Below are 54502 nucleotides of genomic sequence, written 5' to 3'. Positions count from 1 at the left end.
GGGAGCGGGCTTGCTCGCGAAAGCGTCAGGTCAGTCAACATCTCTGTTGAATTTGAAGCCGCATTCGCGAGCAAGCCCGCTCCCACACTGGACCGAGTTGCCCTTCAAATAACAAGAATTCCGGGAGCCCGCCATGTCGGTCGATCCGCAACAATTGCTGCGCGAGCTGTTTGCCACAGCCATCGACGCGGCGCATCCGCAACAAGTCCTCGAAGCCCATTTGCCTGCCGACCGCAGCGGTCGCGTGATTGTCATCGGTGCCGGCAAAGCTGCCGCCGCCATGGCTCAAGTGGTCGAGCGTTGCTGGCAGGGCGAAGTGTCCGGCCTGGTGGTGACCCGTTACGGTCACGGCGCACCTTGCGAAAAAATCGAAGTGGTCGAAGCCGCGCATCCGGTACCAGACGCTGCAGGTCTGGCCGTGGCCAAGCGTGTGCTGGAACTGGTCAGCGACCTGAGCGAGAACGACCGTGTGATCTTCCTGCTCTCCGGTGGTGGCTCTGCCTTGCTGGCACTGCCGGCCGAAGGCATCACCCTGGCCGACAAGCAGTCGATCAACAAAGCCCTGCTCAAGTCCGGCGCGACCATCGGCGAGATGAACTGCGTGCGCAAGCACCTCTCGGCGATCAAGGGTGGCCGCCTGGGCAAAGCCTGCTGGCCTGCCACGGTTTACACCTATGCGATTTCCGATGTACCGGGCGACCTCGCCACGGTCATCGCCTCCGGCCCCACCGTGGCCGATCCGAGTACCTCGGCCGAAGCCCTGGCGATCCTCAAACGCTACGCCATCGAGGTTCCGGCTTCGGTGCGCACCTGGCTGCAAAGCCCCGAGTCGGAAACCGTCAAACCCGGCGACCCGAACCTGGCGCGCAGTCATTTCCAGTTGATCGCCCGCCCGCAGCAATCCCTTGATGCGGCGGCGGTGAAATGCCGTCAGGCCGGGTTCAGTCCGCTGATCCTCGGCGACCTCGAAGGCGAATCCCGCGAGGTGGCGAAAGTCCACGCCGGCATCGCACGGCAGATCGTCCTGCATGGCCAGCCACTGGCAGGGCCCTGCGTGATTCTCTCTGGCGGTGAAACCACCGTCACCGTGCGCGGCAATGGCCGTGGCGGACGCAATGCCGAGTTCCTGCTAAGCCTGACCGACAGCCTCAAGGGCCTGCCCGGCGTCTATGCGCTGGCCGGCGACACCGATGGCATCGACGGCTCCGAAGACAACGCCGGCGCGATCATGACCCCGGACAGCTACGCCCGTGCTGCCGCCCGGGGCCTGAGCGCCAGCGACGAGTTGGACAACAACAACGGTTACGGCTACTTCGAGGCGCTCGACGCCCTGATCGTCACCGAGCCGACCCGTACCAACGTCAACGACTTCCGCGCCATTCTGATCCTTGAGAGCACTAAACATGACGCCTGATAAAAAGGTCAAAATCCTCGCCACGCTCGGCCCGGCCACCGATGGCATCGACGCCATCCGTGAGCTGGTGCTGGCCGGGGTCAACATCTTCCGCCTGAACTTCAGCCATGGCGATCACGCCGACCACGCCCAGCGCTTCCAGTGGATTCGTGAAGTCGAGCGCCAGCTGAACTATCCATTGGGCATCCTGATGGACCTGCAAGGCCCGAAACTGCGGGTCGGCAAGTTCGCCGAAGGCAAGGTGCAACTGGTGCGCGGTCAGGCCTTGCGCCTGGACCTCGATGCCACGCCGGGCGATGAGCGCCGGGTCAACCTGCCCCATCCGGAAATCATCGCCGCGCTGGAACCCGGCATGGACCTGCTGCTGGACGACGGCAAGTTGCGTCTGCGGGTAGTGACCAAGTACGCCGACGCCATCGACACCACCGTGCTCAATGGCGGCGAACTGTCGGACCGCAAGGGCGTGAACGTGCCACAAGCGGTGCTCGACCTGAGCCCGCTGACCGCCAAGGATCGCCGCGACTTGACCTTCGGTCTGGAGTTGGGTGTGGATTGGGTGGCGCTGTCGTTCGTGCAACGTCCCGATGACATCCGCGAAGCCCGCACCCTGATCGGCGACAAGGCGTTCCTGATGGCCAAGATCGAGAAGCCCTCGGCCGTCGAACAACTGCGCGAGATTGCCGAATTGAGCGACGCGATCATGGTCGCCCGTGGTGACCTGGGCGTGGAGGTGCCGGCCGAAAGCGTGCCGCAGATCCAGAAGAACATCATCAGCACCTGCCGCCAGCTCGGCAAACCGGTGGTGGTGGCGACGCAGATGCTGGAGTCGATGCGCTTCTCACCGGCGCCAACTCGCGCCGAAGTCACCGATGTGGCCAACGCCGTGGCCGAAGGTGCAGACGCGGTAATGCTGTCGGCGGAAACCGCGTCCGGCGAATACCCGCTCGAAGCCGTGCAGATGATGAGCAAGATCATCCGCCAGGTGGAAAACGGTCCGGACTATCAGACTCAACTCGACGTCAGCCGACCGAAGGCCGAGGCGACTGTTTCCGACGCGATCAGCTGCGCCATTCGTCGCATCAGTAACGTGCTGCCGGTGGCGGTGCTGGTGAACTACAGCGAGTCTGGCGCGTCGAGCCTGCGCGCGGCGCGGGAGCGGCCGACGGTGCCGATCCTCAACCTGACGCCGAACCTGCAAACCGCCCGTCGCCTGAGCGTGGCGTGGGGTGTGCACTCGGTGGTCAATGACCGCCTGCGTCAGGTCGATGAAGTCTGCTCCACGGCACTGGAAATTGCCCAGGCCCAGGGTATGGCGCAGCGTGGCGACACACTGTTGATCACAGCAGGTGTGCCGTTTGGGCAGCCGGGGTCGACTAACTCTTTGCGCATTGAGACATTGATCTAGCGCTTGAACTGGCCTCTTCGCGAGCAAGCCCGCTCCCACAGTTGATCTGTGTGCACCACAGAATCAATGACTGAACAAAGATTCAATGTGGGAGCGGCGATGCGGCGACCCGACTTGCTCGCGAAGCAGGCGACACGATTCACCGGAAACACCACAGACTTCATCATGCCTGCCAACCATTTCAACACCCACTGCCCCGACTGGGCCGAAGCATTGCTCAACGGCTTCAGCCAGATCTTTCTCCAGCGCAATCCGCTGTGCGGCCTGCTGTGCGTCCTGGCCATTTTGTTCACGGCGCCCGCCTTGCTCGGCGGCGCCTTGCTCGGTGGTGTCGCCGGGCTGCTCACCGCGCAACGCCGCAACTATGCCAAGGCTGATCGTCAGGCCGGGTTGTTCAGCTACAACGGCGTCCTGCTCGGACTGTTACTGAGCCTGTATTTCCCCTGGTCGGCGATGATGCCGCCACTGATTCTGGCCGCCGGAGGCCTGAGCGCGATGATCACTCAGCAGTGGCTCAAGCGCGTCCGGTTCAGCCAATGCCTGCCGGCCTACACCGCGCCCTTCGTCGGGCTGGGCTGGTTGCTGCTGTGCGTCGCCACGCCCTCGACAGAGGCGCACTTGATCGAAGTCAGCACCCTGAACATGCTCACCGCCCCCCTCAAAGGCATTGGTCAGGTGATGTTCCTCGGCCATCCGCTGGCCGGTGCGATGATTGCCGCCGGTTTGCTGATCGCTGATCGCCGCGCATTTTGCTGGGCAATATTGGCCTCTGTCGCGGGCATGGGCTGGAGCCTGTTGCACCACGACTTCTATACCGCACTGCTCGGCCTCGGTGGCTATAACGCCGTGCTGGCCGCCCTCGCCTTCAGCTCGCAGCGTCGCCAACCGTGGTTGCCGCTGCTTGGCATCGGCCTGGCGCTGTTGCTGACGCCGGTGTTTGCCGCCATCGGCCTGCCCACGCTGACCGCGCCGTTCATTCTTGCCGGCTGGCTGATTCGCAGCGTTGTGCAAATGCTTGGCAAAGCCACGGTCGAAAGCGCGCCTTGCGCTCCCGGGGAGAATCAACCTAGGCTGCGCTGATTTTCAGCCAAGGCGATGTGCATGAACAGCAACGACACGTGGCGTAATCGCCTGTACGTGATTATTTTCCAGACCGACACCGTTGCCGGTCGACGCTTCGACTCCACCTTGCTGCTGATCATCCTCGCCAGCCTGGTGGTGGTGATCCTGGACAGCATCGATGACGTCCACCAGAACTACGCCAGCCTGCTGGCGTACATCGAGTGGGGCTTCACGATCATCTTCCTCGGCGAGTACATCCTGCGCCTGTACTGCTCGCCCAAACCGCTGCACTACGCGTTCAGTTTCTATGGGCTGGTGGACCTGCTGGCCATCGTGCCCGGCATCCTCGCGCTGTACTACAGCGATGCCCAGTACCTGCTGATCATCCGGGTGATCCGGATGCTGCGGATCTTCCGCGTGCTCAAGCTCGGCCCGTACCTCAAGCAAGCCCATTACCTGCTCGATGCCTTGCGCGGCAGCAAGCAGAAAATCCTCGTGTTCCTGCTCAGCGTCTGCACTCTGGTCATCGTGTTCGGCACCCTGATGTATGTGATCGAAGGCCCGCAACATGGCTTCACCAGCATTCCCAAGGGCATTTACTGGGCTATCGTGACCTTGACCACCGTCGGTTACGGCGACATCGTGCCCAAGACCGCACTGGGCCAGGTCATCTCGTCGATGGTGATGATCACCGGTTACTCGATCATCGCCGTGCCCACCGGGATCTTCACCGCCGAACTGGCCACGGCCATGCGTGGCGGCCAGCTGCATCGCGACTGCCCGGTGTGTGCCAAAGACAGCCATGAACCCGAGGCGTCGTTCTGCTCCCGTTGTGGCAACGCATTGTTCAAAAAACTGGAATAAGCAAAGAGCTTTTTAATCTTTAAAGGACTATACGAGCCCAGCTATAGTCGCTGGCAAATTGCCCCACTTTTAATAGAACAAGGAATGCGCAGTGAAAAAACTCTTTGGCGCCTCACTTCTCGCTGCTGGCTTGGCCCTGGGCAACATCGCCCAGGCTGCACCGACCCTGCTCAACGTTTCCTACGACGTGATGCGAGATTTCTACAAGGACTACAACACTGCGTTCCAGAAACACTGGCAAGCCGAGCACAACGAAAACATCATCCTGCAGATGTCCTTCGGCGGCTCCAGCAAACAGGCGCGCTCGGTCATCGACGGCCTGCCGGCTGACGTGATCACCATGAACATGGCCACCGACATCAACGCCCTGGCGGACAACGGCAAACTGGTCCCGGACAACTGGGTCACGCGCCTGCCGAACAACAGCGCGCCGTTCACTTCGGCCACCGTGTTCATCGTGCGCAAGGGCAACCCGAAAGCCCTGAAAGACTGGCCGGACCTGCTCAAGGACGGCGTTCAGGTCATCGTCCCGAACCCGAAAACCTCCGGTAACGGTCGCTACACCTACCTCTCGGCCTGGGGCTACGTGCTGAAAAACGGCGGCGACGAAAACAAGGCCAAAGACTTCGTCGGCAAACTGTTCAAGCAAGCGCCGGTACTCGACACCGGCGGCCGTGCCGCCACCACCACCTTCATGACCAACCAGATCGGCGACGTTCTGGTGACCTTCGAAAACGAAGCGGAAATGATCGCCCGCGAGTTCGGCCGTGATCAGTTCGAAGTCATCTACCCAAGCGTTTCCGCCGAAGCCGAGCCACCGGTGTCGGTGGTCGACAAGACCGTCGACAAGAAAGGCACCCGCGCAGCGGCCGAGGAATACCTGAAGTACCTGTGGTCACCGGAAGGCCAGGAGATTGCCGCGGCGAACTACCTGCGCCCGCGCGACCCGGCCGTGCTGGCCAAGTACACCGACCGCTTCCCGAAAGTGGACTTCCTGTCGGTCGAGAAGACCTTCGGCGACTGGCGCACCGTGCAGAAGACCCACTTCAATGATGGCGGGGTTTTCGACCAGATCTACAGCGGTCAGTAATCGCTGAGCGGCAATGAAAAAGGCGACCTGTGCAGGTCGCCTTTTTTGTGGCTGCCATTTCAGCTCAGGTTGCCGCAGAAAATATTCTGGTTCCCGTCGGCCGGGCTTTCACGCACAACCAATGAAAAGCCGCCCGCTCGAAGAGTCTCGTAGGCGACCGGTGCGCTCTTCCAGAAATACTGATGCGACGCCGCAGAATAGAACCGCGCATTCGGCCCGTCGTTCATGTCATAGGCCGGTTTCGCACCCAGGCTCGCACAGCTTCCCGGATAGATATAAGCCTGCAAACGACCCGGCAAAGCACTACCCATGCTTTCGCCACTGACCGCGAACCAGAACACCGTTGCATTACCGTCGGACATCATGATGGGCCGGGCGATTTTCCCGGCATTGATGGAAGTAGCGTTCAGGGGAACGTTGGTGACCTGACGATCAGGCACCGTCGAGCACCCAGAGATCAACCCAACCGCTACCACCAACGCCAGCGACGATACGATTTTCATCGTGATACTCCCGCTTGAAAGGACGCGTTGAAGTGATCCCCCTGTTGATTCTAGTTGTCAGGCCAATGTGGGCATTTCTTCGGATGGTCGGTCAGGCCTGCAAAGACTACATCGGCGGCGTCACGCCATCCTTGCCCGCCGAGATGGATTGAGCGGTAAGCGTGCCGTCAGCACCCTGCGTGACAAAGGTCACGATCTTCACGCCCACCTTCAACAGGCTGCGATCGGCCGGCATCAGGTTGACGATGGGTACGTCTTCGGGGACCAGAATCTTTTGCTGGCCGCCCTTGTAGTTGACGGTCAGTACCCGGCCATTGCTCACCACCAGGTCGCCGACGCTGCCGTTGGTCATACTGCTGCCCTTGACCAGATCAAACGGCCGATGACCGTCGCCACTGCCGGCCAGCTCCGGCGGAAAAACGTGGACCTCCAGGGCCTTGAGGGTCCCATCCTCTTGGGGAACAGCCGCGGAACCAATGTAGCTGCCGGGCTTGATGTTTTCGATGTTGGCCAGGGTCACGGCGCGGACCTTGGTGTCCTTGGTCAGGTTGATCACCACGTTGTCGCCGCTGTTGGCATGGACTTTCAGAATGTCCGGGCTGACACCGGTAATCTCTCCGCGCACCCCGATTCGCGTACCCGGCGCATCCTCGGCCTGGACCAGGCCAACGCTCAATACGCTGATCACGGTAGCGACACAAACGCGGCGAATCAGCTGACGAAACTTCATCTTCATGGGACGACCCTCCGGTGGTGTGACAGGAAGAGAGAACATAAGCACGCTATCGAACAAGATGTAAGTGAATGTATCATTAACCTGCATAGTTCTGACGCAAGGCTCTACGACGGACGACACACGCGTTCGTCAGTCATTCCGCAATGGAATGATTGCTATCACTCCAATCCCACTTCCGCCGTTTCAGGCAGCCCATTAGCCTGCGCGCATTCCTTTCCGTACAGCGAGACCCGTTATGAACCCAGCGACCCAGGTGCCCCACGGCACCGCGACAATGACCCGAGGCATGGTGCTGCTGTTCGCGTTCTGCTGCGGCGCGATTGTCGCCAACATCTACTACGCCCAGCCGATCATCGGCCTGATCGCCCCGGACATCGGCCTGACAAACACCATGGCCAGCCTGATCGTTTCCCTGACCCAGATCGGCTACGCGCTGGGGCTGTTTTTCCTGGTGCCGCTGGGGGATCTGCTGGAGAACCGCCGGTTGATGATCATCACCACGCTGGTGGCAATTGTCAGCCTGCTGGGCGCCGCGTTCACCGATCAGCCGAACGTGTTTTTGCTGATTTCGCTGTTGGTGGGGTTCAGTTCGGTGTCGGTGCAAATCCTGATTCCGTTGGCCGCGCATCTGGCGCCGGAGGAAACCCGTGGTCGTGTGGTGGGCGGGATCATGGGCGGTTTGCTGCTCGGTATCCTGCTGGCCCGGCCGGTGTCCAGCGTGGTGGCCGACCACTTCGGCTGGCGGGCGATGTTCATGATTGCCGCGGTGTTGATGGCGGCCATCAGCATCGTGCTGGCCGTGACCATTCCCAAACGTGAACCTGATCACAGTGCTTCCTATGGCCAATTGCTGGGCTCGCTGTGGACGCTGTTGCGCAAACAACCGGTCCTGCGCCAGCGGGCGTTTTACCAGGGTTGCATGTTTGCCACTTTCAGCCTGTTCTGGACCGCCGTGCCACTGGAACTGGCGCGCAATCACGGTTTGTCGCAAAGCGAGATCGCGATTTTCGCGCTGGTGGGCGCCATCGGCGCCATTGCCGCCCCGATCGCCGGGCGCCTGGCCGATGCCGGTCACACCCGCTTCGCCTCATTGCTGGCCCTGCTGTTCGCCAGCCTGAGTTTCATGCCAGCGTTTATCCATCCGGCCTACAGCGTCATCGGCCTGGCGGTGACCGGCGTGGTGCTCGACTTCTGCGTGCAGATGAACATGGTCCTCGGCCAGCGTGCGGTCTACGCCCTCGACGGCAAAAGCCGCAGCCGCCTGAATGCGCTGTACATGACCAGCATCTTCATCGGCGGCGCCTTCGGCTCTTCGGTGGCCAGCGCGGTGTACGAACACGGCGGCTGGTTGTGGATCGTGATCGTCGGCAGCGCGTTTCCGCTGTTGGCGTTATTGCGGTTCTTGAGTGTTTCGCCGAAGGCTTCGCTGGCGACGGCGTAAGCTTTAAAGCATCGTCGGATCGCCGCCCGGAGCAATCGAGCGTCGACCGGCTGCTCCCACAGGTTGCTTGCAAACCTTGTGGGAGCGAGCCTGCTCGCGAATGCCAGCGGCGCCCCCGACTTACTGCCGAACCAGCTTCTCCATCGCCGCATCCGCCAAAAAGGAGGAGCGGCTTTTGACGTTGTGCTCGCGCACATAGCGGTCAATGCGCTGGATCACATAGCCGGGCAGCGTGACATTGACCTTCTCGGTCTTGCCCATGTACGGCGAGATGTCCAGTTCCAGCATGCCCCAGCCCATGTCGGCGAATTCCGGATTGCCGCGGTGCAATGCCGCCGAAGTCGGCATCGGTATCGTATCGCCGTCCGCCGCCATCTCCTGCAGCATGATGTGGGCAATTTCGACGGCTGCGTTGTAAGCCTCTTCAAAGGTATCCCCGGCGGTCACCGCGCCTGGAATATCGGGGATCTGGATACCGATGGCGGTGTTCTCGTCGCCCCATTCGATACAGATTGGATATTGCATTATGGATCTCCTGCGTAACTGGCTGGCGGGCAGTACAGCCCGGCTCGCCGCCTGATGCTCTTGACCGTCCCGATCGGTAAATCCTTTTTTGGATGAGGGACGGGAATGGTGTACGGGTTGTAAGGGTGCGTGAAGATGTGATGACTGCCAGTGACCCGGTCCAGGGTCCAACCCGCTTCCACCAACTCCTTGATCAATAGCCTGCTCTGCACCACCAGCCTCCTTGCTTGGCAAAAACAAAAATAACCCTAGAGTTATCTTTACTCAAGCACAAAAACCCGAAGTGCGACGTACGGTTGTTTTACAGAGTGTGATGAAAGCCCCTGATGAAAGCCCCGCCATTCCCCCCAGGCATGAATGCTATGCCTCCCGCCCGTGTTCCGCGCTCCCCGCCCCAAGGTCAACATTGATCCCAGCCAGACCGGCTCCGTCCACGAGGATTACGATCATGTCCCTGCAAACAAAACTCGATGCCTTCAAAGCCGACTTCAAGGCCGGCAAACCACCGTACAACGCACCGGCTGATATCCACCCGGTGATGGAGCGGGCAACCGCCGAACTGATTGCTTCGGGCGCGGCGAACAAGGCGCTTAAGGTTGGCGACAAGGCGCCGCTGTTCACTCTGAAAGATCCCGACGGTCATCCGCTGTCATCCGCCGACTTGCTGGCCAAAGGTCCATTGGTGCTGACGTTCTACCGAGGCGTGTGGTGCCCATACTGCAATCTGGAACTGCAAGCCTTGCAGGCTTTCCTGCCGACGTTGCAGGAAGCCGGCGCCAGCCTGGTGGCCATCTCGCCGCAGATTGCCGCCAACAGCCGCAAGTCGATGCGCAGCAATGGCCTGCAATTCCCGATCCTCAGCGACCGCCATAACGATGTGGCCGACGCCTTCGGGCTGCGCTTCGCGTTGCCGGACTACCTGATCGAGTTGTATAAAAACCTGCGCAATGATCTGCCGACCTTCAACGATGATCCGTCCTGGACATTGCCGATGCCGGCTCGCTATGTGATCGGGCAAGATGGCGTGATCCGTTACGCCGAGGTCAACCCCGATTACACTCAGCGCCCAGAGCCTGAAGCGATGCTGGATGCGATTCGCGGTTCGCACTGACAACATCTATCCCTTGTGGGCTTGCGATAACTTCCAGATTTTGCACAAGGACCTTCAATGGACCGCCTCGGCGCAATGGAAACCTTCGTCTACGTGGTGGAAACCGGTTCGTTTTCCGCTGCGGCCCGACGCCTGAATATCGGCCAGCCGGCCGTGTCGAAAACCATCGCGCAACTCGAATCGCGGTTGGCGGTGCGACTGTTGCTGCGTTCGACCCGGGGCCTGACGCCCACCGAGGCCGGGCTGGCCTTTTTCGAACGGGCCAAGCGCGCCATCGAAGAAGCCGACGAGGCCGATAACGCCGCACGGGGTTCCGCCAGCGGGCTGAGTGGCAACCTGCGTATCTGTGCGGCGGTCACCTTCGGCCGGCTGCACATCGTTCCGCATTTGGGCCCCTTCCTGGAGCAAAACCCGGCGCTGAACATCGACCTGATGCTCGATGATCGCAACGTCAATCTGGTGGAAGAAGGCGTCGACATCGCCCTGCGCATGGGCGTGCTGAGCGACTCGGGGCTGACCGCCCGCAAGATCGCCGAATGCCGGCGCATGGTACTAGGCACACCGGCGTACTTCGCAAAACACGGCGAGCCCACCTGCCCCGCCGACCTGTGCAAGCATCAAGCAATCGTCTACACCCTCGGAGGCGGCGCCAATTGGCAGTTCAACAAGGACGGCGATGAGCAATCGGTGATCATCAGCGGCCGGATCCGCGTCAACGCCGCCGAAGGCCTGCGTGAAGCCGTGCTGGCCCATCAAGGGCTGACCATGGCCTCGCAATGGATGTTCGCGCCGGAACTGGCCGACGGTTCAGTCCGGGAAGTGATGAAGGACTGGGCACTGCCGAACCTGGATCTGTGGGCGGTGTTCCCCACCGGGAGAATGGCCAGCGCCAAGGCTCGGGCGTTTGTGGAGTATGTGCAGGGGTTGTTGACAAAAGCAGTCTGAAAACCGCCCGTTTCGTTTATTGCGATTTTCGATTAATTCGAATAGCCTGCCGACATCGATTATTCAGAATATTGGAAACCGTCATGTCGACCGTCATTCATCCGCCAATCAATTTGCCCGCGAAACACGAAATACAGGCCGCAATCGAGGGGCAACGCACCCTGGCTGCCTATCTCGCCACCCAGTTCGAAACTCAGCACATCCAGATATTCGATGAGCAGAACGAAGCGCACAACATCGAAATGCCCACCTCGGCGCTCCGTTTGCTAGTCGATATTCTGGCGGAGCTCGCAGCCGGTAACGCTGTGAAAGTAGTCCCGGTCCACGCGGAACTGACTACACAAGAAGCGGCGGACCTGCTCAATGTCTCACGTCCACACCTGATCAAACTGCTCGAATCCGGTGAACTGTCCTACCACAAAACCGGCAAGCACCGACGTGTGCGCTTTGCCGATTTGATGGACTATAAAAACCGGCGCGACACCGCCAGCGAGCAGGCAATGATGCTTCTCGCCGAGCAGGCACAGGCGCTAAGGACAGGATACGAGTGAGGCACACTTCATTTACCGCTGTATATGACGCTTGCGTGCTTTACCCCGCTCCCTTGAGAGACTTTCTGATGTGGCTCGCGCTCTCCGGGCTTTTCAGGGCGAAATGGTCAGTGGCAATACACGATGAATGGAAACGCAATCTGCTAAGAAACCGCCCGGATCTCAACGCCACGCAATTGAATCGCACCTGCGAGCTAATGGATCTGGCGATTCCCGACGCCTGCGTGTCGGGGTACGAAGCTTTGATACAAGGACTGACGCTGCCCGACGCGGATGACCGACATGTCCTGGCGGCTGCCATTCGTTGCAACGCCAGCGTCATTGTCACCTTCAACCAGAAAGACTTCCCCCGCACCGCGCTGCAACCTTATGGCATCGAGGCCCAGCACCCCGACGAGTTCGTCGATAACCTTTTCGACCTGGATCCGGCAGCGGTGGTCGCCGCGGCACAACGACAGCGCAAGCAACTGAAGGCCCCACCGATGAACACTGACACTTATCTCGATCTCTTGTTACGTCAAGGCCTGGTTCAGTCGGTCAAGGCATTGAACAGTTTCCGGGCAATGCTCTGAAAGTCACCACGCCTGATCGTTACAACACACACCCATCAAACCCGACCCTGACATTCACCGGCAATTCACCCCGATGCTCCATCAACCACGCATCCAGGGTATGCCCGACATGGGTCAATACCGCCGACTTCGGCTGCAACTCATCAATGCACTGCAAGGCCAGGTTCAGGTCGTTGTGATTGCGCGGGGCCTGGGGTTGCGGTGGCATGGAGCAATCCAGCACCAGCACATCCAGTGGTTCACGCCGCAGCCAGCTCAACGTGTCCGGCGGCAGGCCTACGGTGTCGGTCAGGTAGGCGATTCGCCGCCCCTCTCCTTCCAGCAAATAACCGAGGGTCGGTTTCGAGTGTTGCAGTGGCAGTGCGGTGACGCTGAGCACAGCGAACTGCCGGGTTTCGAAGCTATCGAACGGCTGGCTGAAATCGAGAATGCCGGGGTGTTTGTAGAGGTCGGCCAGGCCTTCCGGGTCCACGGGACCGTGGACCGGAATCACCAGGCCCTGGCCCCAGCGCATATGCAACAGGCCCTGAGCGTGATCGGCGTGGTAGTGGGTCTGGAAAATGCCATTGAAACTGCGCGGCGGGAAACGTTCGCACAGGTCAGGCAAACCGCTGTCGATCAACCAGCGCTGATCTGCGCACTCGATCAGCGCGCTGCACGGTCGACGCTGCAAGCGCTGATCGTGGCGGGCCGCATCGCAAGCCACACACTCGCAACCGTAGACCGGCACTTGCCGGGCATCACCGGTGCCCAGCAACGTCAGGCGCATGTAGATTGCTCGTCAATGCAGGCCAGCAAACGTTCGACCGTAGACTCCAGCGGCCCGGAGTTGTCGAGCAAGTGCACGGCCTGATCTTCAGCCAACAGCCGCTCGTTGAATCGGGTATTGCGTGCCAGACGCTGATCGATCTCGACCAATGATTCTCGCCCGCGCTCCAGCAGTCGTTGGCGCAACACCGCTTGATCTACGGTCAGCAACAGCACCAATGCCTTCGGATAACGCAGGCGCGTGTTCTGCAAATGCCCCCGCGAGCCATTGACCAGTACATCCTGGCCGGCTGCCAGCCAATCGTCGATTTCCCGCGGGATGCCATAGGACAACCCATTGGCGTGCCAGCTCAGGGCAAACGCGCCCCGGGCTTCCATGTCGGCGAATTGTTGCGCGCTGACGCCCAGCGCCGCCTCGCCCACGGCTTCGGCCGAGCGGGTAATGACCCGCCGCACGATTCGACAGCCGCGTTCGGCCAACCGCGTTCGCGCGGCATCCAGCAGGCTGTCCTTGCCCGAACCTGAAGGCCCGATGAGATAGATCAACCTGCCTGCCATCAAAACACCCTCTTCGCTTGTCGCCATACTTGCTGGACCACCGGCAAACCGTCCTGACTGCGCGCTTGCAGCAGATCAGCCCGCAGGCCCGGTGCAATCTCGCCACGATCGTTCAGCCCGGCGGCCCGGGCCGGATTCAGGCTGACCATGCGCACCGCTTCGGCCAGACCGATCCGCTCACTCTGCGCCGCCAGCGCGAACGCCGATTGCAGCAGGCTCGCCGGGTAGTAGTCACTGGACAGAATATCCAGCAAACCTTCGGCGGCCAGATCGAAGGCGGCCACGTTACCCGAGTGCGACCCGCCGCGCACGATGTTCGGTGCGCCCATCAACACATTCATGCCGTGCTCCCGGCAACCGCGCGCGGCCTCGACGGTGGTCGGGAACTCGGCGATGGTCATGCCGTAGCGCGCCGACTCCTCGACGTGGGCCAGGGTCGCGTCATCATGACTGGCCACCGACAGGCCAATGGCCAGGCAGTGCTCGACAATCGCCGCGCGGTAGCGGTCGCTGTAGGTGCGCGAGTTGGCCATCTGCAAAGTGATGAAGTCATCCATCTGCGTGGTCGTCAGGTGGTACTTGCCCATGTAGTACTCACGGTACTTGGATTCCAGCACGAACTGGCGCTGACCCGGCGAGTGGTCCATCACCGACACCAGTTGCACCAGCGGGTTTTCCACCAGATCGCGGAACACGCTGAGGGTGTCCGGGTGGCACAGTTCGCAGCGCAAGTGCAAACGGTGTTCGGCGCGGGTCAGCCCGGCATCGGAGGCTTTGGAGATGGCGTCGAGCATCGCCGGCAGTTTCTGCATGCGATTGCCCTTGGGGTTCACATCGCCGATGGACACAGCGTCGAATACCGTGGTGATGCCCGCCGCGATGATCTGCGCATCGTGGCTGAGCACCGCTGGCACCGACGGCCAGTCCACGCCGGGACGCGGGGTCATGTGGCGTTCCAGGTTGTCGGTGTGCAGCTCCACAAGACCCGGCAGCAGGTAATCGCCATTGAGGTCCAGGGCCTGGGGTAAACGGCTCGGGCCTTCGGCGACCTCGGCGATCAAACCGTCGCGCAGCACCACGGTGCCGTAGAACACACGGTCAGCGGTGACCAGTTGGGCATTGCTGAGGATCTGTTCAACGGACATCGGCGTATTCCTCTTGGTTCACGGCGGCTGGAGTCATGTCGAGATGGCGATCGGCAACCGCCTCGCGGGCGATGCGGTCGTGGAAGATGCCGATCAGCGCGGCACCGGCGTTCTTGGCTTCGTTCATCAACTCCAGCACCACCTGGCGATTGCTGTCGTCGAGGGAGGCCGTGGGCTCATCGAGCAACATCACCGGCCACTCCACCATGAAACCACGGGCGATGTTGACCCGCTGCTGCTCGCCGCCGGAGAAGGTTCCGGGCGCCAGTTGCCAGAGGCGTTGTGGGATGTTCAGGCGAGTGAGCAAGGATTCGGCACGTGCTTGCGCCTGCTCTTTCGACCAGCCACGGGCCAAGGCCGGCTCCATCACCACGTCCAGGCACGCCACTCGCGGGATCACCCGCAGGAACTGACTGACATAACCCAGGGTGCGCTGGCGCACTTGCAGGATGTCCCGGGGCTCGGCGCCGACCAGCTCCCGCCATTGGCCGTCGTGCTGCACGCGGATGCTGCCGCCCGCCGGCAGATAGTTGCCGTACAGGGTGCGCAGCAAGGTGCTCTTGCCCGCGCCGGACTGGCCATGCAGGACCAGGCATTCGCCGGCCGCCACACTGAAATCCACTGCGCGCAGCACGTTGAGGACCACGCCGTTCTGCTGATGCAAAGTGAAGGTTTTCGAGAGGTCACGGACCTCGATCAAGGTATTCATCGCAGGGTTTTCCACTATTGAACGAGGCTTCACGGCTGCAACACCGACGACACCAGCAGTTGCGAATAAGGGTGCTGCGGATCGTCGAGGATCTGATCGGTCAGCCCGGTTTCCACCACCCGCGAGCGGCGCATCACCATCAAGCGATCGGCCAGCAAGCGAGCGACTGCCAGGTCGTGGGTGACGATCACCACGGCCAGATCCAGCTCACGCACCAGTCCGCGCAGCAGGTCGAGCAAGCGCGCCTGCACCGACACATCGAGGCCACCGGTCGGCTCGTCCATGAACACCAGCCGTGGACTGGACACCAGGTTGCGAGCGATTTGCAGACGTTGTTGCATGCCGCCGGAGAAGGTCCGCGGCAAGTCGTCGATGCGCTGCGGATCGATTTCCACCTGGCTCAGCCAATCGAGCCCAGCCCCGCGCAGTTGCTGGTAATTGCGCACGCCCTGGGCCATCAGGCGTTCGCCGATGTTGGCCCCGGCGGACACGCCCATGCGCAAACCGTCCCGCGGGTTCTGTTCGACGAAGCCCCATTCGGTGCGCAGCAAGGTGCGGCGCTCGGCTTCGCTGGCGCTGTACAGGTCCAGCCATTGGCCCTGTTTGTCGCGGTAGCCGATCTGTCCGCGCTGCGGCGGCAAGCGCCCGCTGAGCAGCGAAAGCAAGGTGGATTTGCCCGAGCCGGACTCGCCGACAATCCCCAGCACTTCACCGGGATACAAGTCGAAGCTGACGTCCTGGCAACCCTTCTCCGGGCCGTACAACAGCGACAGATCGCGCACCCGCAGCAAGGGTTGGGTGGACACGGACACTTGGTTTTTCAGCGCCTGGTTCATTGGCCCTGCTCCTGCTGGCTGACGCGCTGGGCGCAGTAATAGGTGTCGGAACAGACGAAGCTCTGGGTGCCGGCGTCGTCGAGAATCAACTCATCGAGGAACGAGTCGCGGCTGCCACAGATCGCGCAGCACTCTTCCCACTTCTGCGCTTCGAAGGGGTGATCCTCGAAGTCGAGGCTGGTGACCTTGGTGTACGGCGGCACCGCGTACAGACGCTTCTCACGGCCGGCGCCGAACAGCATCAGCGCCGGGCTCATGTCGAGTTTCGGGTTGTCGAATTTGGGGATCGGCGACGGGTCCATCACGTAGCGTTCGTCGACCATCACCGGGTAGGCGTAGGCCGTGGCGATGTGGCCGAAGGTGGCGATGTCTTCGTAGAGCTTGACGTGCATGACCCCGTAATCGTTGAGGGCGTGCATGGTCCGGGTCTCGGTTTCCGACGGTTCGATAAAGCGCAGCGGCTCGGGAATCGGTACCTGATAGACCATGATCTGATCGGCGTGCAGTGGCGTTTCCGGGATGCGGTGACGGGTCTGGATCACCGTCGCCTCCGGCGTGCTTTCGGTGGTTACGACGCCTGCGGTGCGGGCGAAGAATCGGCGAATCGACACAGCGTTGGTGGTGTCGTCCGCGCCCTGATCGATGACCTTGAGTACGTCATCGTCGCCGAGAATCGCGGCGGTCAACTGCATGCCGCCGGTGCCCCAGCCATAAGGCAGCGGCATCTCGCGACCACCGAACGGCACCTGGTACCCGGGGATCGCCACGGCCTTGAGCAAGGCGCGGCGGATCATGCGTTTGGTCTGTTCATCGAGGTAGGCGAAGTTGTACGCCGCATCGCGCACCGGAGCCTGGCTCAAGTCATTCATGGTTTTGCCCCTCGGCAGGCTTGCGCAGTTTGCGGATCAGTTCCAGTTCGGCCTGGAAGTCGACGTAGTGAGGTAACTTCAGGTGCGAGACGAAGCCTGCGGCCTCGACGTTGTCGCAGTGCATCAGCACGAACTCTTCCTGCTGGGCCGGCGAGACGATTTCTTCGTTGTATTCGTCAGCGCGCAGCGCTCGGTCGACCAGCGCCATACCCATGGACTTGCGCTCGGCGTGTCCGAAAGCCAGACCGTAGCCACGGGTGAACTGCGCCAACTCCGTGGCCGAACCGACGAACTGGTTGACCATCTCGCACTCGGTGACTTCGATGCTGCCCAGGTTGATCGGGAAACCCAGCTCTTCGGGATCGATCCACACCTCCACTTCGCCGATACGGATTTCCCCGGCGAACGGGTGATTGCGGCCATAACCGCGCTGGGTGGAATAACCCAGCGCCAGCAGGAAACCTTCGTCGCCACGGGCCAGGGCTTGCAGTCGCTGGGCGCGACTGGCCGGCAGTTCCAGCGGGTCGCGGGTGATGTCGGCCACGCTTTCGCCGTTGTCCGATTCGTTCTTGATCAGGCCTTCCTGCGCCAGCAATCCGAGAACTCGCGGGCAGGCTTCGAGGCTGGCATTCGGCGTCACTTGCGGTCCCGGGTATTCGCCTTCGGCCAGCAGCGCAAAGTCCAGCAGACGATGGGTGTAATCGAAGGTCGGGCCCAGCAGTTGCCCACCCGGCACGTCCTTGAACGTAGCGGACAAGCGCCGACTCAGTTGCATGTTCTGGGTATCGATCGGCAGGCTCGGGCTGAAGCGCGGCAACGTGGTGCGGTAGGCGCGCAGCAGGAAGATCGCTTCCACCAGATCCCCCGCCGCTTGCTTGATGGCCAGCGCAGCGAGTTCTTCGTCGTACAGCGAGCCTTCGCTCATCACCCGCGCCACCGCCAGCGGCAGTTGCTGACGGATCTGCTCGACGCCGAGCTCAGTGACCGAGGTATCGCCCCGGCGCTTTTTCGCCAGCAGTCGGTGGGCATTGTCGATGGCCTGTTCGCCACCCTTGACGGCTACGTACATCAGGCGCGCTCCTCTGCGATGCGGGTGCTGCGGGGCAGGCCGATCAGGTCATGGCCGGCGGTGAAAAACAGGTCAAGCCCACGGGGGAATTCGTTGCGCAGTTCACGTTCGCGCCAGAAGCCATCGGCCACCGGCAGCGCGACGCCGTGTTCGCTTTCGATGCCCGGCCCGCGCCACACCAGCCCTGCCCCGCCGTCGAGGCTTGGCAGTTGAACCAGCAGGGTGCAGGACTGGTCCGGGTAACGGTCGTTGCCTGCATCGAAACCGCTCAGGTCGAGCAGATCCTCGGCGGCAAGCAAGGCAAACCGTGCGTCTTCACGTTTTGCGGTCAACGGGCAACCACAGTGGAACGCCAGGTTGGCGCGGATCAGCGGCGTGTCGAAGGACGGCGCCAGCCACAGCGGGGTGTCGACATCCAGCAGCGCCAGGCACAGTGCGTAGGTCGCGGGCGCCAAGCCTTCGAGGCTCGGCGAGGTGTGCAGCGTCTGGATCAGACCGGGGCCGGCCAAGGCCTTGAGTGCAGCACGAAATCCGCGCTGGGCATCCAGCACCGGGTCGGCGAAAGCCGGTTGCAACAACTGTGCGCTCATCAGTTTTCTCCTCGCACGAGGGTGAAGAATTCGACTTTGGTGGCGGCGGTTTCCGCCTCTTTTTGCGCCCGGCGTTCGGCCTGAACAGTCGCCAGCGGCGTGATCATCTCCGCCAGCCAATGACGCTGTTGCGCGCCCTGCAAGTGCGCGTCGGCCAGGGCGGCCAGTTCGGCGTGGACCTTGTCGCGACCCGCCAGATAGCTGTAGCCGGTACGACCATCGGCCAGGCGCACCACGCAGCGGGTCACGCTCATTTCGCCTACGTTGAACGGCGCGCCGTTACCGCCCATGCGGCCACGGACCAGGGTCATGCCGATTTCCGGGGCGCGGATCAGTTGGTACTCGACATCACGCAAAGCGGCTTCGAAGGGCTGCAATTCACTGCGGCTGGCGCGGGCCAGCACACCGATCCAGTGCTGCCGTTCGGTATGAGGAACAGGGTTGTGCATTGCGTTCTCCATCAGGTGACGACCTGGTACTGGAAGCGATCCGAACGGCTGGTGGACTGGGCCAGCTCCACGGCACGGCCGTCGCGATCGCGGGAAAGGGTGAACACACTCAGCGCCGGCAGATGCCGGGGCATCAGCAGCAACGCAGCCTCTTCACGGTTGGGCAAGCGAGCGCCGATCAGGCTCTGGGTGCGGGTCAGCGGCAGGTCCCGCTCGCGCAGGTACTGGCGCAGGGAGCCGCCGTTGTAGTCCGCCAGCAGCGACGCGTGGCTGGCGCAGTAGCGATGGCGGATCAGGCTGACCGGTTGGTTGTCGAGCTTGCGCAAGGTCTGCAACTCGATCATCGGCGCCATCTCGGCTAGCCCTAAGTGCTGCGCCTCTTCACGGCTGGCGAAGCAGTAACGGCGCTTTAGCAACAACGCTTCGACGCCATGCCCCTGGGCCGACAGCGACTGGCTGTAGGCACTGTCGGCGGTCACCGAGTAAATCAGCGGCCGCTCCAGCACCTGAGTGCCCTTGCCCTGGCGGCGCAACAGGCTGCCTTCGAACACCAGTTCATCGATGGCGCGGCGCAAGGTATGGCGGTTGACCCCGAAGCGCTCGGCCAACATCACCTCGCCCGGCAGGAAATCTCCGGCGCGGTAGTCCGCCAGCTCCCGGCGCAGGATGTCGGCCAATTCGCGGTACACCGGCTCATCTTGTCTAGACAACTGCATGCTTTAAAAAAAGCGCCCGCAGGCACCCCTCCGAAAATCAGATGAACTGCTTGCGCAGGCGTTGCGAGAGAATGTCGATCAGGCTGACCACAACGATGATCACCAGCAAAACGGCGCAAGTCTGAACAAACTGAAAGGCGCGGATGTTCTCCCAGAGAATCACCCCGATCCCGCCGGCACCGACCATCCCCACCACCGTCGCCGAACGCACATTGGCCTCGAAGCGATAAAGAGCGTAGGACACCCACAGCGGCATCACTTGTGGGATCACCCCGTAGATCACTTCTTGCAAGGCACTGGCACCCGTCGCCCGAACGCCTTCGACCGGTCCCGGATCAATCGCTTCCACGGCTTCGGCGAACAGCTTGGCAAGTACCCCGGTGGTGCTGATCCACAGTGCCAATACCCCGGCAAACGGTCCCAGGCCGACGGCCACCACGAACAACATCGCGAAGACCATTTCGTTGATCGAACGGAACGCGTCCATCACCCGGCGCAGCGGTTGGTGAATCCACCACGGCGTGATGTTTTCCGAGCAGAGAATGCCCAGCGGCACCGAGCAGACAATCGCCAGCACCGTGCCCCACAGGGCGATTTGTACGGTGACGATCATTTCCTTGAGGTACATGCGCCATTCATGGAAGTCCGGCGGGAAGAAATCCGCGGCGAAGGTCGCCATGTTTCCCGAGTCGCGGTACAGCGCCATCGGATTCATTTCGGCGCCGTGCCAGGCCCAGGCCAGCAGGACCAGGAACAGGCCCCAACCGAGGTACTGCGGCCAGGTGCGCTTACCGACAGCTTCAGCGTGCAGAGTGGTCATGAGGGTTCTCTAAATTGCGTAATGCAGAACATGTAGGAGCGAGCCTGCTCGCGATGGTCGTCAACGATGACGCGGGAAACCGGGAGAAACGCGGTGTCCTTACGTTCATCACGAGCAGGCTCGCTCCTACAGGGGTTAGCCGTTGGCTGCGGATTTTTTTTCGGCGGTTTTGTCGAGCAAGGTGATGCGCTCTTGCAGCTTGGCCAACTCGGCATCGATGTCGGCCAGTTTTTTGGCCTTGTCGGCGGCTTCCAGCTTGTCGTCGGCACTGACGGTGGTGCGTTGCTTGAACAGTTCCAGCTGACGGATCGGCAGCAACTGGTCGTCGCTGGATTTCAGGAACTTGCCCAGTTGCATGCCCTTGAGCACAGCTTTCTCTTCGTCGGTGTCGCCGTAGCTGAAGATGAAATCGCGGATCTTGGTTTTCTCGCTGTCACTCAGCGCCTTGCTCCACACCAGCGGGTCGGCCGGAATCAGCGGCGACTTCCAGATCACCTTGAGCTGTGCCGCCTTGTCAGGCTGGGTGACTTCCAGGCGGTCCCAGCTTTCGGTATTGAAGGTCGCCACATCCACTTGGCCCTTGGCCACGCTCAACGCGTTGACTTCATGGCTGGAGTTGAGGGTGCGCTTGAACGCGGTGGCGGCGTCGACGTTGTTCTTGGCAAACACGTAGTAGCCCGGCACCAGGTAGCCCGAGGTGGAGTTCGGGTCACCGTTGCCGAAGGTCAGGTTCTTGGCGTTTTTCAGCATGTCGTCGACGGAGTTGATCGGGCTGTCCTTGCGCACGATCAGCACGCTCCAGTAACCGGCGGCGCCACTGGCGGCTGCGGTCTGGGCGAAGATCTCGCCGTTGGAGCGGTCCACCGCTTCGATGGCGGCCTTATTGCCCAGCCAGGCCACATCGACCTTGTTGAAGCGCATGCCCTGGATCAGGCCGGCATAGTCAGAGGCAAACGTGGCGTTGATCTTCAGGCCGGTCTTCTTCTGCATGTCATCCAGGAACGGCTGCCAGATGCTCTTGAGGTTTTGTGAAGACTCGGTGGACATGATGCCGAAGTTGATGGCTTTTTCTTCCGCCTGGGCGGTGCCCAATACACAGCTGGCGAGTAGCGCTGCACCAGCAAAAACGCGACCGATACGGTTCAACATGGAAAGGTTTCCTGAGGGTGAACGGTTGGGGAATCCGGGGTTGATCACACGCGCGCCAACACCAGTCGAGGCGCAGTTTCGCTGTGACGGGAAGACTCGGAACACATGAGGCTGGTGTCGATGTCGGCACCGTACAAATCGTTGAGGAACTGGCCGCTCAATTGAGAACCCGGACCGTCGAAATGAATCCGACCGGCCTTGAGCGCCACGGCACGCGGGCAATAACGGGTGGCGTAGTCGACTTGATGCAGGGTCACCACAACCGTCTTGCCGTCGCGGCGATTGATGTCGGCGAGGATCTCCATGACCTTGCGCGCCGATTCCGGGTCGAGGGAGGCAATCGGCTCATCCGCCAGAATCACCTCGGCCCGCTGGGTCAATGCACGGGCAATCGCCACGCGCTGCTGCTGGCCGCCGGACAGGGTCGAGGCCCGTTGTGCCGCCAGGTCAGCCAGGCCGACACGGTCCAGGGACTCCATGGCGAACTGCTTTTCCTCGGCATTGAACAGGCTCAAGTTGCCACGCCAGCGCGGCATGCGCCCCAGGCAGCCGAGCAGCACGTTGTCGAGCACGCTCAAACGGTTGACCAGGTTGAACTGCTGGAAGATGTAGCCAATGTCGGCGCGCAGGCGGCGCACCTTGCCATTCAAACGGCCGGATGCCTGCACCTCGCGGCCCAGCACCTTGACGCTGCCGCCGTTGTTGCGATCGCAACAGGCCAGGCCCGCGAGATGGCGCAACAATGTGGATTTGCCGGAGCCGGACGCGCCGATCAGCGCGACCATCTCACCGGCCGCGATGGTCAATTCGAGGTCGACCAGTGCGGTTTTGCGCGCAAAGGTCTTGTTCAGATGATCGACATGGATAGCTGCGTTCATGGGCTTCTCTGTCTGGTTGAACAGCCGTCCGTGGCTGTATTTGAGTTCAACAGACTTTAGGCATGGGGCATGTCAGCCCTATGACTTGCACATGTCACTGGATGGGCCATTTGATGAAGGTTTTGTGAAAGGTTGAGCTGGAGGTTTCCGCATTTGGTCCCGGTTGTACCCATTGTTGTGATCACTCACGAACCCTGTGGGAGCGGGATTGCCCGCGAAGGCTATGTGTTGGGCGACGTATTTTTTGCTGGTGTACATATCCGTTTCTGCGGTAACGGCCACTTAGGGTTCCGCCCTTACGGCGGGTTACTTGGAAGAGCCCCAAGTAACCAAGGGCTCTTGCCCCTGACGTTCGGTGCCTCGCCCAGGCTCGGCATGCCCTTGCTCCGGTCCTGCTCCGTGGGCCCGCCGCCATCGGCCATCCATGGCCGGCGGCGGCTAACCCGGCATCCATGCCGGGTTGCCCACTGCGCAGAACCTCCACTCGGCCTCTCGAGGGGGCAAGAAGATCAAAAGCCAAAGCAAAAGCAAAAGCGAGGCGGCCTACCGGCCGGCCTGATCGCGGGGTTCGTTCGCCTGTGATGCTCTTGGTCGGCCGGTAGGCCGCCATCGCGAGCAGGCTCGCTCCTACAGTTGGACTGGGTACATTCGAAAGAAATTGGTCGGCTGTCAGGCTGCCTTCGCGGGCAAGTCGGATCGCCGCACCGCCGCTCCCACAGAAGAGCAAAAGCAGATCGGCGTACACCCACTGCTTTTCACCACTCATCAGGCCGAGCGTTAGCTCGCCTGCAGCTCTTGATCTTGATCCACCCGCCCCCTCGGAAGGCTGAGTGGAGGCGTTCATCCGGGGGGTAGGCGCGCAGCGCCGTTCGGCGCAGCCGAACACATCGAGAGGAGGTCGAGCGAAGCCGACCGGAGGCGATGCCCCCGGATGAATGCCGGAGCGAAGGAACCCCGAGCCTTAGCGAGGGGCCGTACGTTCGGGGCGAGCGTTTTTTGGGTTACTTTTTTTAGGCGCTTGTAAAAAAAGTGACTCGCCGTAAGGGCGAAACCATAAGCCGCCGTTACCAAAAAACGGATATGTACACAGTCAACAAAAGACAGGCCGGCTATCAGGCCGCCTTCGCGAGCAGGCTCGCTCCCACAGGGTTCAGCAATGCCCCGGCAATCACATTTCAGCAGGCACAAAAAAGGCAACCCGAAGGTCGCCTCTTTGCGTTACTGCCCGAATTGCCGCCCCAGGCCACCCGGCACACCGTGAATGTCAGTATCCTCCCACGGCCCGTTCGGACCGATCGACCGGCTCCAGCCGTTATCCCAGCGGTAATAGGTACGCTGGCGATAAAAGGTATTGGGCTGATCATCAAGCACATACACCCCAAGCTTCGGATCCCAATGGCTATTCCCCCCTGGTGGTGGCGCGAAGCTCGCAGAGGTGCGTGGCAACGGCTTGGAGGGTTTCACCGGAATGGTCGGCTTGCTCGGTACAGGCGACGTCGAAGGCGTGGGACTGGGCTGCGACGGCGGGAACGGTGGTGGTGCCTGATGTTCCGTTGGTTGCTGGACCGCACAAGCGCTTAACCCCATAACGACGCTGAGCAGGGTGATACGAGCGAATGCGGTCATGATTGCGTTTTCCTGTTATTTATCCGGGCTGTCGATAGTCAGTGTTTGCGGCGCGGTGGTGCTGCTGGCCATTGGCTGGCTGCGACCGATCCATTCGCCGGCGGTCGGTTTGCCGGCACGGGAAATGCGCGCAACCAGTTGGACTTCAGGGAAGTTCGACAGTTTCAATTGCGGCATCATTGCGTCGGCATCACCCAGTTCGACAGTCACCGGCAGGTCGGCCACAGTCATGCGCTTGACCGCCAGCGGGGCTGGAGGACCGGAGATCGCACGGGCGAAGATGAACACGCTGTCGCCAGGCTGGACCTTGGCTTTGAGGTCCGCTGCCAGATCGACGCTGACCTTGAGCAACGCCGCGGTCTTGGCCGCCGGTGCTTGCGCAACCTTGCCGCCACTGGCCACCAGCTTCTCCGTGGCCCGGGTAATTCCGCCTTGCAGTGCCTCGCGGGACTTGTCTTCCGGCGGCAATTGCGCCAACAGGCGATTCCAGTAATCGATGGCGTCCTGATAACGCTCGCTTTCGAACGCGGCAATGCCGAGCAGTCCGAGACTGGTGACTTCTTTCGGATCGGCCTTGAGCGCTTCGTCGGTCAGGGCCTGGACCTTGTCCGACCACTTCTTGCCATCGGCGAAGTACTGGGCCTGGGCCCATTGACCGAGCAGCTCGGGCTGACGACCGGCCAAGTTCACGGTTCGTTCGAACATCTTCGCCGCGTCCGCCGGGCGATCCTGAGCCATGTAGGTGCGACCGAGGAAGTACATGCCTTCAGCGGATTCCGGCTGAGCGGCGACCGCGCGCTCCAGGCGTTTGGTCATTTCTTCCATCGACTGCGGTGCCTGCGCGAACTCGCGGGTCAGCTCAACCTTGTCGCTGGCACCGTAATGCATGTACAGCCCCAGGCCCAGCACCGGCACCAGAATGGCCGCCAGCAACGGCAAGGGTTTGCCCAGACGCGACACCCGCGGCGCTTCAGCGCCTTCGGTGTCCGCCAGCAATTCACGAGCGGCTTCGGCGCGACCGGCGTCCATTTGCGCCGCGTCGAGCACGCCCTCTTCCTGCTGAGTCTGCAACTCAGCCACGCGCTCCTGATACAGCGCGACGTTCAGGGCGGTGCGATCCTCTTCGCGCTGGGCGCGACGGCTGCGCAGCACCGGGATCAACAGAAAACTCAGGGCAACCAGAAGCAGCAGACCTGCAGCGAGCCAGAAATCAATCATTCTTGGTTTTATCCAACAGGTGGTCGAGGCGCGAGCGCTCCTCGGCAGAAAGCGAGTCCGGGGTGCCGGCGCGTTGCACGCGACGACGGCGGACGATCACCGCGATGATCACGACACCGCCCAGCAGCAGGCCGGCGGGGCCGAACCAGAGCAAGGCGGTCTTGGCGTTCAGCGCAGGCTTGTAGCGGACGAAATCACCGTAGCGATCGACCATGAAGTCGATGATCTGCTGGTTGTCCTTGCCCTCGCCGAGCATGCGGAAAATCTCTTTGCGCAGGTCGGCGGCAATCGGTGCGTTGGAATCGGCGATGTCCTGATTCTGGCACTTGGGGCAACGCAGCTCTTTGGTCAACTCGCGGAAACGCTCGCGATCACCTTCCTTGGCGAACTCGTAGGTGTCGATGGCCGCGTGGGCCACGCCCGCCAGGCTCAAGCCCAGGACAACGGCAGCGATCCAGCGCTTCATGGCTTGGCCTCGTCGACCAGCGCCTGGTACTTGGCCGCCAGTTTTTCGCGCCAGACCTGCTCGTCGATCACGCCGACAAACTTGTCGCGGATGATGCCCTTGGCGTCGATGAAGAAGGTTTCCGGCGCGCCGTACACGCCGAGGTTCAGGCCCAGCGAGCCTTCGTCGTCACGGATGTCCAATACATACGGATTGTGGAAGTCCGTCAGCCACTTCAAGGCATCGGCGTTGGTGTCCTTGTAGTTGATGCCGTAGATCACCACGCCCTGCTGGGCCAGTTTGTTCAGCACCGGGTGCTCGACCCGGCAGGAAATGCACCAGGTGCCCCAGACGTTGACCAGCGCCGGTTTGCCCAGAATGTCAGCGCGGGTCAGGGTCTTGTCGCCCTGCACCGTTGGCAGGGAAAACTCCGGGAACGGCTTGTTGATCATGGCCGAAGGCAGCTCGGCCGGATCCAGGTACAACCCTCGGTAAAGGAATACAGCGACCACCAGAAAAATCGCCAGTGGCAACAACATCAACCAACGCTTCATGCAGTGGCTCCCGACATGCCCAGTGCTTCGCGCACGCGGCTTTTGACCTTGACCCGATAACGCCGATCCAGCGCCGCCAGCAACCCGCCGAAGCCGGTCAGCAAACCACCGAACCAGATCCAGCGCACGAATGGTTTGACGTGCACGCGCACAGCCCAGGCACCGTTACCCAAGGGTTCACCGAGGGCGACATAGAGGTCGCGGGTGAAACCGGCGTCGATGCCCGCTTCGGTCATTACCGAGTTCTGCACGGTGTACAGGCGTTTTTCCGGGTGCAGTACACTGACTTCCTTGCCATCGCGGATCACCCGCACGGTGCCCTTGTCGGAGGTGAAGTTCGGGCCTTCGAAATGCTTGGCGCCTTCGAAGACGAACTGATAGCCGCCCAGGTCCATGGATTCGCCCGGCGCCAGGCGCAGGTCGCGCTCGGCACTGTTCTGGCTCGACAGCACGACACCCAGCGCACACACGGCAATACCCAGGTGCGCGACCTGCATGCCCCAGTAGCTGCGGGTCAGGGTTGGCAGGCCTTTGATCAGGCCCTTGTGGCGAGTCTTGTCGAAGATGTCACGCACACCGGCCAGCAACACCCAGGCGGCGAGCATGAAGGTCGCGAGCACTGCCCAGTTGAAATCGCCGTACGCGACGCCGGCCACCACGGCCATGGCGGCGCTTCCGAGCAATATCGGAGTCAGCATGCTCACCAGCCATTTCACCGGGGTGTCTTTCCAGCGCACGATCACGCCGACCGCCATCACCATCATCAGCAACGCCATCAACGGAATGAACAGCGCGTTGAAGTACGGCGGGCCGACCGACAGCTTGGCGCCGGTCATGGCGTCCAGAATCAGCGGGTACAAGGTGCCGAGCAGGATCATCGAAGCCGCCACCACCAGCACCAGGTTGTTGCCCAGCAACAGGGTTTCTCGGGACCAGAGGTTGAAGCCGACCTGGCTCTTGACCACCGGTGCGCGCAGGGCGAACAGCGTCAGCGAACCACCGACCACGAACAGCAGGAAAATCAGGATGAACACCCCGCGCTCCGGATCGGACGCAAAGGCGTGCACCGAGGTCAGCACGCCGGAACGCACGAGGAAAGTACCCAACAGGCTCAGCGAAAACGCAGCGATGGCCAGCAACACGGTCCAGCTCTTGAACACGCCACGTTTTTCCGTGACCGCCAACGAGTGAATCAGTGCGGTGCCCACCAGCCACGGCATGAACGAGGCGTTTTCCACCGGGTCCCAGAACCACCAGCCGCCCCAGCCGAGTTCGTAGTACGCCCACCACGAACCGAGGGTGATGCCGATGCCGAGGAACGCCCAGGCCACGATGGTCCACGGACGCGACCAGCGCGCCCACGCGGCATCCAGGCGACCGCCCATCAGCGCGGCGATGGCGAAGGCGAAGGCCACCGAGAAACCGACGTAGCCCATGTACAGCATCGGCGGGTGAACGATCAGGCCGATGTCTTGCAGCAAGGGGTTGAGGTCGGCACCGTCGCTGGGCACTTGCGGCAGGATGCGCTTGAACGGGTTGGAGGTCATGATCAGGAACAGCAGGAAACCGGTGCTGATCATGCCCATCACTGCCAGCACGCGGGCCAGCATGACCTGCGGCAACTGCCGGGAAAACACCGACACCGCGAAGGTCCAGCCGCCGAGAATCAAGGCCCACAACAGCAGGGAACCTTCGTGGGCACCCCATACGGCGCTGAACTTGTAGTACCACGGCAAGGCGCTGTTGGAGTTGTTGGCCACATAGGCCACGGAGAAATCGTCGACCATGAAGGCGTAGGTCAGGCAACCGAAGGCAAACACCAGAAAGGTGAATTGCCCCCAGGCGGCCGGCTGGGCCAGGCTCATCCACAGGCGGTCACCGCGCCAGGCACCGAACAGCGGCACCACGGCCTGGGCCAGGGCAAAGCACAGGGCCAGGATCATCGCCAGATGACCCAACTCGGGAATAAAGATGCCGGACGTCATGGATCAACCCTCCTTCGCGGGTGTTGGAGCCGATTGACCGCTGTCTTTCAACGCCTTGGTCACTTCCGGCGGCATGTACTTCTCGTCGTGCTTGGCCAGCACTTCATCGGCCACCACCACGCCATCGGCATTGAGCTTGCCCAGGGCGACGATGCCCTGCCCTTCGCGGAACAGGTCCGGCAGGATGCCGCGATAAGTGATGGTCACGGATTTATTAAAGTCGGTGACGACGAATTTCACATCCAGGGAATCACTGGAACGCTCCAGCGAGCCCTTCTCGACCATGCCGCCGGCGCGAATGCGCGTGTCTTGTGGGGCTTCACCGTTGGCGATCTGCGTCGGTGTGTAAAACAGGTTGATGTTCTGCTGCAGGGCGCTCAGGGCCAGGCCGACGGCAGCGCCGACCCCGACCAGGATCGCGAGAATAATGATAAGACGCTTTTTGCGCAGCGGATTCACTTGCCGTTCTCCCGGCGCAAACGACGCGCCTCTTGTTGCAGATACCGCTTGCGGGCCAGGATCGGCGCCGCCACGTTGAGGGCCAATACCGTCAGGCAGATGCCATAGGCCGACCAGACATACAGGCCATGATGGCCCATGGCGATGAAGTCGCCGAATGAAGCAAAACTCATCGAGCGACCTCCAGGCTGTTTTCCACTTCGGCTTTGACCCAACTGGCCCGGGCTTCGCGCTTGAGCACTTCAAGACGCATGCGCAGCAGCAGGACGGCGCCGAAGAAACAGTAGAAACCCAACGCCGTCAGCAGCAGTGGCAGCCACATCTCGGCGGGCATCGCCGGTTTTTCGGTGAGGGTGAAGGTCGCGCCCTGGTGCAGGGTGTTCCACCACTCCACCGAGTACTTGATGATCGGGATGTTGATCACGCCGACGATCGCCAGCACCGCACAGGCCTTGGCCGCGCTGTCACGATTGCTGATCGCGTTGCCCAATGCAATGAGACCGAAGTACAGGAAAAGCAGGATAAGCATGGACGTTAGGCGTGCATCCCAGACCCACCACGAGCCCCAGGTCGGCTTGCCCCAGATCGCCCCGGTGACCAGCGCCACGGCGGTCATCCAGGCGCCGATGGGCGCTGCGCATTGCAGGGCGACATCGGCCAGTTTCATCTTCCACACAAGGCCGACGATGCCGCACACGGCCAGCATCACGTAGATGGACTGGGCCAGCATGGCGGCCGGGACGTGGATATAGATGATGCGGAAGCTGTTGCCCTGCTGGTAGTCCGGCGGCGCAAAGGCCAGGCCCCAGACCACGCCAACGCTGATCAACAGCAACGCCGCGACGCTCAGCCAGGGCAGCAGTTTGCCGCTGATGCCGTAAAACCATTTGGGCGAGCCAAGCTTGTGAAACCACGTCCAGTTCATACTGTTTCCATCACGGTTGCTCTTTACTGTGAAGAGCCAGGGCCTTTACTGGTTATTTTTTAACCAGACCTCATTATTCGCCGACGCTGATCTTCAGGCCAGCAGCTATTGCAAAAGGTGTCAGGGTTATCGCCAGGGCGGTCAGGCTACCAAGCCACAACAGATAACCGGTCGCCGGCATCCCCTGCAAGGCAGCCTGCAAGGCGCCACTGCCAAGGATCAACACCGGGATGTACAACGGTAGAATCAGTAGCGCTAGCAAAAGGCCGCCACGCTTCAAGCCCACCGTCAGCGCCGCGCCCACCGCACCGAGCAGGCTCAGTACCGGTGTACCGAGCAGCAACGAAAGCAGCAACACTGGCAGACAGGCGGCAGGCAAACCGAGCATCAGCGCCAGCAAGGGCGCGAGCAAAACCAGTGCCAGGCCGGAAAAAGCCCAGTGTGCCAGCACCTTGGCCAAAACCAGAAGAGCCAGGGGGTGCGGCGAAAGGACCCACTGTTCGAGGGATCCATCCTCGAAATCACTGCGGAAAAGCCCGTCCAGCGAGAGCAGGACCGATAAAAGTGCCGCGACCCAGACCAGCCCCGGAGACAAGGTTTGCAACAATTGAGACTCAGGACCGACGGCCAACGGGAACAGGGAAACGACGATGGCGAAGAACACCAGCGGATTGGCCAGTTCCGCCGGGCGGCGGAACAGCAGACGAGCCTCGCGGGCGACCAGCAGGCCGAAAACACTCATACGGCCCAGCTCCCCAGATCGATGTCGCGATAACCGGCCGGCATCCGGCTCAGCGTGTGATGAGTGGTCAACACCACCATGCCGCCGCGTTCGCAGTGGCCGGCCAGATGAGATTCAAGCTGTGCCACGCCCTGCTTGTCGAGGGCGGTAAAGGGTTCATCGAGGATCCACAGCGGCGGGCTGTCCAGATACAGACGCGCCAGCGCGACGCGGCGCTGTTGACCGGCAGACAGGGTGTGGCAAGGCACATCCTCGAATCCGCGCAGCCCGACCGCGTCCAGCGCCTGCCAGATCGCCTCATGGGTCGCCGGATGATGCAAGGCGCACAGCCAGCTCAGATTCTCTTCCGGCGTCAGCAAATCCTTGATCCCGGCCGCGTGGCCGATCCACAGCAGGTTGCGCGCCAGTTCGCCGCGTTGTGCATTCAGTGGCTGGCCGTTGAGCAGCACCTGACCGGCGGTCGGCTGCATCAGCCCCGAGAGCAGGCGCAACAGGCTGGTCTTGCCGCTGCCGTTGGGGCCGCTGATTTGTACCATTTCGCCACTGGCCAGTCGCAATTCGAGATTTTCGAAGAGCAGCCGAAGGTCTCGCTCACAGGCAAGGGCAACGGTTTGCAGGACAGGACTGGTCAAGGGTTCACGGGCCTTATACGGTTCAAGTCGGCTCTGGCGCGGCCGTTAAAGAGATGCAGCATAGATGCAATGACGTCTTGTTCTAGAGAGCTGCGTCAAACAATTGCAAAGTTTTCGCCATTTTTGGATACAACGGCGCGGCATTATACATGCCAGACCTTACTCTAAAGAGTGCATTTTCCTCAGGTTGTGACCGCGTATGACAGGCGAAATGAACATCCTCCCGCTACCGCAAACCCTCCCGGCGACTTCGCACCCGCCGGTGGTCAGTGGTGAGTTGCTCAAGTTGCTGACGCCGGTGGAGGGGCTGATCAGCGTCGGTCAAACCGCCCAGGCCGAAGTACTGTCGCTCAAGCAGGCGGATCAGACTTTCCAGATGCTGCTCAAGGTCACCCTCGACAGCGGCCGCCAGACCACGGTCCAGACTACCAGTAATCAACCGCTGGCCCAGGGCACCACGCTGGTCGTCAGCCAACCCTCGGCCGGCAACCTGGCCGTGACGGTGCAACAGGCCATTGCCTCCAACATCACCACCCTCACCCGCCTCGATACCTCGCAACTGCCCGTTGGCACCCTGCTGCAAGGCAAAGTGCTGACCTCGCAAGTGCTGCCCCAGGTACCCGGCCAGCCCATGATCTTTCGCTCGATGGTGGGCCTGCTCAATACCGCACTGAGCGGCAGCACCCTGAACATCGACAGCCCACAGCCCTTGCGCATCGGCACCTTATTGAGCGCGCAGGTGCAAGACGCCCAGACCGTGAAATTCGTGCCACTGAGCAGCCGACAGGAACAACTGGCGGTGACCCGGCAACTGGTCGACCAGCAAAGCCGCCAGGGCTCGCTGGACGGCTTGCTCAAGCTCCTGCAGAACCTTGCGCCCTCGGACCAGACATCCGTTGAATTGCGCAGCGCCGCTGCCCGGTTGCTCGCCGGCTTGCCAGATGTTCAACAGTTGAGCACCCCCAAGGGCCTGGCCCAGGCCCTGGCCAGCAGCGGTGTGTTTCTCGAAAGCAAACTGCTGACCGGGCAAAACCCGACGCTCGCGCCGGACATGAAAGGTGACCTGCTGAAACTGGTTGCGCAGTTGAGTCAGGGCTTGCCGGCCAACACCAGCCTCGGCGCGATCATCGCCGCCAACACCCTGGCCCAAGCCATGCCGAACTTTGTCCGCAACGCCCTGGGCATGCTCGGCCAGGTCAGCGCCAAGCCGTCGCCGAGCGGTTTCCCGCTGCCCGAACGCCTGTTGCAAAGCACCGAGGGTGAAAACGACCTCGAACACCTGCTGCGCCTGGCCGCCGCCGCGGTTTCACGCCTGCAAAGCCATCAACTGTCGAGTCTGGAACAAACCGGCCTAACCGCCGACGGACGGCTGATGAGCACCTGGCAGCTGGAAATCCCGATGCGCAATATGCAGGACATCGTGCCCTTGCAGGTCAAGTTCCAGCGTGAAGATTCACCCGAAAAAGAACAGCCGAAGGAACGTCGCGAAGAACGCGAACCCAAGCAACAGCTGTGGCGCGTCGAACTGGCCTTCGCCATGGAGCCATTGGGGCCGCTGCAAATTCAGGCGCAACTGATCAAGGGCAGCCTCGGCAGCCAGCTCTGGGCAGAGCGGCCTTACACCGCCAGCCTGATCGAAAGCAACCTGAGCGGGCTGCGTGACCGCTTGCTGTCCGCCGGCCTGAACGTCGGCGACCTCGATTGCCACCTCGGCACACCGCCCCAAGGCCCGCAAACCCGCCTCGAACAACGCTGGGTCGACGAAACCGCATGAAAAATCCCAACGCCCCACGCCAGGCCATTGCCCTCAAATACGACGGCAGCCACGCCCCCACCCTCACCGCCAAGGGCGACGAAGCCCTGGCGAAAGAAATCCTGCGGATTGCCCGCGACTGCGAAGTGCCGATCTACGAAAACGCCGAACTGGTGAGGCTGCTGACGAAGATGGAGCTGGGGGACAGCATTCCGCAGGAGCTCTATCGGACGATTGCCGAGATCATTGCGTTTGCGTGGAATCTGAAGGGGAAATTTCCGGCGGGGCAGGATCCGGATGCGCTGATGGTCGAGAAGGACATCACCGAGCGCGGGGATGATTATTGAGCTTACGAACCCGTTATGTAGGAGCCGGTTTGCCGGCGAATGCGAACTTGAATATTGCACCGATCATTTAGCCGCCTTCGCTGGCAAGCCAGCTCCTACGAAACGCAATAGCTTGAAACTGCGACCAACAATCAAACCATTGATGAGCCCTGCCCCCAGCGCCGCCGCTGCAACCGTCGACATTTCATTGGCCAGTTCCGGGTACATGGCCGCCTGGTAACCTTCGTAATAACGCCAGGCAAAAAAGCCCCAATACACAATCAGTACCTTGAACGTACCGGGTAGAACCAGATGTTGCCCCTCGCACTGCACATTGTTGTACGAGAAAAAACGCAGTGCCAGCAACCACCCCGCCAGCAATCCCAATGCATAGACTGAAAGCTGGATTGCAATTTCCTGGGAGGGATTGAGCGATGCGAGGGACAAAGCCACGAATATCACGGGTGATATCTGCAATGACCTTTTCGATACGTGGCTCCTGAAACAGGCGATGACGCCGTAGTAACTCAGAATAAAAAACACCGCATAAACCCACAGCGGTGTACCACGCAAAATGTCGATCATAAGCCTTCCTGGCACTGTGTATGTTTGAGCAGATCAAACTACTGATCGCTGGTTGCGATCACAAGACGGTGGGATCTGAGAATGTTATAGGCAGGAGACTACGACAGCGTAATCCCTGTCTGAGGATAGAGAGGAATGAGTCGGATCGCGGGGAAGATTGCTGCGCATTCGAGGACGCCTTCGCGAGCAAGCCCGCTCCCACATTTGGTCTTCTGTGAACACAAATTTTGTGTACGACATTGATCCAGTGTGGGAGCGGGTTTGCTCCGGGCGGCGTTCCGACGAAAGCGATTTCAGCCGGATAGCAACACTCAGTTCTTGTGAAGCTTACTCATCAACTCCGCCTCAGCCTGGGTCAAGCCGCAGGACTGGGTCAGTTCGTTGACGCTGGCGCCCATTCCGACTAACCGCGCTGCCTGGGCAAACGACAGGCTTGAAGGATCACGCTGTTCCAGCTGGGTGAGTTTGTCCGGCAACGGCGCAACGATCGCCCGCAGCTCGTGCAGGTCTTCGCCCATGCGCACATTGCCGTTCTGGTAGTCGTCGACGCGCTTGGCCAGGTCCTTGATGCGCTGATCACGCAGCGCATCACCCTTGGCCTGTTGCGCGGCGATGTGCTTTTGACCGCGAATGTACGCCAGGAACATCGCCAGCGTGCCTGCCCAAAACAGGAACAGGACAATGACCGCAACCTCGAGAATCAATCAGATACTCTCCAGTTCCGACCATTCTTCTTCGCTCATCATCTTGTCGAGTTCGACCAGGATGAGCAGTTCGTTGTTCTTGTTGCACACGCCTTGAATGAACTTGGCGGACTCTTCGTTACCCACGTTCGGCGCGGTTTCGATTTCCGACTGACGCAGGTAAACCACTTCGGCCACGCTGTCGACCATGATCCCGACAACCTGCTTGTCGGCTTCGATGATGACGATACGGGTGTTGTCGCTGATCTCGGCATTCATCAGGCCGAAGCGCTGGCGGGTGTCGATCACGGTGACGACGTTGCCGCGCAGGTTGATGATGCCCAGCACGTAGCTCGGGGCACCCGGGACCGGGGCGATTTCGGTGTAACGCAGGACTTCCTGGACGCGCATCACGTTGATGCCGTAGGTCTCGTTGTCCAGCTTGAAGGTGACCCATTGCAGGATCGGATCTTCGGAACCTTTTGCCGCCGTTGCCTTGTCATTCATACCCTGACCCCTCAAGAAACCGCCCTGGCGGTGTGTGTTCCGTGCAACGCCATCAGAGTGACGTCGCCTGTTTTGTTTATTTGACTGATGTCGGTTTTTGGCCCGGCTTGACGCCAGACATGTGCTTGGCTCCGCCGCTGGCGATCAACTCGGCCAACGAGGCGACATCGAGCAAGGCGCACATGTGTTCAATCACCGTGCCGGCGAGCCATGGCCGCTGACCTCGGTGACTTCTCCATTTGATTTCATTCGGGTCCAGGCGCAACGAACGGCTGACCTGATGCACCGCCAGCCCCCACTCGTAGCCCTGCACCGAAATCACGTATTGCAGGCCCTGCTTGAAATCGTCGCGGTAACGGTCGGGCATGACCCAACGCGCGGTATCGAGCACCTTGAGGTTGCCGGCCTGGCTCGGCAGAATGCCCAGGAACCACTCCGGCTGGCCGAACAGCGGCGTCAGCTCGTGACCGGCCAGTGAGTAAATCGAGCCCAGGCACACCAGCGGCACCGCCAGGGTCAAACCGGCGACATCGAACAACAGGCATTCGAAGGGTTCGGCAGCCCAGGACGGACGACCGTCGGTTTCCACCGGTGGCGGCGTATTGCTCGGCGGCAAATGAACTTCAACGACGGGCGGCACCAGCGCCTGAGGCGCCTCGATAACCGTAGTCTCCAGCGCTTCAGCTTCCTCAATCGGAACCACCAGGGCTTGCAACAGTGGCGCAAGAGTCGATACCGGCGCCAGAACGGGTTCCTGCGCTTCGACCACGGCTACGGGAGCCTTTGCCAAAGGCGCGACCACCGGAGCGGCAGCCACTGCGGTTTTCTGTGAATCCCGGGCCTGTTCTTCGAGCACCGCAGCCTGAAATTCATCCAGTACGCCTTGCTCTTCGACGACTTTCACCACTTCGACAAGCGCCTCAATCTCCGGGGCCATGTCCTCGGTTGCGTCTTGCAGCAAGTTGTCCAGATACGACTGCAACGCCAGTTGCGGGCGCGATGTCGTCTTCATCGGCCGATTCATTGGCACACCTGCGCGGGCGCTACGGGAATTGGGCTCATGTCACGCCACCTGCGCAACAAGTTGCGCCGCCAGCAGATGCTTGAGCAACGCGCGATAAGCGAGAACGCCTCGGCTCTTACCGTCGAATTGCGAAGGTGTCAGACCGGCGCGGCTGGCATCGCGCAGGCGTGTGTCCACCGGGATGTAGCCCTGCCAGATTTCCTCTGGAAACTTGTCGCGCAGCACGCGCAACGTTTCGAGGGACGCTTGGGTGCGGCGGTCAAACAGGGTTGGCACGATGGTGAAGGGCAACGCCTGTTTGCGCGAGCGGTTGATCATCGCCAGGGTGTTGACCATGCGCTCCAGGCCCTTGACCGCCAGGTGTTCGGTCTGCACCGGGATCACCAGTTGCTGGCTCGCCGCCAAGGCATTGACCATCAGCACGCCGAGCAAGGGCGGGCTGTCGATCACGGCGTAATCGAAGTCCTGCCACAGTTGCGCCAGGCTCTTGGCAATCACCAGGCCCAAACCACTCTGCCCCGGCGACTGGCGCTCAAGGGTGGCCAGCGCGGTGCTGGAGGGCAACAGGGAGATGCGTTCGTCACTGGTCGACAGCAGCAGTTGACCCGGCAGGCCTTGGGGCACGCTGCCCTTGTGCAAGAACAAGTCGTAGCTGCTGTGCTCCAGGGCGTCGGGATCGTAGCCGAAGTAACTGGTCATCGAGCCGTGGGGGTCGAGATCGACCACGACCACGCGCTTGCCCGCCTCCGCCAGTAAACCGGCTAAAGCGATGGAGGAAGTCGTTTTACCGACACCACCCTTTTGATTGGCGACTGCCCAGACTCTCATTCGGATTGTTCCTCCCGGCCGAATGGATCGACCGAGAAATAGCTCAACGTGTTAATGCGGGTGACGGAGAATTGACGGCGCTCTCTCGTACCGGCGACTTGACCGGGGTCGGTGCAGTTTGTGTGCCAGCACGCTTCAATGCGGCATCCGGTTGCGCATGGGCGGTTCCGGTGCCGGTCAGGCTGCGGCGAACATCGAGGTTGCGCGACACCACCAGCACCACGCGACGGTTGCGTGCGCGGCCTTCAGCGGTAGCGTTGTTGGCCACCGGCTGAAACTCGCCATAGCCCACCGAAGCCAGGCGACCGGGGTTCACCCCTTGCATCGCCAGCATGCGCACGATGCTGGCCGAGCGGGCCGAAGACAGCTCCCAGTTGGTCGGATACTGCGCGGTGCGGATCGGCTGATCGTCGGTGAAACCTTCGACATGAATCGGGTTGTCGAACGGCTTCAGGATCGCCGCAACCTTGTCGATGATGTTGAACGCGATGTCGCTGGGCATGGCGTCGCCGCTGCCGAACAACAGGCTGGAATTGAGCTCGATCTCGACCCACAACTCATTGCCGCGCACGGTCATCTGGTTGGAGCTGATCAGGTCACCGAACGCCGCACTGATGTCGTCGGCGATGCTTTTGAGGGGATCGCTGGCGCCGGCGACACCGGCATCGACCTGGTCACTGTCCTTGACCAGCGGCTTGGCCGGGGTCACGGTCTTTGGCCTCTCGTCACCGATGGGGATCGGCTTGAGCGAACGATCGGAATCGGTGAAGACCCCGATCAGCGCTTCGGAAATGACCTTGTACTTGCCTTCGTTGATCGAAGAGATCGAGTACATCACCACGAAAAAGGCGAACAGCAAGGTGATGAAGTCGGCATAGGAAACCAGCCAACGTTCATGGTTTACATGCTCTTCTTGCTGGCGACGACGGGCCATGAGTTTTTTCCCTTAATCCATGAAGCCTTGAAGCTTCAACTCAATGGAGCGAGGGTTTTCACCTTCGGCGATCGACAGCAGCCCTTCCAGCAGCATTTCGCGATAACGCGACTGGCGCAACGCAATGGATTTGAGTTTGGCGGCAATCGGCAGCAGCACCAGGTTGGCACTGGCCACGCCGTAGATGGTGGCGACGAAGGCCACGGCGATGCCGTTACCCAGTTGCGACGGATCACCCAGGTTGCCCATGACGTGAATCAGGCCCATCACCGCACCGATGATGCCTATGGTCGGCGCGTAACCGCCCATGCTTTCGAAGACCTTCGAAGCTTCGACATCGCGGCTTTCCTGGGTGTAGAAGTCCACTTCGAGAATGCTGCGAATCGCTTCCGGCTCGGCGCCGTCGACCAGCAGTTGCAGGCCTTTGCGTGCGTAGTTGTCGGGTTCGGCGTCGGCGATACCTTCAAGGCCCAGCAGGCCTTCCTTGCGTGCGGTCAGGCTCCAGTTCACCACGCGATCGATGCCACCGGCCAGGTCGACACGGGGCGGGAACAGGATCCAGGCGAGGATCTGCATGGCGCGCTTGAAGGCGCTCATCGGCGATTGCAGTAGCGCGGCGCCAATGGTGCCACCGAGCACGATCAGCGCTGCCGGGCCGTTGGCCAGGGCGCCGAGATGACCGCCTTCAAGGTAGTTGCCGCCGATGATGGCGACGAAGGCCATGATGATGCCGATCAGGCTTAGAACATCCATCAGATACAGGCCTCGACCAGGTGCTTGCCAATGTCGTCGAGGCTATACACCGCGTCGGCGAGCTCGGCTTTGACGATGGCCATCGGCATGCCGTAGATCACGCAACTGGCTTCGTCCTGTGCCCAGATCGAACTGCCGCCCTGCTTGAGCAGGCGCGCGCCTTCACGGCCGTCGGCGCCCATGCCGGTCAGGACCACCGCCAGAACCTTGTCGCCGTAGGACTTGGCTGCCGAACCGAACGTGATGTCCACGCATGGCTTGTAATTCAGACGTTCGTCACCCGGGAGGATTTTCACCGCACCGCGGCCGTCGATCATCATTTGCTTGCCACCCGGCGCCAGCAGCGCCAGGCCCGGACGCAGGATGTCGCCATCCTCGGCTTCCTTGACGCTGATGCGGCACAGCTTGTCCAGGCGCTCGGCGAAGGCCTTGGTGAAGGCGGCCGGCATGTGTTGAACCAGCACGAGCGGGGCCGGGAAGTTGGCCGGCAATTGGGTCAACACCCGCTGCAGGGCAACCGGGCCGCCGGTGGACGTACCAATGGCCACCAGTTTGTAGGCTTTGCGTTTCGGCGCGGGCGACGGCGCGGTGGCCGCATGCGTACGCACAGGGATCGGTGCCGGTGCCGGACGCACGGGCGCGCTGCTGCCGTAACTGCCGACGCTCGAAGGCGCAGGTGTTGGAGCGGGTGCGGCCACAGGGGCCGGAGCGCTGTAGGCACTGACACGACGATTGCTGCGCGCAATGCTCAGGATCTTCTCGCACAGCAGTTGCTTGACCTTCTCGGGGTTGCGCGAGATGTCTTCGAAATTCTTCGGCAGGAAGTCCACCGCGCCGGCATCCAGCGCATCGAGGGTGACCCGGGCGCCTTCGTGGGTCAGCGAGGAGAACATCAGGACCGGGGTCGGGCAGCGTTGCATGATGTGCCGCACGGCGGTGATGCCGTCCATCATCGGCATCTCGTAGTCCATGGTGATCACGTCGGGCTTGAGGGCCAGTGCCTGATCGATCGCCTCTTTGCCGTTGGTCGCCGTGCCGACGACCTGGATATTCGAATCCGCTGAAAGAATTTCCGAGACGCGGCGGCGGAAAAACCCCGAATCGTCCACCACCAGGACTTTGACTGCCATAAACACTCCATTAGATGGAGCGAGGCCAGGCGCCCCGCTCCACCAGAATCAAATACGCCGTGTGGCGTAACGCTTGAGCATGCTCGGAACATCGAGAATCAGCGCAATGCGGCCGTCACCGGTGATGGTGGCGCCGGACATACCCGGCGTTCCCTGGAGCATTTTGCCCAATGGCTTGATGACCACTTCTTCCTGGCCCACCAGTTGATCGACGACAAAGCCGATCCGCTGCGTGCCCACAGAAAGGATCACCACATGTCCTTCACGCTGCTCTTCGTGAGCGGCGGAGCTGACCAGCCAGCGTTTGAGATAGAACAATGGCAGTGCCTTGTCCCGCACGATCACCACTTCCTGGCCGTCCACGACGTTGGTGGTCGACAGGTCGAGGTGGAAGATCTCGTTGACGTTCACCAGCGGGAACGCAAAGGCCTGGTTGCCGAGCATGACCATCAGCGTCGGCATGATCGCCAGGGTCAACGGCACCTTGATGACGATCTTCGAACCCTGGCCCTTGGCCGAGTAGATGTTGATCGAACCGTTGAGCTGGGAAATCTTGGTTTTCACCACGTCCATGCCCACGCCGCGACCCGATACGTCGGAGATCTCGGTCTTGGTCGAGAAACCCGGGGCGAAGATCAGGTTGTAGCATTCGGTGTCGCTCAAACGGTCCGCCGCATCCTTGTCCATCACGCCGCGTTTAACCGCGATGGAACGCAGGACGTTCGGGTCCATGCCTTTGCCGTCATCGGAGATCGACAGCAGGATGTGGTCGCCTTCCTGCTCGGCTGCAAGAATCACCTTGCCGCCCCGGGCCTTGCCCGAGGCTTCGCGTTCTTCCGGTGACTCGATACCGTGGTCGACCGCGTTGCGCACCAAGTGGACCAGCGGATCGGCCAGGGCCTCGACGAGGTTCTTGTCGAGGTCGGTTTCTTCGCCGACCAGTTCCAGGTTGATCTCTTTCTTGAGCTGGCGAGCCAGGTCGCGAACCAGGCGCGGGAAGCGCCCGAAGACTTTCTTGATCGGTTGCATCCGGGTCTTCATGACCGCGGTTTGCAGGTCGGCGGTGACCACGTCGAGGTTCGACACAGCCTTGGACATGGCTTCGTCGCCGCTGTTGAGGCCGAGGCGGACCAGGCGGTTACGCACCAGCACCAACTCGCCGACCATGTTCATGATCTCGTCGAGACGCGCGGTATCGACGCGCACGGTGGTCTCGGCTTCGCTCGCCGGTTTTTCCGCCGGTGGCGCGGCCGGGGCACGCGCAGCAGCAGGTGCAGCGGCAGCAGCCGGCGTTTCAGCTTTTGGTTCGGGTGCCTTGGTCACTGGTTTCGGCGCCGCAGCCTTCGCGGCCGGCGCGGCAACGGACGTGTTCGATCCGCTGGCAACCGTCGCCTTGCCGACTTCGCTGAACCTGCCTTTGCCGTGCAACTCATCGAGCAGCGATTCAAATTCGTGATCGGTGATCAGATCGCTGCCGACCGCTGCGGCGGCTGGCGCGGCAGGTGCTGGCACAGAAGCAATGGCCGACTCGAGCGCATCGACAGCAAAGTTACCCTTGCCGTGCAGTTGGTCGAGCAGTGCTTCGAATTCGTCGTCAGTAATATCGGAGCTGTCGCCGGCCGCTTTCGGTGCTTCTGGCGCAGCCGGCGTAGGGACCACTGCGTCAACGGCGAACTGGCCTTTACCATGCAGTTGATCGAGCAACGACTCGAACTCGGCATCGGTGATTTCGTCGCTGGCAGCGGCATTGCTGGCAGGCGCTGGAGCAGCCGCCGGGGCCTCGGCCTGCGCCTTGACGGCGTTCAGCGAGTCCAGCAGTTGTTCGAATTCATTGTCGGTGATGTCGCCCGATTCGGCTTCAGCCACAGGCGTTTGAACCACAGCAGCGACAGGCGCGGATACCACCTCGTCAGCCGATTGCGGCTCGGCCAGGCGGGCCAGCGCCGCAAGCAATTCAGGTGTCGCAGCCGTGATCGGGCGGCGTTCGCGGACTTCGCTGAACATGCTGTTCACCGCGTCCAGCGCTTCGAGAACCACGTCCATCAGTTCCGAGTCGACGCGACGTTCACCCTTGCGCAGGATGTCGAACACGTTCTCGGCGATGTGGCAGCACTCCACCAGCTCGTTGAGCTGGAGGAAGCCGGCGCCCCCTTTTACAGTGTGAAAACCGCGAAAAATTGCATTGAGCAGATCCGCATCATCCGGACGGCTTTCCAGCTCGACCAGTTGCTCGGACAGTTGCTCTAGAATCTCGCCGGCCTCAACCAGGAAATCCTGAAGGATCTCTTCATCGGCGCCGAAGCTCATTAAGGGGATGCTCCTAACAGGTCTACCTAAAATCCAAGGCTGGATAGCAAATCGTCCACATCGTCCTGACCGGACACAACGTCTTCTCTTTTATCGGCATGAATCTGCGGACCTTCACCCTGAGATAGATGTTTTTGTGGATCTTTTTCTGCAAGCATCGCTTCGCGGTCATGTTCGATGCCCGCAAAGCGGTCCACCTGACTGGCCATCAGCACGAGCTTGAGCAGGTTGCTTTCAACTTCGGTGACCAACTGGGTCACACGCTTGATCACCTGGCCTGTGAGGTCCTGGTAATCCTGGGCGAGCAGGATGTCGTTGAGGTTGCCCGACACCGCGCGATTGTCCGTGCCGCTGCGCGCCAGGAACCCGTCGACCCGCCGGGCCAGTTCACGAAACTCTTGCGCGCCGACTTCGCGACGCATGAAGCGCCCCCAGTCCGCGCTCAACACCTTGGCTTCATCCGCCAGGCCATTGACCAGCGGCGTGGCACTTTCCACCAGATCCATGGTGCGGTTGGCCGCGGCCTCGGTCAGCTTGACCACATACCCCAGACGCTCGGTGGCGTCGGTGATCTGCGACACTTCTTCGGCTTGCGGCATGTGCGGGTCAATCTGGAAATTGACGATCGCGCTATGCAGTTCGCGAGTGAGCTTGCCCACTTCCTGATACAGGCCGCGGTCACGGGTCTGGTTGAGCTCATGGATCAATTGCACCGCGTCGCCGAACTTGCCTTTTTCAAGGCTGGCGACCAATTCGACGGCGTGTTTTTTCAGGGTCGATTCAAAATCGCCCAATGAAGTTTCGTTATTGCCCATAGCTCCCCCATGGCGCACTCATCAACCGATGCGTTCGAAAATCTTCTCGATTTTTTCTTTCAACGCCTGGGCCGTGAAGGGTTTGACCACATAGCCGTTAACGCCGGCCTGGGCCGCTTCGATGATCTGCTCACGCTTGGCTTCAGCGGTCACCATCAGCACCGGCAGGTGCTTGAGCTTTTCATCGGCACGCACATGGCGCAGCAGATCGATACCGGTCATGCCAGGCATGTTCCAGTCCGTTACCAGAAAGTCGATGCTTCCGCTGTTGAGCACCGGAATGGCGGTAGTGCCATCGTCGGCCTCGACGGTGTTGGTGAACCCAAGGTCACGCAGCAGGTTCTTGATGATCCGCCGCATCGTTGAGAAGTCATCAACGATGAGGATTTTCATGTTCTTGTCCAATTCGACCTCCAAGCAGTCTTAAACGCGCCCAGCACCTGGACACGCCATTTCAATCAATCCGGCAAAGCACTCGATGACTGTCTGGAGCACAACAGATCGCGACCGGCGCAGTTCAACACCACACCGGCCTCGTTCGCAGTGTCCCCCACACTGCCTTCAGCGCGCTCGCCACTCCCCCAAACGCCCCCGCAAACGGGCCGCGCACTGGCTGTGTAACTGGCTGACCCGAGATTCGCTGACCCCAAGGACCTCACCGATTTCCTTGAGGTTCAACTCTTCGTCGTAGTACAGCGCCAACACCAGTCGCTCACGCTCCGGCAAATTGGCAATCGCATCTGCCAGCGCAGCCTGGAAGCGTTCATCTTCCAGGTCGCGTGACGGCTCGATATGAGCACTCGCCCCATCCTCGTGCAGCCCTTCGTGTTCGCCGTCCTGCAACAGATCGTCGAAACTGAACAGCCGGCTGCCCAGGGTGTCGTTCAAAATCCCGTAGTAATCGTCGAGACTCAATTGGAGTTCGGCCGCAACTTCGTGATCTTTAGCATCACGACCGGTTTTCGCTTCAATCGAGCGAATGGCGTCGCTGACCATGCGTGTATTGCGGTGAACCGAACGTGGCGCCCAGTCCCCCTTACGCACTTCATCGAGCATGGCGCCGCGGATTCGAATGCCCGCGTACGTCTCGAAACTGGCGCCTTTGCTGGCGTCATACTTGGTCGACACCTCAAGCAGGCCGATCATCCCGGCCTGGATCAGGTCTTCGACCTGGACACTGGCCGGCAGGCGCGCCAACAAGTGGTAGGCAATGCGTTTAACCAGCGGCGCGTAACGCTCGATCAGCTCGTACTGCGCATCACGCGCCGATGTTTTGTAGAGGTTGTAACCGCTTGCCGTCATAGAACCGGTCCTGCTGTCTGCTGCACGAGGCGCTCGACGAAAAATTCCAGGTGCCCGCGCGGGTTGGCAGGCAGCGGCCAGGTATCGACCTTCTGTGCGATCGCCTTGAATGCCAGCGAGCACTTGGAACGCGGGAAGGCCTCGTAGACGGCGCGCTGCTTCTGCACCGCCTTGCGCACGCTTTCGTCGTAGGGCACCGCGCCGACGTATTGCAGGGCGACGTCGAGGAAGCGATCCGTGACCTTGGTCAACTTGGCGAACAGGTTGCGCCCTTCCTGCGGGCTCTGGGCCATGTTGGCCAGGACGCGGAAGCGGTTCATGCCGTAGTCACGGTTAAGCAATTTGATCAATGCGTAGGCGTCAGTGATCGAGGTCGGCTCGTCGCACACCACCAGCAGCACTTCCTGGGCTGCGCGAACGAAACTGACTACCGAGTCACCAATGCCCGCCGCGGTGTCGATCACCAATACGTCGAGGTTGTCGCCGATATCGCTGAAGGCCTGGATCAGGCCGGCGTGTTGCGCGGGGCTCAGATGCACCATGCTCTGAGTGCCGGATGCGGCCGGAACGATACGGATACCGCCGGGGCCCTGCAGCAGTACATCGCGCAGTTCGCAGCGGCCCTCGATCACGTCGGCCAGGGTACGTTTGGGTGTCAGGCCCAGCAGAACGTCAACGTTCGCCAGTCCCAGGTCGGCGTCCAACAGCATGACGCGCCGGCCAAGCTCAGCCAGAGCCAGGGACAAGTTCACTGACACATTAGTTTTCCCGACGCCACCTTTGCCGCCGGTCACCGCGATCACCTGTACGGGATGCATGCTGCCCATGTTATTTCTTTACCTTGTCTTGCATAGACGGAGGCCACATTACTGGCTGCGCGTTCACAAACGGAACAATGCATGGCAGACCATCGATGTAGGTACAAAAACTGTTCATTACTACCTTAGCCAACCTGCTTGGTTTGGCTGTGGTAAATATCAGCGAACATGTCAGCCATGGCTTCTTCGCTGGGTTCTTCCTGCATTTGCACGCTGACGGCGCGACTGACCAACTGATGACGGCGCGGCAGATGGAGATCATCCGGAATCCGCGGGCCATCGGTCAGGTAGGCCACCGGCAGCTCATGACTGATGGCCAGGCTCAACACCTCGCCCAGACTAGCCGTTTCATCCAGTTTAGTCAGGATGCAGCCAGCGAGCCCACAACGCTTGTAACTGTGATAAGCGGCGGTTAGAACCTGTTTCTGGCTGGTGGTTGCCAGAACCAGATAATTTTTCGAGCGGATGCCTCGACCGGCCAGGCTTTCGAGCTGCATGCGCAGGGCCGGGTCGCTGGCCTGCAGGCCGGCGGTATCGATCAGTACCACGCGCTTGCGCAGCAAGGGTTCCAGCGCCTGCACCAGCGACTGGCCCGGATCGACGTGGGTCACCGACACGTTGAGTATGCGCCCCAGGGTCTTGAGCTGCTCCTGGGCACCGATGCGGAAGCTGTCCATGCTCACCAGCGCAATGTTCTGCGCGCCGTACTTGAGCACGTAACGGGCAGCCAGCTTGGCCAGGGTGGTGGTCTTGCCCATGCCGGCTGGGCCTACCATGGCGATCACACCGCCCTCTTCCAGCGGCTCGATTTCCGGTGTCACGATCATGCGCGCCAGGTGCGCCAGCAACATGCGCCAGGCCTGACGAGGCTCTTCGATATCGGTGATCATCGTCAAAAGGTCGCGCGACAGCGGGCCGGACAGGCCGATGCGTTGCAGGCGACGCCAGAGGTTGGCCTGGTCCGGACGGCTGCCCTGCAGCTGATTCCAGGCCAGCGAGCCGAGTTGGACTTCCATGAGTTCGCGCAGGCTGTTGAGTTCGAAACGCATCGAGTCGAACGCGCGCGGGTCCACGCCAGTGGAGGCTGGTGCAGCAGCCGGTGCGGGGCGACGGGGTTCGGCGTACGTTGGTTCGATCAACGGCTCGGCTGCGGTGAGCGGCAAGCCGGCGAACAACTGGCGATTGGTCGCATTGTCGCTCTCGCCGTCGCCACGCAGGCTCAGTTCGGCCTGGGCAGTGACGATCCGCGACTGAGTCTTGCGCAGCTCGTCTTCGAGTTCCATGTTCGGAACCCGCGGTGCCAGCGCCGACAACTTGTAATCCAGTGCAGCCGTCAGTTCGACACCTCCTGCGATCCGGCGGTTGCCAATGATGGCGGCATCAGCGCCCAGCTCATCGCGAACCAGCTTCATGGCCTGACGCATATCGGCGGCGAAAAAACGCTTAACTTGCATAAACCACTACCTCAGCCGTTGGGCCCTACTGTCGCAACGATGGTCACTTGCTTGTTGTCAGGGATTTCCTGGTAAGCCAACACGTGCAAACCCGGGACTGCGAGCCGGCCGAATCGCGAGAGCATCGCGCGAACCGGACCGGCCACCAGCAGAATCACCGGCTGACCTTGCATCTCCTGGCGCTGCGCTGCGTCGATCAACGAACGTTGCAGCTTCTCAGCCATGCTTGGCTCCAGCAGAACACCCTCTTCCGAGCCTTGCCCGGCCTTTTGCAGACTATTGAGCAATATCTGTTCCAACCTTGGCTCCAGCGTGATAACTGGCAGCTCCGACTCAGTGCCTACAATGCTTTGGACGATTGCACGGGATACGCCAACACGCACGGCAGCCACCAGCGCGGCGGTATCTTGACTCTTGGCGGCATTGTTGGCGATGGCTTCGGCAATGCTGCGGATGTCGCGCACCGGCACTTGTTCGGCCAACAGCGCTTGCAGCACCTTGAGCAGCTGCGATAGCGAAACCACCCCTGGCACCAGCTCCTCGGCCAGTTTCGGCGAGCTTTTGCCCAGCAATTGCATGAGCTGCTGCACTTCTTCGTGACCGATCAGTTCACTGGAATGCTTGTAAAGTATCTGGTTCAGGTGGGTGGCCACTACGGTACTGGCATCGACCACCGTATAACCGAGGGATTGCGCCTGGGCGCGCTGGCTGATTTCGATCCAGACCGCCTCCAGGCCGAAAGCCGGATCTTTGGCGGTAATGCCGTTGAGCGTGCCGTAGACCTGCCCCGGGTTGATCGCCAGCTCGCGATCCGGGTAAATCTCTGCTTCGGCCAGGATTACCCCCATGAGGGTCAGGCGATAGGCACTGGGCGCCAGGTCGAGGTTGTCGCGGATATGCACGGTCGGCATCAGGAAACCCAGATCCTGGGACAGCTTCTTGCGCACACCCTTGATCCGCGCCAGCAACTGGCCGCCCTGGTTGCGGTCCACCAACGGAATCAGGCGATAACCCACCTCCAGGCCGATCATGTCGATGGGCGTCACGTCATCCCAGCCAAGCTCCTTGGTTTCCTGGGCACGGGCCGGCGACGGCAACAACTCCTGCTGGCGCTTGACCTCTTGCAGGGCCTGCACCTTGGCGACGTTCTGCTTTTTCCAGAACAGGTAGGCGCCACCGGCCGCCAGGGCCGCCATGCTGAGGAACGAGAAGTGCGGCATGCCGGGCACCAGGCCCATGACCGCCATCAAGCCTGCCGCCACCGCCAGCGCCTTGGGCGAGGCGAACATCTGGCGATTGATTTGCTTGCCCATGTCTTCCGAACCGGAAGCACGGGTCACCATGATCGCGGCGGCTGTCGATAACAACAGTGATGGCAATTGCGCCACCAATCCGTCACCGATGGTCAACAGCGCATACACCTTGCCGGCGTCGGCGAAGTTCATGTTGTGCTGGAAGATACCGACCGCCATGCCGCCGATCAGGTTGATGAACAGAATCAGCAGGCCGGCGATGGCGTCACCGCGGACGAATTTGCTGGCACCGTCCATGGAACCGTAGAACTCGGCTTCCTGGGCCACTTCCGAACGACGGGCCTTGGCCTGGGCCTGATCGATCAGGCCGGCGTTGAGGTCGGCGTCGATCGCCATTTGCTTGCCGGGCATCGCATCGAGGGTGAAACGCGCGCTCACCTCGGAAATCCGCCCTGCGCCCTTGGTCACCACGACGAAGTTGATGATCATCAAGATCGCGAAGACCACGATACCAACCACGTAGTTACCGCCAATCACCACCTCGCCGAAGGCCTGGATCACCTTGCCGGCCGCCGCATGACCGTCCTGGCCGTGGAGCATCACCACCCGCGTGGAGGCCACGTTCAACGCCAGGCGCAATAGCGTCGCCACCAGCAGAATGGTCGGGAACACCGCGAAATCCAGCGGCCGCAAAGCGTAGACGCACACCAGCAGCACGACGATGGACAGGGCAATGTTGAAGGTGAAGAACACGTCCAGCAGGAACGGCGGCACCGGCAACATCATCATCGCCAGCATGACCAGCAGCAACAGCGGCACGCCCAGATTGCCTCGACTGAGGTCGGCAATGTTTGTGCGGGCACTGTTGATTAACTGAGAGCGATCCACCGGTTTTCCCCGTTCCTTTAAAGCAAACTTTTGACGCCTGAAGCAGGCGCAGAACGGCTACTGCAAGAAGCTTTCCAACTTTTGCAGAGGGAGAAATACAGAGTTTTTCAGGGGGTTATGTAGTGCCTTGACTGGCCTCTTCGCGAGCAAGCCCGCTCCCACAAGTTATCGCCGAACCTGTGGGCTTGCCCGCGAAGGGGCCATCAGCGACAGCGCGAATCTCAGGAATCGCGCCGCAGATCCGGCGGAATCGGCAGGTCATCCTTGAGCGGATCCGGTCGCTTGCCCTTGCCCGCCTGGTACTGTCGAATCTGATAAACGTAAGCCAGCACCTGCGCGACCGCCAGGTAGAGCCCGCCGGGGATTTCCTGCTCAAGCTCGGTGGAGTAGTAGATCGATCGCGCCAGCGCCGGCGACTCCAGCAGCAGGATCTCGTTGGCCGCCGCGATCTCGCGGATCTTCAGGGCCAGGAAGTCGCTACCCTTGGCCAGCAACACCGGCGCATTACCCTTTTCCGGGTCGTACTTCAGGGCCACGGCATAGTGCGTCGGGTTGGTGATGACCACGTCGGCCTCGGGAATGGCGGCCATCATCCGCCGCTGGGACATCTCGCGTTGCAGCTGTCGAATCCGCTGCTTGACCTCCGGCCGCCCCTCCTGGTCCTTATGCTCGTCACGCACTTCCTGCTTGGTCATCAGCAGTTTCTTGTGGCTTTCCCAGAGTTGTACCGGCACATCCACCACAGCGATCAGGATCAGCCCGCACGCCATCCACAAGGTGCTCCAGCCCACCACTTGCAGGCTGTGAATGATCGCCATGTCCAAGGGCTCATGGGCGATGCGCAGCAGGTCATCGATGTCCGATGACAACACCGCCAGCGCCACGAACAGGATGATGATGAACTTGGCCAGAGCCTTGAGCAGTTCGATCAGCGACTTGGTGGAGAACATGCGCTTGAGGCCGGGACCGGGGTTCAAGCGACTGAACTTGGGCGCCATGGAACTCGCCGCGAACAACCAGCCACCCAGGGAGATCGGACCGATGATGGCGGCCAGCACCAAGGTGATCATCACCGGCTGGATCGACCACAGGGCAATTTGCCCCGAGCGCATCAGGTAGGTGGCCATGGAGCGCTGATCCAGAATCACTTCCCGCGGCAGCGAGAAGTTGATGCGCATCAGCTCCATCATGTCCTGCGCCATGGCGCCGCCAAAAATCAGCAACGCCGAGGCACCGACCAGCATGATCGCCAGAGTGTTGAGTTCCTTGGACCGGGCTACCTCACCCTTTTCACGGGAGTCCTGCTTGCGCTTCTCCGTGGGGTCTTCTGTTTTGTCCTGACCGCTTTCGCTCTCAGCCATGACTCAGCTCGCCCGTGCCATTTCGCGTAACAACTGCAATGCCTCAGTGGCCAGCGGTTGATACTGGTTGAGAATGTCCGCCAGCCCGACCCAGACGATGAACAGCCCAAGCACCAGGATCAGCGGGAAGCCGACAGAGAAAATATTGAGTTGCGGCGCCGCCCGGGTCATGACGCCAAACGCGATGTTGACCACCAGCAACGCGGTGATCGCCGGCAGCACCAGCAACAACGCCGAACCGAGCACCCAGCCGAGCTTGCCGGCCAGCTCCCAGTAGTGATTGACCATCAGGCCGCCACCCACCGGCAACGTGGTGAAACTCTCGGTGAGGATCTCGAACACCACCAGATGACCGTTCATGGATAGGAACAGCAGCGTCACCAGCATGGTGAAAAACTGCCCGATCACCGCCGTCGATACACCGTTCGCCGGGTCGATCATGGAAGCGAAGCCCATGCCCATCTGGATGGCGACGATTTGCCCGGCGACCACAAAGGCCTGAAAGAACAGCTGCAAGGAAAAACCCATCACCGCACCGATGAGAATCTGCTCGGCAATCAGCAACAACCCGCTCAAATCCAGTGGATTCACCGGCGGCATCGGCGGCAGGCCCGGCGCGATGACCACGGTAATGGCCAAGGCGAAATACAGGCGGATGCGCCGGGGCAGCAGGGTCGTGCCAAATACCGGCATGACCATCAGCAAGGAGCCGACGCGAAACAGCGGCAGCATGAACGTCGCCACCCAGGTGCTGATCTGCGTATCGGTCAGCGCTAGCAGTGACATGGTTTAGCCGATGACCTGAGGAATGCTGCCGTACAACTGCAGGATGTAGTCCATGAAGGTCTGCACCATCCATGGACCGCCGACGATCAGCGTCACCAGCATCACCAGCAGGCGCGGCAGGAAGCTCAGGGTCTGTTCGTTGATCTGGGTGGCGGCCTGGAACATCGCCACCAGCAGGCCCACAAGCAAACTTGGAATCACCAGGATCGCCACCATCATGGTGGTCAGCCACAACGCTTCGCGAAAGATGTCGACCGCGACTTCTGGCGTCATGGCGAGACACCACCGAAGCTGCTGGCCAGCGTGCCGATGATCAGCGCCCAGCCATCCACCAGCACGAACAACATGATCTTGAACGGCAGGGAAATGATCAGCGGCGAGAGCATCATCATACCCATGGCCATCAACACACTGGCCACGACCAGGTCGATGATCAGGAACGGAATGAAGATCATGAAGCCGATCTGGAACGCCGTTTTCAGCTCGGAGGTGACGAAGGCCGGCACCAGGATGGTCAACGGCGCCTGATCCGGCGTCGCGATGTCAGTGCGCTTGGACAGGCGCATGAACAGCTCCAGATCACTGGAGCGGGTCTGGGCGAGCATGAAGTCCTTGATCGGCACCTGGGCCTTGGCGACCGCATCCTGGGCGGTCATTTTTTCTGCCAGGTACGGTTGCAAGGCGTCCTGATTTACCCGGTCGAACACCGGCGCCATGATGAACAGGGTCAGGAACAGTGCCATGCCGGTGAGGATCTGGTTCGACGGTGTCTGCTGCAGGCCCAGGGCCTGGCGCAGGATCGAGAACACGATGATGATCCGGGTGAAGCTGGTCATCAGCATGACAAACGCCGGGATAAAACTCAGCGCGGTCATGATCAGCAGGATTTGCAGGCTGACCGAGTATTCCTGCGCACCCTGCGCATTGGTGCCCAGGGTGATGGCCGGGATCGACAGCGGATCGGCACCGAATGCCAGCGGCGCGGCCAGCATCAGGGCCAGCATCAAGACGATGCGTAGCGCACCCATTACTTCTTATCCTTCTGATCTTTACCCAGCATCTCCAGCAGGCGCTGTGCAAACTCCGGCGTCGGCTTTTCGGTACTCGGCACTTGCACCGGTTCCTTGAGAACGTGCAGCGCAGCAATGTTGCCGGGGCTCAGGCCCAACAGAATCTGCTCGTTGCCGACCTGCACCAGCATCAGGCGGTCACGAGGCCCCAGCGCGCGGGAGCCGACAATCTCGATCACCTGCCCCTTGCCTGCCGGACCGGCCTGCTGGACCCGACGCAGCAACCAGGCGAGGAGAAAGATCAGCCCCAGCACCAGCAGCAAGCCGAACACCAGTTGCGTCAACTGGCCAGCCACACCGCTGCTCACCGCCGGCGCAGCGGCGGTAACAGCTGTCGCAACCGGCTCGGCCGCCAGCACGCTGAGCGGCATTGCGAGCACAAACCCCAGAACCTTTTTCACTCAGCGCAGCTTCTTGATGCGTTCGCTTGGGCTGATCACGTCCGTCAGGCGGATGCCGAACTTCTCGTTGACCACCACCACTTCGCCGTGGGCGATGAGCGTGCCATTGACCAGCACGTCCAGTGGCTCGCCGGCCAGGCGATCAAGCTCGATCACCGAACCCTGGTTCAGTTGCAGCAGGTTGCGGATGTTGATGTCGGTGCTGCCCACTTCCATGGAAATCGACACCGGGATATCAAGGATCACGTCCAGGTTCGGGCCTTCGAGGCTGACCGGGTCGTTGTTTTTCGGCACGCTGCCGAACTCTTCCATTGGCAAACGGTTAGACGCGGAACTGCCGGAATCGGCGGCCAGCAAAGCGTCGATGTCAGCCTGCCCGGCATCACCGGTTTCTTCCAGGGCCGCAGCCCATTCATCGGCCAGCGCCTGATCGTCCTGCGTGTTCATATTGTCAGTGTCCTCGGCGAGCAAAAATTCAGAATTCGGTTAATCGCGAATGGGTACGAGCGCCGGTCAACGGCGCTCGATCGGCTCGATCACTTGCAACGCCAGGTTGCCCTTGTGCGAGCCCATCTTGACCTTGAAGGCCGGCACGCCGTTGGCGCGCATGATCATTTCTTCCGGCATCTCGACCGGGATCACATCCCCCGGCTGCATGTGCAGGATGTCGCGCAGGCGCAACTGACGACGAGCCACCGTCGCCCCGATCGGCACGTCGACGTCCAGCACGTCCTGGCGCAGGGCGTTGACCCAGCGCTCGTCCTGGTCATCGAGGTCCGACTGAAAGCCGGCGTCGAGCATTTCGCGCACCGGCTCGATCATCGAGTACGGCATGGTCACGTGCAGGTCGCCGCCACCGCCATCGAGTTCGATGTGGAAGGTCGACACCACAATGGCTTCGCTCGGGCCGACGATGTTGGCCATGGCCGGGTTCACTTCCGAGTTGATGTACTCGAAGTTGACTTCCATGATCGCTTGCCAGGCTTCCTTCAAGTCGACAAAGGCCTGCTCCAGCACCATGCGCACCACACGCAGTTCGGTCGGGGTGAATTCACGCCCTTCGATCTTGGCGTGCCGGCCGTCGCCACCGAAGAAGTTGTCCACCAGCTTGAACACCAGTTTGGCGTCGAGGATGAACAGCGCGGTGCCGCGCAGGGGTTTGATCTTGACCAGGTTCAGACTGGTCGGCACGTACAGCGAATGCACGTATTCGCCGAACTTCATCACCTGCACGCCGCCGACCGCCACGTCCGCCGAGCGACGCAGCATGTTGAACATGCTGATGCGGGTGTAGCGGGCGAAACGTTCGTTGATCATTTCCAGGGTCGGCATGCGTCCACGGACGATGCGATCCTGGCTGGTCAGGTCATAGCTTTTGACGGTGCCGGGTTCGGCAGCGTTTTCGGTCTGTACCAGACCATCGTCGACGCCATGCAACAGCGCGTCGATTTCATCCTGGGACAGCAGGTCCTGCACGGCCATGTCGTGTTCCTACTGCAGTACGAAATTAGTGAAAAGCAACTGTTCGATCACCACTTTGCCGAGCTCTTTCTGCGCCACTTCCTGGACGCTGGCGGTGGCTTTCTGCCGCAGCATTTCCTGTCCGACCGGCGAGGCGAGGGTCGCGAAGTCCTGCCCGGAGAACAGCATGACCAGGTTATTGCGGATCACCGGCATGTGGACCTTGAGCGCCTCCAGATCCGCCTGGTTGCGCGCGAGCATGGTGATGCTCACTTGCATGTAGCGCTGGCGGCCGTTCTGGTTGAAGTTGGCCACGAAGGCCGGCGCCATCGCCTCGAAAATCGCTGGCTGTTTGCCGATGGCAGCGGTTTCTGCCACGGCGGCGGCAGGCTTGCTCTGAGCGCTGTGCATGAAGTACCAGGTCGCCCCCACGGACACACCGATCGCCAGCAGCAGGGCCACCACGATCACGATAATCAGCTTGAGTTTGCCTTTGGTTGCGGGGTCTTTAACTGCTGCGTCGCTCTTCGCCATGCCAATAATCCGTCACTATTCGGGTTTTCACAGTCGCACGGCAAGGCAAGAGCAAGTGTTATGCCAGAAGTGTCTGGAAAGGATTGGGCGGGGACGGGTGCGATTCGCAATATGCAGTGAAACCCCTGTGGGAGCGGGCTTGCTCGCGAAAGCGGTGTGTCAGGTCAG

62 protein-coding genes are annotated in these 54502 nt (G+C 61.2%); 12 read left to right on the top strand and 50 right to left on the bottom strand.

The features are described 5' to 3' along the window. The first annotated feature begins 133 nt into the window (after positions 1 to 133). The 5 genes from AC1DVE_RS16960 (at position 134) to AC1DVE_RS16940 (ending at position 5835) form a co-directional block, all read left to right on the top strand. Positions 134 to 1414, top strand: coding sequence for a glycerate kinase type-2 family protein (locus tag AC1DVE_RS16960; RefSeq protein ID WP_223543338.1), 1281 nt, complete (start codon positions 134 to 136; stop codon positions 1412 to 1414). Then, on the top strand, positions 1404 to 2819 hold the full coding sequence (pyk, locus tag AC1DVE_RS16955; protein WP_046037667.1) for a pyruvate kinase: 1416 nt from the start codon (positions 1404 to 1406) through the stop codon (positions 2817 to 2819). Before AC1DVE_RS16960 ends, pyk begins: the two co-directional genes overlap by 11 nt. Positions 2820 to 2984: 165 nt before the next feature. Next, entirely contained in the window at positions 2985 to 3899 is a 915-nt protein-coding gene (locus tag AC1DVE_RS16950) for an urea transporter (protein WP_223538121.1), read from the top strand. Positions 3900 to 3920: 21 nt separating this feature from the next. Further along, on the top strand, positions 3921 to 4745 hold the full coding sequence (locus AC1DVE_RS16945; RefSeq protein WP_223460725.1) for an ion transporter: 825 nt from the start codon (positions 3921 to 3923) through the stop codon (positions 4743 to 4745). A gap of 91 nt (positions 4746 to 4836) precedes the next feature. Next, positions 4837 to 5835 (top strand): sulfate ABC transporter substrate-binding protein, encoded by a 999-nt coding sequence (locus tag AC1DVE_RS16940; protein WP_223460723.1) that lies wholly within the window; start codon positions 4837 to 4839, stop codon positions 5833 to 5835. A 59-nt stretch (positions 5836 to 5894) separates the two neighbouring features. Here the strand turns inward: AC1DVE_RS16940 and AC1DVE_RS16935 are convergent, their stop codons facing one another. Both AC1DVE_RS16935 and AC1DVE_RS16930 read right to left on the bottom strand, forming a co-directional pair. Further along, positions 5895 to 6338 carry a hypothetical protein gene (locus tag AC1DVE_RS16935; RefSeq protein ID WP_223533906.1) on the bottom strand — a complete coding sequence of 148 codons (444 nt, stop codon included), beginning with the start codon at positions 6336 to 6338 and terminating at the stop codon, positions 5895 to 5897. A gap of 106 nt (positions 6339 to 6444) precedes the next feature. Then, positions 6445 to 7074, bottom strand: coding sequence for a hypothetical protein (locus AC1DVE_RS16930; RefSeq protein WP_477784058.1), 630 nt, complete (start codon positions 7072 to 7074; stop codon positions 6445 to 6447). Between the two features lie 235 nt (positions 7075 to 7309). Between AC1DVE_RS16930 and AC1DVE_RS16925 the strand changes: the two genes are divergently transcribed. Beyond that, positions 7310 to 8515: an MFS transporter gene (locus AC1DVE_RS16925; RefSeq protein WP_223460717.1), complete on the top strand. Its 1206-nt coding sequence runs from the start codon at positions 7310 to 7312 to the stop codon at positions 8513 to 8515. Positions 8516 to 8635: 120 nt separating this feature from the next. On the opposite strand, the gene AC1DVE_RS16920 is transcribed toward AC1DVE_RS16925, so the two are convergent. Beyond that, on the bottom strand, positions 8636 to 9040 hold the full coding sequence (locus AC1DVE_RS16920; RefSeq protein WP_007983297.1) for a type II toxin-antitoxin system HicB family antitoxin: 405 nt from the start codon (positions 9038 to 9040) through the stop codon (positions 8636 to 8638). Beyond that, positions 9040 to 9252 (bottom strand): type II toxin-antitoxin system HicA family toxin, encoded by a 213-nt coding sequence (locus AC1DVE_RS16915; RefSeq protein ID WP_223447966.1) that lies wholly within the window; start codon positions 9250 to 9252, stop codon positions 9040 to 9042. The genes AC1DVE_RS16920 and AC1DVE_RS16915 overlap by 1 nt, the downstream gene beginning before the upstream one ends. Positions 9253 to 9488: 236 nt before the next feature. On the opposite strand from AC1DVE_RS16915, the gene AC1DVE_RS16910 reads away from it, so the two are divergent. From AC1DVE_RS16910 to AC1DVE_RS16895, 4 genes are all read left to right on the top strand, one after another. Continuing rightward, positions 9489 to 10151, top strand: coding sequence for a peroxiredoxin-like family protein (locus AC1DVE_RS16910; RefSeq protein ID WP_223460715.1), 663 nt, complete (start codon positions 9489 to 9491; stop codon positions 10149 to 10151). Between the two features lie 57 nt (positions 10152 to 10208). Next, positions 10209 to 11096, top strand: a complete 888-nt coding sequence (locus AC1DVE_RS16905; RefSeq protein ID WP_223460713.1) for a LysR family transcriptional regulator — start codon at positions 10209 to 10211, stop codon at positions 11094 to 11096. An 83-nt stretch (positions 11097 to 11179) separates the two neighbouring features. Continuing rightward, entirely contained in the window at positions 11180 to 11647 is a 468-nt protein-coding gene (locus tag AC1DVE_RS16900; protein ID WP_223460712.1) for a helix-turn-helix domain-containing protein, read from the top strand. Further along, complete coding sequence (locus AC1DVE_RS16895; protein ID WP_223460710.1) at positions 11644 to 12219, top strand: VapC50 family PIN domain-containing toxin; 576 nt, start codon at positions 11644 to 11646, stop codon at positions 12217 to 12219. Before AC1DVE_RS16900 ends, AC1DVE_RS16895 begins: the two co-directional genes overlap by 4 nt. Before the next feature lie 19 nt (positions 12220 to 12238). Here the strand turns inward: AC1DVE_RS16895 and phnP are convergent, their stop codons facing one another. The 23 genes from phnP to ccmA all read right to left on the bottom strand — a co-directional run bounded on the left by phnP (position 12239) and on the right by ccmA (position 31361). After that, positions 12239 to 12988, bottom strand: coding sequence for a phosphonate metabolism protein PhnP (phnP, locus tag AC1DVE_RS16890; RefSeq protein WP_223460708.1), 750 nt, complete (start codon positions 12986 to 12988; stop codon positions 12239 to 12241). Next, positions 12979 to 13545 (bottom strand): phosphonate metabolism protein/1,5-bisphosphokinase (PRPP-forming) PhnN, encoded by a 567-nt coding sequence (phnN, locus tag AC1DVE_RS16885; protein WP_223460706.1) that lies wholly within the window; start codon positions 13543 to 13545, stop codon positions 12979 to 12981. The genes phnP and phnN overlap by 10 nt, the downstream gene beginning before the upstream one ends. Beyond that, positions 13545 to 14690 carry an alpha-D-ribose 1-methylphosphonate 5-triphosphate diphosphatase gene (locus AC1DVE_RS16880; protein WP_223460704.1) on the bottom strand — a complete coding sequence of 382 codons (1146 nt, stop codon included), beginning with the start codon at positions 14688 to 14690 and terminating at the stop codon, positions 13545 to 13547. Before AC1DVE_RS16880 ends, phnN begins: the two co-directional genes overlap by 1 nt. Beyond that, positions 14680 to 15399 carry a phosphonate C-P lyase system protein PhnL gene (gene phnL, locus AC1DVE_RS16875; RefSeq protein ID WP_223460701.1) on the bottom strand — a complete coding sequence of 240 codons (720 nt, stop codon included), beginning with the start codon at positions 15397 to 15399 and terminating at the stop codon, positions 14680 to 14682. Before phnL ends, AC1DVE_RS16880 begins: the two co-directional genes overlap by 11 nt. A gap of 29 nt (positions 15400 to 15428) precedes the next feature. Then, the gene (gene phnK, locus AC1DVE_RS16870; protein ID WP_223460699.1) at positions 15429 to 16235 is read right to left on the bottom strand and encodes a phosphonate C-P lyase system protein PhnK; all 807 of its coding nucleotides are present in this window, start codon (positions 16233 to 16235) and stop codon (positions 15429 to 15431) included. Beyond that, positions 16232 to 17104: an alpha-D-ribose 1-methylphosphonate 5-phosphate C-P-lyase PhnJ gene (locus AC1DVE_RS16865; protein WP_223460697.1), complete on the bottom strand. Its 873-nt coding sequence runs from the start codon at positions 17102 to 17104 to the stop codon at positions 16232 to 16234. The genes phnK and AC1DVE_RS16865 overlap by 4 nt, the downstream gene beginning before the upstream one ends. Then, entirely contained in the window at positions 17097 to 18173 is a 1077-nt protein-coding gene (locus tag AC1DVE_RS16860; protein ID WP_223460695.1) for a carbon-phosphorus lyase complex subunit, read from the bottom strand. The genes AC1DVE_RS16865 and AC1DVE_RS16860 overlap by 8 nt, the downstream gene beginning before the upstream one ends. Next, a complete protein-coding gene (phnH, locus tag AC1DVE_RS16855) occupies positions 18173 to 18763 on the bottom strand; it encodes a phosphonate C-P lyase system protein PhnH (RefSeq protein WP_223460693.1) in 591 nt (196 codons plus the stop codon). The genes AC1DVE_RS16860 and phnH overlap by 1 nt, the downstream gene beginning before the upstream one ends. Next, positions 18763 to 19212, bottom strand: a complete 450-nt coding sequence (gene phnG / locus AC1DVE_RS16850) for a phosphonate C-P lyase system protein PhnG (RefSeq protein WP_223460691.1) — start codon at positions 19210 to 19212, stop codon at positions 18763 to 18765. The genes phnH and phnG overlap by 1 nt, the downstream gene beginning before the upstream one ends. 11 nt (positions 19213 to 19223) lie before the next feature. Further along, entirely contained in the window at positions 19224 to 19928 is a 705-nt protein-coding gene (gene phnF, locus AC1DVE_RS16845) for a phosphonate metabolism transcriptional regulator PhnF (protein ID WP_223460689.1), read from the bottom strand. 37 nt (positions 19929 to 19965) lie between these two features. Further along, positions 19966 to 20748 (bottom strand): phosphonate ABC transporter, permease protein PhnE, encoded by a 783-nt coding sequence (gene phnE / locus AC1DVE_RS16840; protein WP_223533561.1) that lies wholly within the window; start codon positions 20746 to 20748, stop codon positions 19966 to 19968. A gap of 135 nt (positions 20749 to 20883) precedes the next feature. Next, positions 20884 to 21897, bottom strand: a complete 1014-nt coding sequence (gene phnD, locus AC1DVE_RS16835; RefSeq protein ID WP_223453485.1) for a phosphonate ABC transporter substrate-binding protein — start codon at positions 21895 to 21897, stop codon at positions 20884 to 20886. Between the two features lie 44 nt (positions 21898 to 21941). Next, positions 21942 to 22775, bottom strand: coding sequence for a phosphonate ABC transporter ATP-binding protein (gene phnC, locus AC1DVE_RS16830; RefSeq protein ID WP_477784057.1), 834 nt, complete (start codon positions 22773 to 22775; stop codon positions 21942 to 21944). Between the two features lie 1218 nt (positions 22776 to 23993). Continuing rightward, a complete protein-coding gene (locus tag AC1DVE_RS16825; protein WP_223460002.1) occupies positions 23994 to 24401 on the bottom strand; it encodes a hypothetical protein in 408 nt (135 codons plus the stop codon). 15 nt (positions 24402 to 24416) lie between these two features. Next, complete coding sequence (ccmI, locus tag AC1DVE_RS16820; RefSeq protein WP_223460003.1) at positions 24417 to 25619, bottom strand: c-type cytochrome biogenesis protein CcmI; 1203 nt, start codon at positions 25617 to 25619, stop codon at positions 24417 to 24419. Then, positions 25612 to 26085, bottom strand: a complete 474-nt coding sequence (locus AC1DVE_RS16815; RefSeq protein WP_223460005.1) for a cytochrome c-type biogenesis protein — start codon at positions 26083 to 26085, stop codon at positions 25612 to 25614. The genes ccmI and AC1DVE_RS16815 overlap by 8 nt, the downstream gene beginning before the upstream one ends. Continuing rightward, entirely contained in the window at positions 26082 to 26618 is a 537-nt protein-coding gene (locus AC1DVE_RS16810; RefSeq protein ID WP_223460007.1) for a DsbE family thiol:disulfide interchange protein, read from the bottom strand. Before AC1DVE_RS16810 ends, AC1DVE_RS16815 begins: the two co-directional genes overlap by 4 nt. Next, complete coding sequence (locus AC1DVE_RS16805; RefSeq protein WP_223460008.1) at positions 26615 to 28603, bottom strand: heme lyase CcmF/NrfE family subunit; 1989 nt, start codon at positions 28601 to 28603, stop codon at positions 26615 to 26617. The genes AC1DVE_RS16810 and AC1DVE_RS16805 overlap by 4 nt, the downstream gene beginning before the upstream one ends. 3 nt (positions 28604 to 28606) lie before the next feature. Continuing rightward, the gene (gene ccmE, locus AC1DVE_RS16800) at positions 28607 to 29062 is read right to left on the bottom strand and encodes a cytochrome c maturation protein CcmE (protein WP_046037679.1); all 456 of its coding nucleotides are present in this window, start codon (positions 29060 to 29062) and stop codon (positions 28607 to 28609) included. Beyond that, a complete protein-coding gene (ccmD, locus tag AC1DVE_RS16795) occupies positions 29059 to 29235 on the bottom strand; it encodes a heme exporter protein CcmD (protein ID WP_007983322.1) in 177 nt (58 codons plus the stop codon). Before ccmD ends, ccmE begins: the two co-directional genes overlap by 4 nt. Next, positions 29232 to 29987, bottom strand: coding sequence for a heme ABC transporter permease (locus AC1DVE_RS16790; protein ID WP_046037680.1), 756 nt, complete (start codon positions 29985 to 29987; stop codon positions 29232 to 29234). Before AC1DVE_RS16790 ends, ccmD begins: the two co-directional genes overlap by 4 nt. A gap of 73 nt (positions 29988 to 30060) precedes the next feature. Further along, positions 30061 to 30729, bottom strand: coding sequence for a heme exporter protein CcmB (ccmB, locus tag AC1DVE_RS16785; protein WP_007980754.1), 669 nt, complete (start codon positions 30727 to 30729; stop codon positions 30061 to 30063). Beyond that, entirely contained in the window at positions 30726 to 31361 is a 636-nt protein-coding gene (gene ccmA / locus AC1DVE_RS16780) for a cytochrome c biogenesis heme-transporting ATPase CcmA (RefSeq protein WP_223460010.1), read from the bottom strand. Before ccmA ends, ccmB begins: the two co-directional genes overlap by 4 nt. A 199-nt stretch (positions 31362 to 31560) precedes the next feature. On the opposite strand from ccmA, the gene fliK reads away from it, so the two are divergent. Together fliK and AC1DVE_RS16770 are read left to right on the top strand one after the other, a co-directional pair. After that, positions 31561 to 33135 (top strand): flagellar hook-length control protein FliK, encoded by a 1575-nt coding sequence (gene fliK, locus AC1DVE_RS16775; protein ID WP_223460011.1) that lies wholly within the window; start codon positions 31561 to 31563, stop codon positions 33133 to 33135. After that, positions 33132 to 33461: an EscU/YscU/HrcU family type III secretion system export apparatus switch protein gene (locus AC1DVE_RS16770; RefSeq protein WP_223460013.1), complete on the top strand. Its 330-nt coding sequence runs from the start codon at positions 33132 to 33134 to the stop codon at positions 33459 to 33461. Before fliK ends, AC1DVE_RS16770 begins: the two co-directional genes overlap by 4 nt. A 63-nt stretch (positions 33462 to 33524) precedes the next feature. On the opposite strand, the gene AC1DVE_RS16765 is transcribed toward AC1DVE_RS16770, so the two are convergent. The 23 genes from AC1DVE_RS16765 to fliL form a co-directional block, all read right to left on the bottom strand. Beyond that, positions 33525 to 34025 (bottom strand): DUF6622 family protein, encoded by a 501-nt coding sequence (locus tag AC1DVE_RS16765; protein ID WP_223460015.1) that lies wholly within the window; start codon positions 34023 to 34025, stop codon positions 33525 to 33527. Between the two features lie 311 nt (positions 34026 to 34336). Further along, positions 34337 to 34729, bottom strand: coding sequence for a DUF2802 domain-containing protein (locus tag AC1DVE_RS16760; RefSeq protein ID WP_223460016.1), 393 nt, complete (start codon positions 34727 to 34729; stop codon positions 34337 to 34339). Continuing rightward, entirely contained in the window at positions 34730 to 35215 is a 486-nt protein-coding gene (locus AC1DVE_RS16755; RefSeq protein ID WP_007980742.1) for a chemotaxis protein CheW, read from the bottom strand. It lies immediately after the preceding gene. A gap of 76 nt (positions 35216 to 35291) precedes the next feature. Continuing rightward, positions 35292 to 36239 carry a CheW domain-containing protein gene (locus AC1DVE_RS16750; RefSeq protein WP_223460018.1) on the bottom strand — a complete coding sequence of 316 codons (948 nt, stop codon included), beginning with the start codon at positions 36237 to 36239 and terminating at the stop codon, positions 35292 to 35294. 39 nt (positions 36240 to 36278) lie between these two features. After that, the gene (locus AC1DVE_RS16745; RefSeq protein ID WP_477784056.1) at positions 36279 to 37067 is read right to left on the bottom strand and encodes a ParA family protein; all 789 of its coding nucleotides are present in this window, start codon (positions 37065 to 37067) and stop codon (positions 36279 to 36281) included. A gap of 43 nt (positions 37068 to 37110) precedes the next feature. After that, positions 37111 to 38001, bottom strand: coding sequence for a flagellar motor protein MotD (gene motD / locus AC1DVE_RS16740; protein ID WP_223533566.1), 891 nt, complete (start codon positions 37999 to 38001; stop codon positions 37111 to 37113). Positions 38002 to 38013: 12 nt separating this feature from the next. Further along, positions 38014 to 38754: a flagellar motor protein gene (locus AC1DVE_RS16735; protein WP_150724481.1), complete on the bottom strand. Its 741-nt coding sequence runs from the start codon at positions 38752 to 38754 to the stop codon at positions 38014 to 38016. Next, positions 38754 to 39884, bottom strand: coding sequence for a protein-glutamate methylesterase/protein-glutamine glutaminase (locus AC1DVE_RS16730; protein ID WP_223460022.1), 1131 nt, complete (start codon positions 39882 to 39884; stop codon positions 38754 to 38756). The genes AC1DVE_RS16735 and AC1DVE_RS16730 overlap by 1 nt, the downstream gene beginning before the upstream one ends. Before the next feature lie 48 nt (positions 39885 to 39932). Further along, entirely contained in the window at positions 39933 to 42191 is a 2259-nt protein-coding gene (locus tag AC1DVE_RS16725; protein WP_223460024.1) for a chemotaxis protein CheA, read from the bottom strand. Positions 42192 to 42217: 26 nt separating this feature from the next. Then, positions 42218 to 43006 (bottom strand): protein phosphatase CheZ, encoded by a 789-nt coding sequence (locus AC1DVE_RS16720; protein ID WP_223460026.1) that lies wholly within the window; start codon positions 43004 to 43006, stop codon positions 42218 to 42220. Positions 43007 to 43027: 21 nt separating this feature from the next. Beyond that, positions 43028 to 43399 carry a chemotaxis response regulator CheY gene (locus tag AC1DVE_RS16715; RefSeq protein WP_003183998.1) on the bottom strand — a complete coding sequence of 124 codons (372 nt, stop codon included), beginning with the start codon at positions 43397 to 43399 and terminating at the stop codon, positions 43028 to 43030. 168 nt (positions 43400 to 43567) lie between these two features. Continuing rightward, positions 43568 to 44308 (bottom strand): RNA polymerase sigma factor FliA, encoded by a 741-nt coding sequence (fliA, locus tag AC1DVE_RS16710; protein WP_223460028.1) that lies wholly within the window; start codon positions 44306 to 44308, stop codon positions 43568 to 43570. Further along, complete coding sequence (fleN, locus tag AC1DVE_RS16705; RefSeq protein WP_008001746.1) at positions 44305 to 45135, bottom strand: flagellar synthesis regulator FleN; 831 nt, start codon at positions 45133 to 45135, stop codon at positions 44305 to 44307. The genes fliA and fleN overlap by 4 nt, the downstream gene beginning before the upstream one ends. Before the next feature lie 116 nt (positions 45136 to 45251). Further along, positions 45252 to 46580 carry a flagellar biosynthesis GTPase FlhF gene (flhF, locus tag AC1DVE_RS16700; RefSeq protein WP_223460030.1) on the bottom strand — a complete coding sequence of 443 codons (1329 nt, stop codon included), beginning with the start codon at positions 46578 to 46580 and terminating at the stop codon, positions 45252 to 45254. A gap of 11 nt (positions 46581 to 46591) precedes the next feature. Beyond that, positions 46592 to 48721 carry a flagellar biosynthesis protein FlhA gene (gene flhA / locus AC1DVE_RS16695; RefSeq protein ID WP_223460032.1) on the bottom strand — a complete coding sequence of 710 codons (2130 nt, stop codon included), beginning with the start codon at positions 48719 to 48721 and terminating at the stop codon, positions 46592 to 46594. Positions 48722 to 48942: 221 nt separating this feature from the next. Next, positions 48943 to 50082: a flagellar biosynthesis protein FlhB gene (flhB, locus tag AC1DVE_RS16690; RefSeq protein ID WP_223537497.1), complete on the bottom strand. Its 1140-nt coding sequence runs from the start codon at positions 50080 to 50082 to the stop codon at positions 48943 to 48945. Between the two features lie 3 nt (positions 50083 to 50085). Next, on the bottom strand, positions 50086 to 50868 hold the full coding sequence (fliR, locus tag AC1DVE_RS16685) for a flagellar biosynthetic protein FliR (RefSeq protein ID WP_150724473.1): 783 nt from the start codon (positions 50866 to 50868) through the stop codon (positions 50086 to 50088). Between the two features lie 3 nt (positions 50869 to 50871). After that, on the bottom strand, positions 50872 to 51141 hold the full coding sequence (gene fliQ, locus AC1DVE_RS16680) for a flagellar biosynthesis protein FliQ (RefSeq protein WP_007983364.1): 270 nt from the start codon (positions 51139 to 51141) through the stop codon (positions 50872 to 50874). Further along, positions 51138 to 51896 carry a flagellar type III secretion system pore protein FliP gene (gene fliP, locus AC1DVE_RS16675; RefSeq protein WP_223460036.1) on the bottom strand — a complete coding sequence of 253 codons (759 nt, stop codon included), beginning with the start codon at positions 51894 to 51896 and terminating at the stop codon, positions 51138 to 51140. Before fliP ends, fliQ begins: the two co-directional genes overlap by 4 nt. Beyond that, complete coding sequence (gene fliO / locus AC1DVE_RS16670; protein ID WP_223460038.1) at positions 51896 to 52339, bottom strand: flagellar biosynthetic protein FliO; 444 nt, start codon at positions 52337 to 52339, stop codon at positions 51896 to 51898. Before fliO ends, fliP begins: the two co-directional genes overlap by 1 nt. After that, positions 52340 to 52786 carry a flagellar motor switch protein FliN gene (gene fliN, locus AC1DVE_RS16665; protein WP_057398370.1) on the bottom strand — a complete coding sequence of 149 codons (447 nt, stop codon included), beginning with the start codon at positions 52784 to 52786 and terminating at the stop codon, positions 52340 to 52342. Between the two features lie 66 nt (positions 52787 to 52852). Further along, positions 52853 to 53821, bottom strand: coding sequence for a flagellar motor switch protein FliM (gene fliM / locus AC1DVE_RS16660; RefSeq protein ID WP_057398369.1), 969 nt, complete (start codon positions 53819 to 53821; stop codon positions 52853 to 52855). A gap of 9 nt (positions 53822 to 53830) precedes the next feature. Continuing rightward, positions 53831 to 54334 (bottom strand): flagellar basal body-associated protein FliL, encoded by a 504-nt coding sequence (fliL, locus tag AC1DVE_RS16655; protein WP_223460040.1) that lies wholly within the window; start codon positions 54332 to 54334, stop codon positions 53831 to 53833. Positions 54335 to 54502: the final 168 nt, after the last annotated feature.

It is taken from the genome of Pseudomonas sp. P4_B4, from assembly GCF_056402255.1.
The sequence above is the reverse complement of the archived record's forward strand: the minus strand, read 5'-3'. Positions and strand labels throughout refer to the sequence as shown.

Excerpts from the sequence above, each read along its gene's own strand:
- AC1DVE_RS16960 (WP_223543338.1), top strand. The coding sequence starts at position 134 with ATGTCGGTCGATCCGCAACAATTGCTGCGCGAGCTGTTTGCCACAGCC.
- pyk (WP_046037667.1), top strand. The coding sequence starts at position 1,404 with ATGACGCCTGATAAAAAGGTCAAAATCCTCGCCACGCTCGGCCCGGCC.
- AC1DVE_RS16950 (WP_223538121.1), top strand. The coding sequence starts at position 2,985 with ATGCCTGCCAACCATTTCAACACCCACTGCCCCGACTGGGCCGAAGCA.
- AC1DVE_RS16945 (WP_223460725.1), top strand. The coding sequence starts at position 3,921 with ATGAACAGCAACGACACGTGGCGTAATCGCCTGTACGTGATTATTTTC.
- AC1DVE_RS16935 (WP_223533906.1), bottom strand. The coding sequence starts at position 6,338 with ATGAAAATCGTATCGTCGCTGGCGTTGGTGGTAGCGGTTGGGTTGATC.
- AC1DVE_RS16930 (WP_477784058.1), bottom strand. The coding sequence starts at position 7,074 with ATGAAGATGAAGTTTCGTCAGCTGATTCGCCGCGTTTGTGTCGCTACC.
- AC1DVE_RS16925 (WP_223460717.1), top strand. The coding sequence starts at position 7,310 with ATGAACCCAGCGACCCAGGTGCCCCACGGCACCGCGACAATGACCCGA.
- AC1DVE_RS16920 (WP_007983297.1), bottom strand. The coding sequence starts at position 9,040 with ATGCAATATCCAATCTGTATCGAATGGGGCGACGAGAACACCGCCATC.
- AC1DVE_RS16910 (WP_223460715.1), top strand. The coding sequence starts at position 9,489 with ATGTCCCTGCAAACAAAACTCGATGCCTTCAAAGCCGACTTCAAGGCC.
- AC1DVE_RS16905 (WP_223460713.1), top strand. The coding sequence starts at position 10,209 with ATGGACCGCCTCGGCGCAATGGAAACCTTCGTCTACGTGGTGGAAACC.
- AC1DVE_RS16900 (WP_223460712.1), top strand. The coding sequence starts at position 11,180 with ATGTCGACCGTCATTCATCCGCCAATCAATTTGCCCGCGAAACACGAA.
- phnP (WP_223460708.1), bottom strand. The coding sequence starts at position 12,988 with ATGCGCCTGACGTTGCTGGGCACCGGTGATGCCCGGCAAGTGCCGGTC.
- phnN (WP_223460706.1), bottom strand. The coding sequence starts at position 13,545 with ATGGCAGGCAGGTTGATCTATCTCATCGGGCCTTCAGGTTCGGGCAAG.
- AC1DVE_RS16880 (WP_223460704.1), bottom strand. The coding sequence starts at position 14,690 with ATGTCCGTTGAACAGATCCTCAGCAATGCCCAACTGGTCACCGCTGAC.
- phnL (WP_223460701.1), bottom strand. The coding sequence starts at position 15,399 with ATGAATACCTTGATCGAGGTCCGTGACCTCTCGAAAACCTTCACTTTG.
- phnK (WP_223460699.1), bottom strand. The coding sequence starts at position 16,235 with ATGAACCAGGCGCTGAAAAACCAAGTGTCCGTGTCCACCCAACCCTTG.
- AC1DVE_RS16865 (WP_223460697.1), bottom strand. The coding sequence starts at position 17,104 with ATGAATGACTTGAGCCAGGCTCCGGTGCGCGATGCGGCGTACAACTTC.
- AC1DVE_RS16860 (WP_223460695.1), bottom strand. The coding sequence starts at position 18,173 with ATGTACGTAGCCGTCAAGGGTGGCGAACAGGCCATCGACAATGCCCAC.
- phnH (WP_223460693.1), bottom strand. The coding sequence starts at position 18,763 with ATGAGCGCACAGTTGTTGCAACCGGCTTTCGCCGACCCGGTGCTGGAT.
- phnG (WP_223460691.1), bottom strand. The coding sequence starts at position 19,212 with ATGCACAACCCTGTTCCTCATACCGAACGGCAGCACTGGATCGGTGTG.
- phnF (WP_223460689.1), bottom strand. The coding sequence starts at position 19,928 with ATGCAGTTGTCTAGACAAGATGAGCCGGTGTACCGCGAATTGGCCGAC.
- phnE (WP_223533561.1), bottom strand. The coding sequence starts at position 20,748 with ATGACCACTCTGCACGCTGAAGCTGTCGGTAAGCGCACCTGGCCGCAG.
- phnD (WP_223453485.1), bottom strand. The coding sequence starts at position 21,897 with ATGTTGAACCGTATCGGTCGCGTTTTTGCTGGTGCAGCGCTACTCGCC.
- phnC (WP_477784057.1), bottom strand. The coding sequence starts at position 22,775 with ATGAACGCAGCTATCCATGTCGATCATCTGAACAAGACCTTTGCGCGC.
- AC1DVE_RS16825 (WP_223460002.1), bottom strand. The coding sequence starts at position 24,401 with ATGACCGCATTCGCTCGTATCACCCTGCTCAGCGTCGTTATGGGGTTA.
- ccmI (WP_223460003.1), bottom strand. The coding sequence starts at position 25,619 with ATGATTGATTTCTGGCTCGCTGCAGGTCTGCTGCTTCTGGTTGCCCTG.
- AC1DVE_RS16815 (WP_223460005.1), bottom strand. The coding sequence starts at position 26,085 with ATGAAGCGCTGGATCGCTGCCGTTGTCCTGGGCTTGAGCCTGGCGGGC.
- AC1DVE_RS16810 (WP_223460007.1), bottom strand. The coding sequence starts at position 26,618 with ATGAAGCGTTGGTTGATGTTGTTGCCACTGGCGATTTTTCTGGTGGTC.
- AC1DVE_RS16805 (WP_223460008.1), bottom strand. The coding sequence starts at position 28,603 with ATGACGTCCGGCATCTTTATTCCCGAGTTGGGTCATCTGGCGATGATC.
- ccmD (WP_007983322.1), bottom strand. The coding sequence starts at position 29,235 with ATGAGTTTTGCTTCATTCGGCGACTTCATCGCCATGGGCCATCATGGC.
- AC1DVE_RS16790 (WP_046037680.1), bottom strand. The coding sequence starts at position 29,987 with ATGAACTGGACGTGGTTTCACAAGCTTGGCTCGCCCAAATGGTTTTAC.
- ccmB (WP_007980754.1), bottom strand. The coding sequence starts at position 30,729 with ATGAGTGTTTTCGGCCTGCTGGTCGCCCGCGAGGCTCGTCTGCTGTTC.
- fliK (WP_223460011.1), top strand. The coding sequence starts at position 31,561 with ATGACAGGCGAAATGAACATCCTCCCGCTACCGCAAACCCTCCCGGCG.
- AC1DVE_RS16770 (WP_223460013.1), top strand. The coding sequence starts at position 33,132 with ATGAAAAATCCCAACGCCCCACGCCAGGCCATTGCCCTCAAATACGAC.
- AC1DVE_RS16765 (WP_223460015.1), bottom strand. The coding sequence starts at position 34,025 with ATGATCGACATTTTGCGTGGTACACCGCTGTGGGTTTATGCGGTGTTT.
- AC1DVE_RS16755 (WP_007980742.1), bottom strand. The coding sequence starts at position 35,215 with ATGAATGACAAGGCAACGGCGGCAAAAGGTTCCGAAGATCCGATCCTG.
- AC1DVE_RS16750 (WP_223460018.1), bottom strand. The coding sequence starts at position 36,239 with ATGAATCGGCCGATGAAGACGACATCGCGCCCGCAACTGGCGTTGCAG.
- AC1DVE_RS16745 (WP_477784056.1), bottom strand. The coding sequence starts at position 37,067 with ATGAGAGTCTGGGCAGTCGCCAATCAAAAGGGTGGTGTCGGTAAAACG.
- motD (WP_223533566.1), bottom strand. The coding sequence starts at position 38,001 with ATGGCCCGTCGTCGCCAGCAAGAAGAGCATGTAAACCATGAACGTTGG.
- AC1DVE_RS16735 (WP_150724481.1), bottom strand. The coding sequence starts at position 38,754 with ATGGATGTTCTAAGCCTGATCGGCATCATCATGGCCTTCGTCGCCATC.
- AC1DVE_RS16730 (WP_223460022.1), bottom strand. The coding sequence starts at position 39,884 with ATGGCAGTCAAAGTCCTGGTGGTGGACGATTCGGGGTTTTTCCGCCGC.
- AC1DVE_RS16725 (WP_223460024.1), bottom strand. The coding sequence starts at position 42,191 with ATGAGCTTCGGCGCCGATGAAGAGATCCTTCAGGATTTCCTGGTTGAG.
- AC1DVE_RS16720 (WP_223460026.1), bottom strand. The coding sequence starts at position 43,006 with ATGGGCAATAACGAAACTTCATTGGGCGATTTTGAATCGACCCTGAAA.
- AC1DVE_RS16715 (WP_003183998.1), bottom strand. The coding sequence starts at position 43,399 with ATGAAAATCCTCATCGTTGATGACTTCTCAACGATGCGGCGGATCATC.
- fliA (WP_223460028.1), bottom strand. The coding sequence starts at position 44,308 with ATGACGGCAAGCGGTTACAACCTCTACAAAACATCGGCGCGTGATGCG.
- fleN (WP_008001746.1), bottom strand. The coding sequence starts at position 45,135 with ATGGGCAGCATGCATCCCGTACAGGTGATCGCGGTGACCGGCGGCAAA.
- flhF (WP_223460030.1), bottom strand. The coding sequence starts at position 46,580 with ATGCAAGTTAAGCGTTTTTTCGCCGCCGATATGCGTCAGGCCATGAAG.
- flhB (WP_223537497.1), bottom strand. The coding sequence starts at position 50,082 with ATGGCTGAGAGCGAAAGCGGTCAGGACAAAACAGAAGACCCCACGGAG.
- fliR (WP_150724473.1), bottom strand. The coding sequence starts at position 50,868 with ATGTCACTGCTAGCGCTGACCGATACGCAGATCAGCACCTGGGTGGCG.
- fliQ (WP_007983364.1), bottom strand. The coding sequence starts at position 51,141 with ATGACGCCAGAAGTCGCGGTCGACATCTTTCGCGAAGCGTTGTGGCTG.
- fliP (WP_223460036.1), bottom strand. The coding sequence starts at position 51,896 with ATGGGTGCGCTACGCATCGTCTTGATGCTGGCCCTGATGCTGGCCGCG.
- fliN (WP_057398370.1), bottom strand. The coding sequence starts at position 52,786 with ATGAACACGCAGGACGATCAGGCGCTGGCCGATGAATGGGCTGCGGCC.
- fliM (WP_057398369.1), bottom strand. The coding sequence starts at position 53,821 with ATGGCCGTGCAGGACCTGCTGTCCCAGGATGAAATCGACGCGCTGTTG.
- fliL (WP_223460040.1), bottom strand. The coding sequence starts at position 54,334 with ATGGCGAAGAGCGACGCAGCAGTTAAAGACCCCGCAACCAAAGGCAAA.